Origin of the sequence: Collinsella sp. AM13-34 (assembly GCF_003473055.1) — a bacterium.
Classification (GTDB): Bacteria; Actinomycetota; Coriobacteriia; order Coriobacteriales; family Coriobacteriaceae; genus Collinsella.
In genome coordinates this window covers 1-57,671 of record NZ_QRLE01000011.1, presented here as the reverse complement: position 1 = coordinate 57,671, position 57,671 = coordinate 1, and the positions used below count along the sequence as shown (strand labels likewise).

40 protein-coding genes (1 of these 40 running past the window's edge) are annotated in these 57,671 nt (G+C 60.3%); 32 read left to right on the top strand and 8 right to left on the bottom strand.

Annotated elements, in window-relative coordinates; translation table 11 throughout:
• The 10 genes from DW151_RS06050 to DW151_RS06005 all read left to right on the top strand — a co-directional run.
• Window positions 1-575 carry the 3' portion of a hypothetical protein gene (locus DW151_RS06050; protein WP_147351769.1) on the top strand. The gene continues 475 nt to the left of window position 1, outside the view, so 575 of the gene's 1,050 nt are visible here — the last part of the coding sequence; its start codon lies beyond the left edge, outside the window; it ends in the stop codon at window positions 573-575.
• Window positions 576-1,415: a hypothetical protein gene (locus DW151_RS06045; RefSeq protein WP_118237303.1), complete on the top strand. Its 840-nt coding sequence runs from the start codon at window positions 576-578 to the stop codon at window positions 1,413-1,415. It begins immediately after the preceding gene.
• Window positions 1,416-1,429: 14 nt separating this feature from the next.
• A complete protein-coding gene (locus tag DW151_RS06040) occupies window positions 1,430-2,374 on the top strand; it encodes a hypothetical protein (RefSeq protein ID WP_118237305.1) in 945 nt (314 codons plus the stop codon).
• Between the two features lie 40 nt (window positions 2,375-2,414).
• The gene (locus DW151_RS06035; protein WP_118334908.1) at window positions 2,415-13,082 is read left to right on the top strand and encodes a hypothetical protein; all 10,668 of its coding nucleotides are present in this window, start codon (window positions 2,415-2,417) and stop codon (window positions 13,080-13,082) included.
• 454 nt (window positions 13,083-13,536) lie between these two features.
• Entirely contained in the window at window positions 13,537-13,932 is a 396-nt protein-coding gene (locus tag DW151_RS06030) for a helix-turn-helix domain-containing protein (RefSeq protein ID WP_117564058.1), read from the top strand.
• 180 nt (window positions 13,933-14,112) lie between these two features.
• The gene (locus DW151_RS06025) at window positions 14,113-16,995 is read left to right on the top strand and encodes a proton-conducting transporter membrane subunit (RefSeq protein ID WP_118334907.1); all 2,883 of its coding nucleotides are present in this window, start codon (window positions 14,113-14,115) and stop codon (window positions 16,993-16,995) included.
• A gap of 12 nt (window positions 16,996-17,007) precedes the next feature.
• Entirely contained in the window at window positions 17,008-17,589 is a 582-nt protein-coding gene (locus DW151_RS06020) for an NADH-quinone oxidoreductase subunit B family protein (protein ID WP_117655435.1), read from the top strand.
• Complete coding sequence (locus DW151_RS06015) at window positions 17,589-18,290, top strand: NADH-quinone oxidoreductase subunit C (protein ID WP_118334905.1); 702 nt, start codon at window positions 17,589-17,591, stop codon at window positions 18,288-18,290. Before DW151_RS06020 ends, DW151_RS06015 begins: the two co-directional genes overlap by 1 nt.
• A gap of 5 nt (window positions 18,291-18,295) precedes the next feature.
• The gene (locus DW151_RS06010) at window positions 18,296-19,384 is read left to right on the top strand and encodes a nickel-dependent hydrogenase large subunit (RefSeq protein ID WP_117803504.1); all 1,089 of its coding nucleotides are present in this window, start codon (window positions 18,296-18,298) and stop codon (window positions 19,382-19,384) included.
• Between the two features lie 7 nt (window positions 19,385-19,391).
• Window positions 19,392-19,733, top strand: coding sequence for a 4Fe-4S dicluster domain-containing protein (locus DW151_RS06005; protein WP_117648239.1), 342 nt, complete (start codon window positions 19,392-19,394; stop codon window positions 19,731-19,733).
• Between the two features lie 787 nt (window positions 19,734-20,520).
• On the opposite strand, the gene DW151_RS06000 is transcribed toward DW151_RS06005, so the two are convergent.
• Together DW151_RS06000 and DW151_RS05995 are read right to left on the bottom strand one after the other, a co-directional pair.
• The gene (locus DW151_RS06000) at window positions 20,521-21,150 is read right to left on the bottom strand and encodes a response regulator transcription factor (protein ID WP_118334904.1); all 630 of its coding nucleotides are present in this window, start codon (window positions 21,148-21,150) and stop codon (window positions 20,521-20,523) included.
• Window positions 21,147-22,283: a sensor histidine kinase gene (locus DW151_RS05995; RefSeq protein ID WP_118334902.1), complete on the bottom strand. Its 1,137-nt coding sequence runs from the start codon at window positions 22,281-22,283 to the stop codon at window positions 21,147-21,149. Before DW151_RS05995 ends, DW151_RS06000 begins: the two co-directional genes overlap by 4 nt.
• Window positions 22,284-22,493: 210 nt before the next feature.
• Here DW151_RS05995 and DW151_RS05990 point away from each other — a divergent pair, with 210 nt between their 5' ends.
• From DW151_RS05990 to DW151_RS05965, 6 genes are all read left to right on the top strand, one after another.
• The gene (locus tag DW151_RS05990; RefSeq protein ID WP_055251488.1) at window positions 22,494-23,432 is read left to right on the top strand and encodes an ABC transporter ATP-binding protein; all 939 of its coding nucleotides are present in this window, start codon (window positions 22,494-22,496) and stop codon (window positions 23,430-23,432) included.
• Window positions 23,433-23,441: 9 nt separating this feature from the next.
• Entirely contained in the window at window positions 23,442-24,629 is a 1,188-nt protein-coding gene (locus DW151_RS05985) for an ABC transporter permease (protein WP_118334901.1), read from the top strand.
• Window positions 24,616-25,821 carry an ABC transporter permease gene (locus DW151_RS05980; RefSeq protein WP_118334899.1) on the top strand — a complete coding sequence of 402 codons (1,206 nt, stop codon included), beginning with the start codon at window positions 24,616-24,618 and terminating at the stop codon, window positions 25,819-25,821. Before DW151_RS05985 ends, DW151_RS05980 begins: the two co-directional genes overlap by 14 nt.
• A 254-nt stretch (window positions 25,822-26,075) precedes the next feature.
• The gene (locus DW151_RS05975) at window positions 26,076-26,789 is read left to right on the top strand and encodes an ABC transporter ATP-binding protein (RefSeq protein ID WP_117842996.1); all 714 of its coding nucleotides are present in this window, start codon (window positions 26,076-26,078) and stop codon (window positions 26,787-26,789) included.
• Between the two features lie 8 nt (window positions 26,790-26,797).
• Window positions 26,798-29,464: an ABC transporter permease gene (locus tag DW151_RS05970; protein ID WP_118334898.1), complete on the top strand. Its 2,667-nt coding sequence runs from the start codon at window positions 26,798-26,800 to the stop codon at window positions 29,462-29,464.
• A 152-nt stretch (window positions 29,465-29,616) separates the two neighbouring features.
• The gene (locus DW151_RS05965) at window positions 29,617-30,822 is read left to right on the top strand and encodes a DUF362 domain-containing protein (RefSeq protein WP_118334896.1); all 1,206 of its coding nucleotides are present in this window, start codon (window positions 29,617-29,619) and stop codon (window positions 30,820-30,822) included.
• Window positions 30,823-30,953: 131 nt separating this feature from the next.
• Here the strand turns inward: DW151_RS05965 and DW151_RS05960 are convergent, their stop codons facing one another.
• Window positions 30,954-31,919, bottom strand: coding sequence for an alpha/beta hydrolase (locus DW151_RS05960; protein ID WP_118334895.1), 966 nt, complete (start codon window positions 31,917-31,919; stop codon window positions 30,954-30,956).
• A gap of 186 nt (window positions 31,920-32,105) precedes the next feature.
• Between DW151_RS05960 and DW151_RS05955 the strand changes: the two genes are divergently transcribed.
• The 8 genes from DW151_RS05955 to DW151_RS05920 all read left to right on the top strand — a co-directional run bounded on the left by DW151_RS05955 (window position 32,106) and on the right by DW151_RS05920 (window position 41,333).
• Complete coding sequence (locus DW151_RS05955; RefSeq protein WP_199579905.1) at window positions 32,106-32,789, top strand: hemolysin III family protein; 684 nt, start codon at window positions 32,106-32,108, stop codon at window positions 32,787-32,789.
• A 108-nt stretch (window positions 32,790-32,897) separates the two neighbouring features.
• A complete protein-coding gene (locus DW151_RS05950; protein WP_117778705.1) occupies window positions 32,898-34,271 on the top strand; it encodes a hemolysin family protein in 1,374 nt (457 codons plus the stop codon).
• A gap of 24 nt (window positions 34,272-34,295) precedes the next feature.
• Window positions 34,296-35,129: a hypothetical protein gene (locus DW151_RS10760; RefSeq protein WP_233504106.1), complete on the top strand. Its 834-nt coding sequence runs from the start codon at window positions 34,296-34,298 to the stop codon at window positions 35,127-35,129.
• 136 nt (window positions 35,130-35,265) lie between these two features.
• On the top strand, window positions 35,266-35,655 hold the full coding sequence (locus DW151_RS05940) for a YtxH domain-containing protein (protein WP_118334930.1): 390 nt from the start codon (window positions 35,266-35,268) through the stop codon (window positions 35,653-35,655).
• Window positions 35,655-36,410 (top strand): hypothetical protein, encoded by a 756-nt coding sequence (locus DW151_RS05935; RefSeq protein WP_055252569.1) that lies wholly within the window; start codon window positions 35,655-35,657, stop codon window positions 36,408-36,410. Before DW151_RS05940 ends, DW151_RS05935 begins: the two co-directional genes overlap by 1 nt.
• Window positions 36,411-36,482: 72 nt before the next feature.
• Window positions 36,483-37,889 carry a polysaccharide deacetylase family protein gene (locus DW151_RS05930; RefSeq protein ID WP_233543360.1) on the top strand — a complete coding sequence of 469 codons (1,407 nt, stop codon included), beginning with the start codon at window positions 36,483-36,485 and terminating at the stop codon, window positions 37,887-37,889.
• A gap of 328 nt (window positions 37,890-38,217) precedes the next feature.
• Entirely contained in the window at window positions 38,218-40,062 is a 1,845-nt protein-coding gene (locus tag DW151_RS05925; protein ID WP_118289437.1) for a magnesium transporter, read from the top strand.
• 74 nt (window positions 40,063-40,136) lie between these two features.
• Window positions 40,137-41,333, top strand: a complete 1,197-nt coding sequence (locus DW151_RS05920) for an Nramp family divalent metal transporter (RefSeq protein ID WP_055252163.1) — start codon at window positions 40,137-40,139, stop codon at window positions 41,331-41,333.
• Between the two features lie 546 nt (window positions 41,334-41,879).
• On the opposite strand, the gene DW151_RS05915 is transcribed toward DW151_RS05920, so the two are convergent.
• Entirely contained in the window at window positions 41,880-44,096 is a 2,217-nt protein-coding gene (locus DW151_RS05915) for an acyltransferase family protein (protein WP_118334893.1), read from the bottom strand.
• A 187-nt stretch (window positions 44,097-44,283) separates the two neighbouring features.
• On the opposite strand from DW151_RS05915, the gene DW151_RS05910 reads away from it, so the two are divergent.
• The 8 genes from DW151_RS05910 to DW151_RS05875 all read left to right on the top strand — a co-directional run bounded on the left by DW151_RS05910 (window position 44,284) and on the right by DW151_RS05875 (window position 53,054).
• Window positions 44,284-45,279, top strand: coding sequence for a ribokinase (locus DW151_RS05910; protein ID WP_118334892.1), 996 nt, complete (start codon window positions 44,284-44,286; stop codon window positions 45,277-45,279).
• A gap of 4 nt (window positions 45,280-45,283) precedes the next feature.
• Window positions 45,284-46,258: a nucleoside hydrolase gene (locus DW151_RS05905; protein ID WP_118334890.1), complete on the top strand. Its 975-nt coding sequence runs from the start codon at window positions 45,284-45,286 to the stop codon at window positions 46,256-46,258.
• A 103-nt stretch (window positions 46,259-46,361) separates the two neighbouring features.
• Complete coding sequence (locus DW151_RS05900; RefSeq protein WP_117770240.1) at window positions 46,362-46,850, top strand: S-ribosylhomocysteine lyase; 489 nt, start codon at window positions 46,362-46,364, stop codon at window positions 46,848-46,850.
• A gap of 144 nt (window positions 46,851-46,994) precedes the next feature.
• Window positions 46,995-47,639, top strand: coding sequence for a DUF4867 family protein (locus DW151_RS05895; RefSeq protein ID WP_117839929.1), 645 nt, complete (start codon window positions 46,995-46,997; stop codon window positions 47,637-47,639).
• 256 nt (window positions 47,640-47,895) lie between these two features.
• On the top strand, window positions 47,896-48,915 hold the full coding sequence (locus tag DW151_RS05890; protein WP_304650753.1) for a family 1 glycosylhydrolase: 1,020 nt from the start codon (window positions 47,896-47,898) through the stop codon (window positions 48,913-48,915).
• 223 nt (window positions 48,916-49,138) lie between these two features.
• Window positions 49,139-50,938: a histidine kinase N-terminal 7TM domain-containing protein gene (locus DW151_RS05885; RefSeq protein ID WP_158571663.1), complete on the top strand. Its 1,800-nt coding sequence runs from the start codon at window positions 49,139-49,141 to the stop codon at window positions 50,936-50,938.
• Window positions 50,939-50,940: 2 nt separating this feature from the next.
• Window positions 50,941-52,434, top strand: a complete 1,494-nt coding sequence (locus tag DW151_RS05880; RefSeq protein ID WP_118334887.1) for a sensor histidine kinase — start codon at window positions 50,941-50,943, stop codon at window positions 52,432-52,434.
• Window positions 52,431-53,054, top strand: coding sequence for a response regulator transcription factor (locus tag DW151_RS05875; RefSeq protein WP_055252147.1), 624 nt, complete (start codon window positions 52,431-52,433; stop codon window positions 53,052-53,054). Before DW151_RS05880 ends, DW151_RS05875 begins: the two co-directional genes overlap by 4 nt.
• Window positions 53,055-53,245: 191 nt before the next feature.
• Here the strand turns inward: DW151_RS05875 and DW151_RS05870 are convergent, their stop codons facing one another.
• The 4 genes from DW151_RS05870 to DW151_RS05855 all read right to left on the bottom strand — a co-directional run bounded on the left by DW151_RS05870 (window position 53,246) and on the right by DW151_RS05855 (window position 57,543).
• Window positions 53,246-54,088: a hypothetical protein gene (locus tag DW151_RS05870; protein ID WP_118334886.1), complete on the bottom strand. Its 843-nt coding sequence runs from the start codon at window positions 54,086-54,088 to the stop codon at window positions 53,246-53,248.
• A gap of 80 nt (window positions 54,089-54,168) precedes the next feature.
• Window positions 54,169-55,410 carry an SPFH domain-containing protein gene (locus DW151_RS05865; protein ID WP_118334884.1) on the bottom strand — a complete coding sequence of 414 codons (1,242 nt, stop codon included), beginning with the start codon at window positions 55,408-55,410 and terminating at the stop codon, window positions 54,169-54,171.
• 48 nt (window positions 55,411-55,458) lie between these two features.
• Window positions 55,459-56,781 carry a hypothetical protein gene (locus tag DW151_RS05860; RefSeq protein WP_118334883.1) on the bottom strand — a complete coding sequence of 441 codons (1,323 nt, stop codon included), beginning with the start codon at window positions 56,779-56,781 and terminating at the stop codon, window positions 55,459-55,461.
• A gap of 24 nt (window positions 56,782-56,805) precedes the next feature.
• The gene (locus DW151_RS05855; protein WP_117758603.1) at window positions 56,806-57,543 is read right to left on the bottom strand and encodes a DUF4428 domain-containing protein; all 738 of its coding nucleotides are present in this window, start codon (window positions 57,541-57,543) and stop codon (window positions 56,806-56,808) included.
• Window positions 57,544-57,671: the final 128 nt, after the last annotated feature.

Genomic DNA, 57,671 nt, shown 5'->3' with positions numbered 1-57,671 from the left:
GCACTGCTGCGGATGCATCGAAAAACGAAGAGATCATCAACTCGCTTAAAGATTTGGTGCGCGGTCATATCCTGGTTTTTCAGGGCAAAGACGCCTCTGGCTTTTACTCGAATCCGCTGGTCCCTACGACCACCACGGTGACCCAGGACGGGGCCAGCGTCACCGTCATTACGCAGAGCTTTACCATCCCAAAGTCGAGCTTTTACGCTGCGGACTCAAATAGCACGACCGAAACCGTCACCAAAACCCTCTACTGGATTTGGCCGGAGCAGTTCAAGAGCTATGTTCACACGGGCAACGCCGGCTACGGTGGCAACCTTTTCGCTAACACAGGCGACGAGGGGGGATACACAACCCTCGTCGGCGACATCAACAATAACCACGCGCGCTATTTCCGCGCCGATAGCACGAGCGTGCCAGGTCAGGCGCCTAGCGCGGTTCCGCCTGTCGGAGCCGGCATGTCCTCTGCGGATGTGGAGACCTGCGCCAATTATTACAACAACGCCGACGAGATTATCGGCAAGAACGTCAAGTACATTCGCGTGCGCTTCACCGCCAAGGAGGCGGATAAATAAATGGACGAGCAGCTTAATGCCCGCGAGCAGGGCGATATCAAACACAACGAAGGAGCGGCAAACCCCGGCGGCAACGGGTTCGGCTCGCACGGCGAAGCGCGTCCGGCTGGCCGCATCGAGCGCATCAAGGCTTGGGTGAGCGACCACCGTCGCGAATCCCTGGCCATCGTGGGTCTGGTGGCCGTGCTTCTCGTGTTGCTGGGATTGACGCTCGGATGGTTCGTCGATGCCAATCGCGGCTCCACCGTCGGCAAGATCAAGGAGCCGGCAGAGCTCAAGGTGCTGGGCCCCAACGCTACGGCAGCCGAGCAGATCGACCTGAGCTACAACCCCGAATACGGCGATACCAAGACTGGCAGCACGGTGACGCTCAAGCGCCCGTTTTGCGTGCAGACGGGCGGCGACGGGTTTGAGCTGCAGCTTGCGAATACGACCAACATTAAAGGTCTCACTATCGAGCTGTATAAAGCCGAGAATCCGGGCCTAGGTGATACTCCCGACGTGAGCGGCACTGCGGGCGGCAAGCCCTATAGCTGGAAAATGTCTGGAACGGATCTGCTGAAGAGCTTCACGCCCATTAACGACCCGGGCGACGGCCTGGCAGCCGTGCCGGGCGAGGGCACAAGCGACCCTACATTCAAGGACTATCAAAACGTCCAGCGCAACGCGCGCCCGCTCTACCGATACAAGAAATTCGGCAAAAGCGAACTCAACGCCAAGACGCTCGACGGCTCGACTGGCAATGACACACTCAACTTTATCATCAAGCTTTCGTGGGACGAGAGCACCAAAGAGACCGACGTGATCTACCTGATAGCGCGCAACACGAGCGGTAAGTAGGAGAGGGGGCGCACATGGAGAAGCAAGAGAATCAGCAGGATGCCGAGTGCGAGCAGCTGGCAAAAAGCAAAAGCCTAGTCAAGAATAAGCTGGTTGTGGCAGCAATCGCACTTGTTTGTGCCGTGGCGCTCGTGGCGGGTGGCTACTTTACCTATTCCGCCTACATCGCCAACGGATTTCTTAAGTCCGTCGCCGCGACAGGCACCGCTCAGAGCCTGTTTGCGAGCGACCTGCTCACGGGCTACATGAGCGCGCCCGGCGATGCCGAGCTTGCCCGCGCCCAGCGCTCCGTTACGGTATATCCCAACAACAAGCAGTGCAGCTTCACCTTTAGCATCTATAACTATTTGCTGAGCAACAGCAACTTCTGCAACGATAAAAACGTGACGTATACCTTAACGGTCGAGGGGTGTGGGCTCGATGGCACCACGTGGAGTTATGCGCCCCAACCCGCCGGCAACGTCAAGCTTCCGGAGAATCAGCCCACCAAGCACGACTACACCGTGACGTTCCCTGAGGACAAGTTGGGACATGCCTACTTTGTGATTAAGGCCATGGTTGTTTCGAAGGAGAGCCCCGGCACCGAGCTCACCTGTCTGGCGGCGAAAGTCGTGCCGTCAAAGAAGGCCGAGGTCAAGACCGCGGCGGTCGAGGGCGCGCTGGTCGATGAGGCTGGCAAGTTTGCTGATTACGCTGCGTACAACTACCGCGTGACGGTTACGGGCGCACCGGCAAACGTCGAACTTAGGTGGGGGGAGAACGTGGAGATCGACCCGTTCTTTGAGATCAACCATGGCGCGACGGTGGATGCTGCAGCTCGCAAGGCTACGTTCACCATGGAGCCGGGTTCGATGGTCGTCAACTTTTACCGAGCGGACGGCAAAACGCCCGGTGGCTGGGGTGACCTGGGCATTAACGTGAGTGGAACTACCCTGACGGGCACGACGGAGACTCAATAACTCTGGAAGCAGAGTTTTTAGGATAAGAGGTACGGAATCGATGAGAACGGCAAAGCGCATACTCGCAGAGTTCATGACGGTGGTCATGGTGCTCCAAGCATGCTCGCCCACGGTGGTTGCTGTGGCGGCAGGCTGGCAGAACATCTCGAACGAGATTGCTGCCGCATCTGCGAAGGCGTTGGATACTGCCGAGGGCGGCGAGACCAACGGCGATGTCACGATCGGGTCTGGGTCGAGTGATACCGGCGCCGACAGCGACAGTGCTGGGGATGACGCGGCGAAGGATGACGCTGCAGCAGGCGATACCACCGATAGCGCTACGGGTTCCGATTCCACGGGCGACCAGACGGAAGACGACGATGCCGCTGACGATGCCGCCACTGACGACGCCGAGCAAGATGCCGATGATGCGACTTCGGAGGACGCTGATGCCCAGGCGGGTGCGACGATCACGGATTTGAATAAGCTCGTCGAGCTGCTCGAGAAGAACGGCGCGGAAAGCATCGTGCGCAAAGACGACGAGAGCGGAATCCGAAGCCTCGATGTCAAGTCGTCGGAGGCGTTCGCCGTCCTGTCTAACGCCGACGCTTCGCTTTACTATGATGCGCAGATCAAGGTTATCATCACGGGCGATGCGAAGCTCACCGAGTCGGCTAATAACGGCATGTCTTTCCAGGGTCTTGGCAGTGATGAATGTCCGTTTGAAGGCAGGATCTATAGGGACGTTGATAGTCCCGTCGAGCTTACGACTGATCGGACGGTTTTTAATAACCTCAAGCTGTCTGACCAAAACAAAACGGTCAGGATAAAGTGGGTAGGCGCGACTAGCTATAGCGCACCGATGGTCGCTTCGAAGGTCAGCGGTGCGGAAAACGGCGAAGAGAGCAAGACACTCATCGCGTCGGTTGACATCGTGGAACCCGTGAACGTTGATGTGAAGGATGCGACTTCCGCCTTGACGGCACCCCTCCTGGGTGCGACGACGGGCGACCTTGCTGCGAACGTTACCTATAGCCTCACCGATTCTCGAAAGAATCTCAACGCGAATGCGACGGGCAACATTGGCTTGATTGCCAACACGGTCGAGAGCGGGAGCTTGACGGTTGAGTCCGTCACGTTCCCCAACGATCTGACCTCAGGCGGAGCCGTCAAAACGAGCTCTGGCAACGCTGGCCTGCTCGTAGGCGAAGTCAAGGACGGTGCGACCCTGAGCATTGGCACTCTGGCAAACGTTCCCACCGCCACCGTCCAGTCTACGAACGGCTCCGCCGGTGGCGTTGTAGGACTCGTTGGCTCGAGCACGGGTGCCATGGTCAACGTCGCGAAAGCTCTCGACCTACACGCGCTCACCGTCAAGGGCACAACTGCCAGCGGCGGTTTTATTGGTAAAGCGACCGTGCTCACACTGGGCGCGGATAATAAGCAGATTGGGTGTCCTCTAAATATTGGCGACGAGAACAGCGCTTGCTCTGGTGGCGTTATCGGCGACGTGAGCTTTGCGCAAGGATTTGCCGTTACGTCCAATATGTTCGACCTGGGCGACCTTGTGACTCTTGGTGCGTCGCAGCGCGCCGGCGCTCTTTTTGGCATGGCCGATATCTCTAATGGAGACATCGTGGTGCAAGGCGGGACGTATAAGAGCAAACTCGCCTTACCAGAAGATGTTAGTGTCAACGGCAGCTACGGCGGCCTTGTCGGCAAGGTGTTCGCGACGAAAACGGACGACGACGGCGCTTTGCGCGCCTTTGTTGTTGAAAAGGATGCAGATAATAAGAATACGTGCTCAATTGAGTTTGACCTTGCGAGCAAGTTGTCCGACGCAGGCGGCGTTGTCGGCTATGTTGGCGATAGCGCAAATCCTAACTCGCAGCCCGTTGCCGTTGTCTTCAACGGCGTGACGGTTGCGTGCAAGGGAGATGCTTCGGCGCGAACGGGTACCGGAAAGTTCGGTGGCGCCGTGGGCGTTGTCGATACGCGCAATGTCCTTGACGTGCGAGATTTCAAACTTACAAGCGACAATCCTATCGGTAAGGCGCAAAGCAACCGTGCCGCGGGAATTGCGGGATCCGCGTGGAATGCTGTAATCAAATTCAGCGGCATCACGGATCTGTCGGGCGCAAGTTTTGCCGAGAACGCCACGACGGGTCAGCTCGTATACGAGAACCACAACGCGCTGATCTTCGCTGCCGGCAATGGCTCTAATGGTGATCTGGGAGACAAGGGCGCTGCGGTCTGGACCTTCAAGCGTAGCAACTCAGCCTCAAAGACGGACGACATCGCGACCTACGGTGAAGTTGTTCGTCTGGGCGGCGACTTCATTAAGCTTGATGTGGACACTCATAAGTTGACCTTGCCGGATTCGCTGACGGCAGCTAACGGTGCCTACGCCCTAACCACAGCTGAGGATTTCGCCAAGCTTGCGATTACCTGGCAAACCAACGGCTACTACTCGATGGTTGACGGCGTTACCGAAAACAACCTTAACGGCTTGCAGTCCTCGACCATTACGGTGAACGGCACTATTGATCTCAAGGGTACGGGCCTGACGGGTTTCACGCAGGATCGTGCAGACGGCTCGCAAGTTTTCTCGGGAACGTTGAACGGTGGCGGCACAATCAATCTTGCCGTCGGCGAGGCGTACGGCAAGCGTGGTGAAGACGTGCTCGACGGCAATAACACGAGCAACGGCAACGGCAAAATCTACCGCCACGGCCGCTTGGGCTTGTTCGCGGCCGTCAACGGTGCAACCATCTCCAACGTCACAATCGCTGGCTCCATGAAGTTCGATAACGGTTCGGCTATCGATGCCGGGTCGCTTGCGTGTGCCATCGTCGGCAACCTGTCATTGTCTGGCGTAACGTGCAAAACGAATATCGCGTGCGATGATACGTTTGCCAATGACGTGAACATTGGCGGTATTGCGGGCAGCGTGCTGGCGGCTTCTACGGTTGCGTTTAAGGATAACAGCAAGGCTCAAGCGACCATCGCTGCAACTAAAACGCTTAACGGCAATAGTCGCATTGGCGGCGCCATTGGTTATGCGGGCGATTATGGCTCGTCATTCAATGTTGCGGGCCTCGAAGTCGCCGGATCAATCGAAACTGGCGATTGCGCCGGCGGCAAGATTGCCCAAGTCGGTGGTCTTATCGGCTGCATCGCACAGAGTACCTACAATGCAGGGACAATAGCCAACTCAGCTGATAAGTACGTGAACATTTCGGGCCTTTCGTTCAATTCATTCGAAATGAAAGTCGGCAGGAACGGCGATAAGCTCAATGGCACGGGTGGTTTCTTGGGTTATAGCTGGGGCAACGCGGTCGTAACTATCGGAGATGAGAGCATTAACAAGAATGAAAACTCTTATGCTCTGAAAACGACCAACGCTTCTATAACCGCGACTGCGGATGATTCCAAGGAACTCGGTGGTCTTGTATACGCCGCGAGCGGCCACTGGATTATCAACAACTATGCCATCGATCTCTCGGGCACAACCATTAATGCGGGCGCCGCTCAGACGCTCGGCGTTCTAGTTTGCCGCGGCTGCAAGGTGGATGATAAGACGACATATGGCGTCGAGAGCTACCTAGGCCTGTACTTGGAGGACAGGGCTTATTGGGATACCGCCTATAGGGTGCCCACCGGCGAGGGGGCCATCGTTGCGTCGGGCGTAACGTCCTTCGATGAATGGGTTGGCAGCGGTGTAAAACCAAACAACGGCAGCAAGCTCATGGACGCCGACTGGAACACGGTCGTTTCGCTACACACACAGAAAAACAAGCTGGACATGGACGGCGATGCCACAAAAGACAACAGCTACCATAATCGCTCGTCTTTCGGTCGAAGCCAGAATACGAACGGCAATACCCGCTACTTCTACAACCTCGACATAGCCTCTAAGAATTGTGAAGGCGGCTTTAGTGGCAGTCAAATCGATACAGCGGAAAAGCTGCTCTTATGGTCTGCTTACCGTTATGCTCCCGAAGGTATTCGTTCGACAATCGTTCCCAATGGCACGACAGGGCTCGATGATTCCATAACCATAACGGGTACAATCGATTTGGCCGGCTACAGCTATTATCCCACTCAGCCGAGCGGAGAGGTGACGGTTGAGAATGCGACCATTACCTTCTGTTACTCCAAGATCAAGGCCGAGCAGAATGGCAACAAGCTAAATTCCGATGCTACCCAGCACGAGAACATGCACTGCGGTCTTTTTCGAACGGTGGCAAACGGCGATCTCACAGTAAAAAACGTCACTTTGCGTGGTACTGTTGGGCCCGTTATTAATGACGGAAAGAGCTCTGAAGACACTGATGGAGCAAGCGGAAGCTCTTCGGGCGCGCTCGTGTGCCGCTGCGTGTATGGGTCCAGCGACGGCAATGGCGCCAAGATTAGAAAGATCTCAATTGATGGTCTTACGCTCAACAATCTGATTGTCGACGGCGCCAACAGCGCCACGGATGCTAACGCCTATATGCCTCTGCTCATCAACGAGATGCAGAAGTACGTGAGCCTGAACGCGAAGAATATCAAGACTACTGGGTACACGAGTGACACCAAGGCGGCTACGTCGCTGTTCGGAAAGCTTGGTGTAGGCAGTGAGGCCGATCAGGTGACGGCAAAGTTTGAGCAAATCAGCTTGCCCAGCCAAAAGAACAAAACGATCTTCACCCATGCGAGCCTGCTGGAGAGTTTTGGCTACGGAAGCACGAGCACGGGCTCTGCGGACTACACCTTTACTAAGGCCGATGCCGATGCCGATGCAGGCAAGGTGACATACGGATCTGAGATTGATGGGAGTACGGAGTACCCGGGCAAGCAGCTTTGGTATTACGACGAAGCGACGTATGGTGCCGTGAGCGGCTATGTGACGGTTGATGGTAAGAAGGACGGTGACGTCAGGCCTTGGTTTGGTGGCTATCTTCCTTATGTTTATAAGGGAAAGGCCACCGAGAGCGGCGTCCAATATCATGAAATTAAAGTCAACCAGCGCATTCCAAAGCTGGTAGAGGGATGCGGCACATATGGCGATCCGTATGCCGTTAAGGACGCGACTGAGATGAACGCCATCGCCAACTACATCAACAACCAAACTGCGCTCGACGGTTGGGAGGTCACCATTGCCGTCAACCAGAGTACGCTCTGTACTCGCCGCAGCGACAATAAAACCGACAATGAGGTTACGTACGTCTATAAGCAGGCGAAAGACACTGGGAAGAAGTGGGAAAAGAAGACCGGCGACACCACTGATCCTTCGGCCACACTTTCCGACGAGATGATGCACCGCTATATCCAAAGCGCGTACTACAGTATTGAACCTACCGGGGGTAATACGATCACCCTTGACGGCGCATCGTTTGGCGGTTTTGGCAACAAAGCCAACCCGTTCCGTGGCGTCATCGTTGGCAACCCTAAAGGTGATAAAAAGGCAACCATCAAGATAGAGAATAACGAGGGTTCGCTTCGCGGCCTTATTCCCTATAGTTACGGCAGCGTGGTGCGCGATCTGAATATTCGCTATGTGAACGCGTCGGCGACTATTACTTATTCTGCCAAGGATGCCGACGGTGTTCCGACGTCGTTCTTCGGTGGCGTTATCGGCTGCATCCTTGGCGGCGATAACATTATCGACGGTGTGGCCGTGAATGGGACAACGCCCGATAACTCCACAACCGGCTTTACGGTTGCTGGTGGCGGAACTAAGCCACATCTTGTTCCCATCGGCGGTTACGTTGGTGCCATTGCGGGCGGCGGTGTGATCTTCCGCAATATGTCAGGGACGTCTTGGCGCGCTGGAACCAGCGACAAGTCTCAGGGTCTTGGAACGGGCAACTTCCGGCAGTACGACAATCCCTACGTTGGTCGTGTGATTGATGGCTATGCCTTTAGCGAGGGCTGCAAAGTCGAAAACGGTAACGCTAACTACAAGATCAACGAGCTCACAAACAAGGGAGCTGCCTGCGTCACTACCACGGGCACCGACAACAAGTATATCGGCACTGATGCCGAGGCACCCGTGACCACGGTGGAAAACGCCCAGGGCCTTTTGGTGCTCTCGGCCATCATTAGCTCGGGTGCGGGTGCTGGAGCGGCACATACTGACTACGCTAATTATGGCGTGTTCCGCGGCTCCAAGGCGTACTGGGGCAGCGATAAGCAGGACCCGGCGATAAACGGCTACCTGTTTGGCAACAAGGAATATGGTAAGGTGCGAAATGCCAGCTACGACTGCGTGGGCAAGCCTGCGAGCGCTTCCGGCGATTTCGAAACCGCCAAAAACGATGACCAGAAGGCCCCGGGCAAACAGGGGTGGCACGGCCCGCTCAACCATGATGACGATGTAAATTCGCCCTACCTGGTGGCGTCCTACGCTGCCGACTACCAAACGGGCTACGTGTGCGCGTCGAAATCGATCGGCATGAGCCTGGAGTTCAAGGAAAATGCCACCTATGATATGACTGGCTACGGCACGGGATACGTGGGTCTCAGCGGCCGTTACTATTCCAATGCTTGCAGCTCGAACGAGGCGTCCACCGATCGCGACCGCATCACGCCGCACGTGGCAACGATCGACGGCAACGGGGCCACCATCACGGTGGGCACCAAAGATGCCACTTACGGCGTCGTCGAATATGCCGATGACGACTATAAGGTCTCGGGCGTGGGCGGCCTATTCAGCACCGTGATGTTCACCTCAACCAATGTGGGGCAGAGCGTCACCGCGAATGACGGCGCTCAGGTCAAAGACCTCACCTTTAGTAACTGCAACGTATCGCTCACGTACAAAGACGCCAACGGTAGCATTGCCTCGGGACCGGCATCGAACGACCTCATCGGCACCGGCCTTTTGGCGGGCGCAACGGCCAACTACGACGGCAACACGCGTGGCGTCTACCGCAACGTACAGATGAAGAACTGCACCGTGTTGGGCGCAAAGAGCGTAGGAGGGCTTCTTGGCAGCTCGGGCCGTACCAGCCGAAGGACGGATAACGACGTGACCTATATGGTCAATTTCGGCTCCGGCACGCAGGCGCCCGCGAATCTCTGTGACTGCTCATACACTGGCCTTAGCGTCACGGGCGAGAAGTACGTTGGCGGCTATGTGGGTGCGATCGCCTCGCCGTGCGGCGTGTGGACAACCGCGGCCACAGGGGTATACGAGAAGACTATTGGCAAAAACTCGACCATAACCGCCACGGGTACAACACCCTACGTGGGCGGCGTGTTCGGTTATACCTCCAGTAACGTATCGGTGAACACCAAAATTGGCATCACGGAAGCCGTCGCATCGAGCACGGCAGTCATCTCTGGGGTAAATGTACTCGCCACCGGGTCGAACACCGATAAGTACATGGGCGCCGGCGGTGTGGTCGGAAGCGCCTATAGAGGCGTTATTTCTATAAGCAACGTGCGCATTGATGCCGGAGGCGATGCCAAGAGCGCCATCATCGGCGATGCCACCGGAACGAACAATAGCATCCGTAATGCGGGCGGCTTGATTGGCGAGGTCACGAGCAGTGGCAGCCCCAACACGTACTGGTTTGAGGACTGTAGCGTCGAGAATATCAACATTGCCGGCACCGACCAATGCTCGGGCGGACTTATCGGCTACTACTTCAGCAATGTGAACATAGCCTGCAACAATATCGCGATTGAGAGCGCCACGATCAAGGGCAGGTGGAGCGGCGGTCTACTTGGCGCGATTAACAGCGGTGCCGACGTCATCAACGTCACCAACACAAAGGTATCTAACACAACGTTTGGCGGAACCTCCAACGGCGGCATTGCGGGCGACGGACGCGGCCAGTTCCATCTGGTAAACGTGCTCATGGACAGCAATACCTACAAATTGGGCTCTAAGCAGGGCGTGCTCTTAGGCGAGGTTGACACAAACGGCTATAGCCTCTCCGCAGCGGGCGTGAACGTAAAGCTCGGCAACGGCAAGACCACGCGTGATCTGCCGCCGATGGTTTACACGACCAATGCGGCCGCCGTAAACATGAAGTCGTATATCGCGTTTGGTGACTATAACGACACACTGGAAGCACCTGACAAGGGGATCACGCTCTACGGCGCGGACAATACCGCCACCACGGCAGCGAGCCCGTATGTGACCACGAGCCCCGTAAGCACGCTGGCGGCGCGTGCCTCCGACAACGACACCACCGATCGCTACCTGTTTGGCGACGGCGCCACCATCGACACCGCGGCGACCGTCCAGAGCGAGGCAGGCACCGGTGTTGCCGATCGCTACACCTACACGAATATCGGCGGCATTAATGACAACGGCGCCTATCAAAATAAGTCGAGCTACGATGCCTCATCCGTGGCCAGTAAGTTCAATTCGAATAATGATACAAGCAGCAACCAAGCCACAGCGGATTTTCCCGTTTTGGTGATCTCGGGTACCGATAATACGACGGCCAAGAGCTATCTAAACATCATCACGAACGGCGGCTTCTCTGACGCTTGCAGATTGAATAACGAGAATGGCACCAATCCGCACGTGACGGCCAAAGCAGATGTTTTCCAACTCAAGGATGGTGTGTTCGTTAAGGACGATGACGCGTCGAACAATCCCACGCTTCGCGTAGTGAACAACGGCAAGAACAATATGTCGTTTAGCCCAAGCTCCGATTGGGACAACGGCAAGGGCCGCTTTACGCTCCTGACCGTTACCTTTACCGAGGCGGGTCAGAGCTACAACGTTCAGGTGCCGATCGTCGTTAAGCGCAAGCTCGAGATTGATTTCGCTGCAACGTATGATTACGGCATCAAATTTAAAGAAAAAGACTACGCTAACCTTGGAAAAGATGCACACGTGCTTACGAGCTTTGGCGAGCCGATGACGGGTCTGCTTACCTGGACATACAATTCTGCCAATGGGAAGGAAGTCGACTTTGGCTGGGACAGCTATATGGCTGCTGGCGGCTCGATGAAGGGGCTCGGTAAGAGCATCCTCTTCAATGGTGCCGACGGAAGGTTGCCCCAGGGCACCCAGCTTACGCTCATCGATGCGAACGTTGACGGCCGGGCCGGTGGCAGAGAGTATCACTATACGGTGGGCGAAGGCGGAGCAACGAGCGTTTCCCTGAGCGGAAACGACGGCTTTAAGGATTCTGCGGGCAATCCATATCAGGAGCGATGGCTGAGCGAGATTTTGGATGTGTCGGCCACACAGGATGGCGCCGGCACATGGACCGTGTGTGATAACGAGGCAGAGGCGACCGCTAAAGCGAAACTCGATGGCAAGTGGACGCTGTTTAAGGTTGCGGGTGCTGACGTTCCCAGCAACAGCCGCTATACGCTAAAGGTACCTAAGGAGAAGGATACCGGCAGAGAGAAGCGTGCATCGGAGAGCGTCTACCTAGTTGTCAACGTGCCCAAGTCGGGCGACGGCGTGACGCAAGCTAGTATCAACGGTTTTGCGGCTTCGTCTATTGACTCGAATTCTTCGGGTGGCCGCATATCTTGGAATCTGCATCACGTCTTGCGCACCGGTGGCGACGATAATCAAAACGGTACGGCATCGACATACAGCATCTTGTCCAATTACGGGCAGGAAGTTAACGACGGGAAGCCGGAGGCGCGCACTCCGGTTTCGAAGTCGACGGACGGCGCCGCCTACGTTCTTTCTCTTGACGTTACCGACACGATTACGTTTAACCCAAGTCAGAGCTATGCTGACTCGGACTCTTTGTTCTATCAGCTCGATACGTCACTGTGCAAGTATGGCGCCAACAATACCCTGACGGGGGTGAGTAGTTTCCCGAGCGGAACCTCGGCGATCGCTAAATTCTATGTTGCCATCGGCAATCAGAACTACAGGTGGAGTGGCAGCGATTGGGAGCCGTATGACGCTTCGACGCCTGCGTTTACACAGATTGTGACGGATACGGGTGATGACTCACTGAGGCTCACGCTCGACCATGACCTTGCCGGAATCCGCAAGCGTGCAGCGGGCGGATCCTTTACCGTGCGTACGGTAGTGGAAGAGATTCGCCTTACGCCGGACGGCTGCAACAAGGTTATCTCCCTGTCCAAGCAGTCTGGCGAGGACGCCTGTACCAAGATGTCCTATACCGCCAAGCTTTCGACGCGTAAGGAAGGCCTTAATACCTCGAGCCTGACGCAGACGAAGCGCGGTAACGTCGGATACTATCGCATGGACACGGGTGATACGACCATTACGCTTTCTGCGCCAGATAAGTCGCAGCTTGGCATTAACGTGGACGACCTGCGTCCGATCGCGAATGGCACGATTGGTCTGGGTGCCACGTATGAACTGGGTGGACTCAGCAACGCCGCCGAGGCAATTGCGAACGCAGACTCTGTTGTGTACACGCTCTCGCTTCAGCGCCGCGGAACCGACGGCACGTATGAGAGCGTAACGGATGATATCTCAAACTACGTAACAGTGACGGAGAGTAAGCTTGCCGCGGTCGCTCCCTCCGGTAGCACGATCACCTTCACTGACTCGAAGGAGAACGGCAAGTTCAAAACGAAGAACGGTAATACGACGTTTAGCCTGCCCTTTACCGTTAAGGTCAACACGCAGGTTGAACAGCGTGAGCAGTTCTACGCGAACTATCGCTTGGTGATGACAGCGAGCCTGGTTAAGGGTGACGTGGCGAGCGCAACGCCTCAATCGCCCGACTATGTGACCTATACGCTCACGAGGGTGAACCTCAACGGCATCGACCACTAGTTCCGAAGCCAACTGGCTTCGCAAAGGGGGCGGCAACCACCCGGTTGCCGCCCCTTTTCTTGTTCTCCTGGCCTGCTGCTGCCCCAGCTTCCCACCTAGCTTTCCAGCTTTCCACCTTAGGTGGTAAGTTAAGTGGAAAGCTGGAAAGCTAGGTGGAAAGCTGGAAAGTAAGTGGAAAGTTGACATGTAGGTGCGGGCTGAAGAGGGGTTAATAATTACACAAACCATACCAGCCAAACAAAAAGATACCAATCTGGTTGGTAAAACACCGTCAATGAGCCGCGAGCTAACTAGCTGCGTAAATAAAACCTAAAGAACTGTTGCAAATTAATGGCAAATGCCCAGATGCCGCCGTGCGATTTTCAATTAACTGTTACGCGCAAACAGCAAAATGCTACTATCTAACATGCACGTAAGAAAGCAGATTAACGGTTAAGGCTAAGAAGTGGCAGGTATGTCGGAAGCAACAAGGACTCGCACGCATGCGCCCGAGGTTAGGCAGCGCGCCGTCGAGGTCCTCCAAGAGGGGGTCGGTCATCGCGCCCTCGCCGCGGAGCTCGGCATTCCCCAGGCCACGGCTCGTCAGTGGGCCCGCGCATATGCCGTGGGCGGTGCCGACGCCGTTCTCAACGCCGGTTCGCATCATCACACCTATTCGTACGAAGTTAAGCTCGCCGTGGTCAAGGACCGCTTGGAAAACGGCTTAACGGTTCGCGAGGCCATGATCAAGCACAAGATTCCTAGCGAGTCTTCGGTCAAGGCTTGGTGCCGTCAGTACCGCGAGAGCGGTGAGTCCGCACTGGTCGATAAGCCGCGCGGTCGCAAGCCGCGCGTTAAAAAGGCGGAATAGCAAACGGGATGGTGCACCCACAGGGGCGCATTTTTCTTGCCGCCCCTCTGCTCCAATGCGGGCGTGCCCTTACCCCGTACGCCTAAAACTCCCCAGTTGACCGAAAACCCGCCGCCGCTACTCCTCAATTGAGCTATAACGTTAAACAATTGCAGCGTTTTAGCATGGGGGAGTGATGGTATGACGCTACTGTATTTCCTTACCCTGTTTCCGCTGGTACCGGCGCTGGGCATGCTGCTCGCGCGCGGTGACCGCGCCCGCGATGCGGCGGGGCTCATAGGCTCCGGCATTATTATGGCGGTGACAGTTGTAGTCGCCGTCATGTTTTTTGGCACGGGTCCGCAGAGCTTTGAGGTTGCCCCCGGCACCTCGCATGTGCTCTCGATCATCAGTTCCGTTATCGACGTCATCCTGTGCGCTGTCATCCTGTACAACGCGTACAAATATAGGAACGCGCTCACCACGGTGCTCGGCATAGTCCAGCTGGTGGGCTCGCTCGCCTTTGCAGCCATGACGCTGCCCGCGGCCGAAGCCGTCACGGCAACGCCACTCTACCTGGACTACATGAGCGTGATCATGGTCCTCGCCGTCGGCATTGTCGGCAGCCTTATCTGCGTGTATGCCCTGGGCTACATGAAGGACTTCCAGGCCCATGACGAGCACGAGGCCGCGCTGCGCGGGCAGACCGCGCCCGACCGTCGCCCGCAGTTCCTGGCGCTCATGTTCCTGTTCCTCTCGGCCATGTTCGTCATCGTGACGAGCGACAACCTTGAGTGGCTGTTCTGCGGCTGGGAAATCACCACCGTGTGTTCGTTCCTTATGATTGGCTACACGCGTACGCCCGAGGCCATCAAGAACGCCTTTACCCAAATCATCCTCAACATGCTGGGCGGCATCGCGTTTTTGGCCGGACTTATGTATCTGCACGTTAACGGCATGCCGCTGACCATCTCGGGCATGATCGAGCTTTCCGGCACCGGAACCGCGCAGTCCGCGCTGCTGGTGATGCCGGTCATCCTGTTGTCGCTCGCCGCGCTCACCAAGGCCGCACAGATGCCGTTCCACACTTGGCTGTTGGGTGCCATGGTTGCACCCACTCCCACGAGCGCCCTGCTGCACTCGTCAACCATGGTCAAAGCCGGCGTGTTCCTGATGGTCAAGCTGAGCCCACTCTATGCCATCTACCCCGTGACCGGCTTTATGGTCACGAGTGTGGGTGCCATCACGTTTTTGCTCGCTGCACTCATGGCCATCTCGCAGAGCAACGCCAAACGCGTGCTCGCGTACTCCACCATTTCCAACTTGGGCCTCATCAGTGCCTGCTTGGGTGTCGGCGCGCCCGAGGCCGTATGGGCGGCCATCTTCCTGATCTTGTTCCACACGGTGGCCAAGTCGCTGCTGTTCCTGTGCGTGGGCACGGCCGAGCATCATATCGGCAGCCGCAATATCGAGGACATGGACGGCATGTTCAGCCGCATGCCGCACCTGACGCGTCTGATGATGCTGGGCATTATGGGCATGTTTGTGGCGCCGTTTGGCATGCTCGTGTCCAAGTGGGGCGCCCTGGTGGCGTTTGCGCAGACCGGCAACGTGCTCATGATCATGGTGCTTGCCTTTGGCTCGGCCGCGACGTTTTACTTCTGGGGCAAGTGGCTTGCCAAGCTTTCGGGCGTCGACCCCACGGCTCAAAACGTTGAGGTCAATGTCCACAAGACCGAATGGATGGCCCTCAACACCATCGCCGCGCTGCTGATTCTGTGCTGCGTGGCGTTCCCGGTTATCTCGAGCGGCCTGGTGTCGCCTTACTTGGCCATGGTGTTTGGCCGCGTGCCGTACGTTATTGGCAAGGACGCCATGTATCTGATGGTGGTTATCGTGGCTTTTATCGCCGTGGTGCTGCTGACGTCATTCCGCGTGAGCAACAAACCGCACGTCAACGTGTACCTTTCGGGCGTGGGAACCGACAAATATCGCCATTTCCGCGGCTCGATGGGACACGAGGTGAAGGCCGAAAAGCGCAATTGGTACTCGGAGGACGCCCTTGGCGAGAAGCGTATTGGCCCCGCGGGTAGCGTCGTATGCTGCAGCATTATCTTGTTTGCGCTGCTGTGTTGCGCATGGATTGGGCCCGAGCGGCTTGCCATGAGCGCGCCCTCGGTGCTGCGCGGCAAGTATTTCGAAGGTTCGGGCGTCGTGGGCATCTTTATTGGCACCGTGGCGTTTGCCTTGCTGGCGCCGCTTGCGGGCGGCTTGATCGACGGCATCGACCGCAAACTTTCGGCTCGCATGCAGGGCCGCGTGGGCCCGCGCCTGCTGCAGCCCTTCTACGACGTTGCCAAGCTGCTGCACAAGGCCCCTGCCAGCGTAAACACCATGGACGATACCTATATGGCGTGCGCGCTCATCTTTACCGTCGTGGGCGGCGGCATCTTTGTGTCGGGCTCCAACACGCTGCTGTGCGCTTTTATGGTTACGCTCGCCGCGATCTTTGTGGTGCTGGCGTCCGCCTCGACGCAAAGCCCGTTTGCCCAGGTCGGTGCCGACCGCGAGTTGCTGCAGGTCATGAGCTACGAGCCCGCCGTTTTGCTGATGAGCGTGGGCCTGTACCTTGCCACCGATAGCTTTGATTCCATCGCCGTGACCGGACAGTCGGCGCCCATCATCGTGTACAGCGCGCCCATTTTCTTGGCGCTGCTTGCGGTGCTCACCATCAAGCTACGCAAGTCGCCGTTCGACCTTTCGTACTCGCATCACGCGCATCAGGAGATTGTCCAGGGCGTCGCCACCGAGATGAGCGGCGGCACGCTGGCCAAGATGACCCTTATGCACTGGTGTGAGACCGTGCTGTTTTTGATGTGGGTGGGCATGTTCTTTGTTTGGGACAACCCGGTGAGCTGGGTCGTAGCCCTGGTCGTGATGGCCGCGACGTATTTTGTCGAGGTGCTGATCGACAACACCTTCGCACGCAGCACCTGGCGCAGCTGCTTTAAGCTCGGCTGGGGCGTGGCGCTGGTGTTTGGCCTGCTCAACCTTATGCCCATCCTCGTCGACGTGTTTATTTAGGAGGCGGCATCCATGGATCATAAAATGTCGCGCTCGCCGTGGGTTATTCATTACGACGGCTCGAGCTGCAACGGATGCGATATCGAGGTGCTGGCCTCGCTCACGCCGCTGTTCGATGCGGAGCGCTTTGGCGTGGTCAACACCGGCAACCCCAAGCATGCGGATATCTTTTTGGTGACGGGGTCGGTCAATGCCCAGAACCTGCCCGTCGTGCGTCAGATTTACAACCAGATGCTCGAGCCCAAGTGCGTGGTGGCCTGCGGTATCTGCGCATGCTCGGGCGGCGTATTCCGCGATGCCTATAACGTGATCGGTGGCGTGGACCGCGCGATTCCCGTGGACGTGTACGCGCCCGGATGCGCCATTCGCCCCGAGACCGTGATCGATGCCATCGTGGAGGCGTGCGGCATCCTGGACCAGAAGGAGGCCGTGATGCGTGCCGGCGGCGACCCGCTTACCGTAGGCGGCGCTGCTACCTGGGATGGTGGCGTTGAGCTGGGCGAGGACGGGTTTGTGGCTGCTGCGGGTGCCGGGGCCGGTGTCGACGCAGGCACGGCTGACGGTGCGCCCGCCGCTGCAAAGGAGGCCGAGTAATGCAAAAGGCTATCTATACCACCGTTGGGATCGACGAGCTCCTGTCGCATGTCCAGGCGCTCAAGGGCGTCGGCGCGCGCTTTGTGCAGATGCACGCCGAGCGCAACGTCGACGACGGCACGTATCGTCTGGTCTATACGTTTATCAACGTTCATGCTGCTCAGGAGCATATTGCGCAGGACGGCAGCTATGCGATTGAGAACCTGGTAGTCGAGGGAATCGACCGGTACCAGGAGATTCCGTCCATCAGCTCGTATTATCCGGCGGTATTCCCGTTTGAAAATGAGGTCCACGACCTATTCGGTCTTGCCATCACCGATATACAGATCGACTTTAAGGGCTTTTTCTACCAGGTCTCGACCGCTGAACCCATGAGCGTTATCACGCCCGAGGTGAAGGCCGCGCGCGAGAAGGCCATGAAGGTCCGCGCGGCCGCCGAGGCCAAGGCGCGCAAGGCCGCGGCCGAAAAGGCCGCCGCTGCTGCGGCTGCTGCAGGGGAGGGTGCTGCGAGCGCTGCTGCCGCCCAGCCCGCAGCGGCTGCCGGCTCCGATGCTCAGCATGACGAGGCTGCCGCCAAGGCCGCGCTCAAGGCTGCCGAGATGGAGGCAAAGCTCGCCGCCATGGATCCCGAGAAAGCGGCCAAGGTCCGCGCGGCGCTTGCCGCCAAGGCCGTCCGCGACAAGCAGAAAAAGGAGGCGTAAGGTCCATGGCTCATCGCTCCGTAATTCCGTTTGGCCCGCAGCACCCGGTGCTGCCCGAGCCGCTTCATCTGGACCTGGTAATCGAGGACGACCGCGTCATCGAGGCAATTCCGCAGATCGGCTTTGTGCACCGCGGACTCGAGAAGCTCACCGAAAAGCGCGACATGCATCAGTTTGGCTACATCGCCGAGCGCATCTGCGGCATTTGCGCCGTGGGCCACAGCTGCGGCTATGCCAGCGCCTGCGAACGCATGCTTGACATCGAGGTGCCCGGCCGCGTGCAGTATATCCGCACCATTCTGCACGAGCTCTCGCGTATTCACTCGCATTTGCTGTGGCTGGGCCTGCTCGCCGATGCCTTTGGCTTTGAGGCGCTGTTCTATCGTTCGTGGACGCTGCGCGAGCAGATTCTCAAGATCTTTGAGAGCACGTGCGGCGGTCGCGTGATCCTGTCGATTAACGAGATCGGCGGCCTTAAGCACGATATCGAGGATTCCGAGCTGGCGGGCATTGTCCAGACGCTCGATGCCATGCGTCCTGACTACGATGCCCTGGTGCATACGTTTTTGGACGACGACAGCTGCGGCGAGCGCCTGCATGGCGTGGGCGTGATCAGCAAGAAGGACGCACTGGAGCTTTCGATGGTCGGCCCGTTCGGTCGCGCCTCGGGCGTGAACTACGACGTGCGCATGTTTGGCGACGGTGCCTATGCGGATTTGGCCGCGTTTGAGCCCATCGTGGCAACCGACGGCGACTGCTATGCCCGCTGCCAGGTGCGTTGCGCCGAGGTCACGCAGGCCATGGATATCATCAAGGAGCTTGTCGGTAAGATTCCACACGACGGCATCGGCGGGCGCACCAAGCTTACGCCGGCCGACGGCGCGCGCGGCGAAGTTGTGATTGAGCAGCCGCGCGGCGAGGCGTACTACTATGTACGCGGCAACGGCACCAAGAACCTGGACCGTTTTCGCGTGCGAACGCCGACGTCGCAAAACCTGGCGGGTCTGACACATGCGCTGCAGGGCGTGCTCCTTGCCAACGTGCCCATGATTATCCTGACCATCGACCCCTGCATTAGCTGCACGGAAAGGTAGGCGCGGCATGAGTTTGCTGACATTTGCCAAGACGGCCTTGGGTTCTATGGTCAAGCAGCCGGTCACGGTGTGCTATCCGCAGGAGAAACTGACGGCGCCCGAGCGCCTGCGCGGGCATATTGTCAATGACATGGACGTGTGCATCTGCTGCGGCATGTGCGCTCGGCGTTGTCCGGCGGGCGCACTCGCGGTCGATCGCAAAGGCGGCACCTGGTCGATTGACCCGTACGCCTGCGTGGTGTGCGGCGAGTGCATCGAAAGCTGCCCCAAACACTGCCTGACTATGGATACCGCCCGTACCCCAGTCGCAGCGGATAAGACTCCCACGGTAGAAACCAAGCCGGAATAGCGCGAAGACGGGGCCGGTGGGGCATAAATGCCCCACCGGCCCCGAGCTTAAACGCGCGAGCGAGCCGCCGCGAACAAAACTATGCCGGATTACGGGGCTGGATGGCGAACCTCCGACCATATAGAAAATCGCAAAAACAAAACCGCAGGTAGATAGCCTGCCGTTTTTCAAAAAATGAAGGTATGGATGAGGGCCCCGACTTTAGCTCCGTAATCCGGCATAGTTTTGAAATGGCACCATATCCGTAACAGCTCTTGATCTCCCATGGACGGAGGAAAGCGGATCATTTTTGCCTTGCGAAGGCTGCTGCGTGATCCGGCCGCCACGAAATCGGCCCATTTACTACGTTTAGGCGGCAGCCCTCGACCACGGCAAGCAATGCGAAATGAAAACCGCAGGTAGAACGCCTGCGGTTTTTCATGAAACGCGGCTATGGTCAGGGGTATCGGGTCAAACGTAGTAGATGGGCCGATTTCGTGGTGGGCGCTGTCAGCCGATCTCCGTGGGCGGAAGAAAACGGATCATTTTGGTCTCGCGAGGTTTGCGGAGGCACTCGTGCAGGGCCGTCGCGAATAAAACTATGTCGGTTTACTACGATGAATTCGGCATTCCCGACCATGACTGCATTTTTCTAAATATTGCAAGCGTTCTACCTGCGGTTTTGGAAGCGCGCAATTTGCCGTGGTCGAAGGTGGTCGATTCATCGTAGTAAACCGGCATAGTTTTGAAATGGCATTAAATCGGTAGCAGCCATTTTGCTATGCCGGGGCGATCGGTCTTCGGGTAATTACCCTCGCAGGTAGGCGATGGCGATCTGCGTGCGGTTGCGTAGGCCCATTTTGGCTAGGATTGAGCTGATGTGGTTGCGTACGGTGCCTTCGCCCATATAAGCTGTGGCGGCAATCTCCTTGTTGTCGAGACCGCGGGCGATGAGCTCGGCGACTTCGAATTCGCGGTCGGTCAGGCCGGCAAAGGCCGCGGGCCGGCGGAGCGTGCCCGACTCGACGCCCGTTCCGTCAAAATCGATGTCCTCGATTGCCTTGCCCTCGAGTACGCGCTTACCGTCCATAACCTGCGCCAACGCCGGTGGAATGGCGGCGACATCGGTTTTAATCAGGTAGCCGCGGGCGCCCAGCTTGAGCGCCGACACAATGTACTCGTCATCCGAGAACGTCGTCAGAAATACCACGCGCGCCGCAGGGTCGCGCTCAAGGATCTCGCGCGCGGCCGAAAGGCCATCGCGTCCCGGCATCTGGATGTCGAGCAGCGCGATGTCGGGCGAGTGCTCGGCGTAGAGCGCGACCGCGTCGTCGCCGTTGGCGCCGGTGCCCACTACCTCGATCTGCGTCTGGGCGCCCAGGATAATCTTGAGCGAATCGACCACCAAACGGTCGTCGTCGACAACAATGAGCCTCATCGGCCCTCATCTCCTTGCTGTTTGGGAACGGTGGCAAACACGCGCCAGCCGCCGACGCCGGCGCGCGGGCCGGCGGTGAAGGTGCCGCCAAGCGCCTCGACGCGCTCGCGCATGGAGCCGAGCCCCATGCCCTCGGCGACGCCGCGACCGCCCGTCTGGGTCCCGCCCACGCCGTCGTCGGTAACGATGAGCTGGTAAAACGACGGATGTTCCATGCATCGTACAGTGACGGTCTGGGCGCAAGCGTGGCGCATGGTGTTGGATAGCGCCTCGCGCAGGACCGCCGCAAAGCAGTTGGCGACATTTGCGGGCGCATGCTCGGCCAAAACTTCAAGCTCAATCTGCGGGCCGCCATCCGAGCGTGCGCCTTCGACAATGCGTTCGAGCTGCACGGAAAGGTCGACGGCGTTGTCGTTGAGCGCATGGACGCTGGCGCGTACGAGCTGGAGCGCCTCGTCAACCGTGCGTTTGACGTCGGCGAAATCGACGGCGACGCCGGGCTCGTCGGCGTGGACCACGCGCAGGGCTTCGGCCTGCAGCGAGGCGCGCGTGAGCTGATGCCCGACGTTATCGTGGATCTCGCGCGCGATACGGGCGCGTTCGGCGAGCGTCGCGAGCTCGATTTCGTAGTCCTGGCGGTCGGCGAGGTCGCGGTTGCGTGCCTCGAGTGCCAGGGCGCGTTCTTGCAGCTTGTCGCGGGTGCGACGCATGCGTTTCTGTTCGCGCTCCAGCTGCGCGGTGCGCAGCGACAGCAACGTGGCAGCGATCGAAAGGATGGCGGTTAGCAACAGCGTTCGGGTGGTGAGCACGCCGCCACGAAGGTCCGCGACGAGCGCAAAGACAAAGGCGACGCCAATGCCCAACGCGACCCAAACGCGTTCACGGCGCACGCGCCGCGCGATGTCATAGAGGGCGAGGGGCGCAAACGGCACAAACGGCGGCACGAAGACAGCCGCGATGATGTAAGCGTAACTCGCGGCCTCGCTGGCGCGCTCTCCCTGCGCGAGCTCGGCCAGTGAGGTGGCGATAACGCCAAGGCAAAACGCCGCGACCAGGCGAGCATCCACAGCAAGGCCCAGAGCGGCTGCGATACAGCACGCCAGCACGATCGATTTGTCGAAAAGCCTGTTCATACGGGTATTGTACGCGAAGCCGCGCGTGGTGGAGGGACCGCCTGCGCAACTGTGACATTCCTCCCGCGCGGCAAAGCGGCGTCGATCGCTCGCGCGAGCGGGGGTTTCGCCTCTGCCCCCTCGCACTCGTGACAAAGCTCACTGGTGCGCGCCGTCCGCTCCTGCGATGATGCAATCGTACCGGGCCACGACCAACAGAAGGGCCGCCTCATGACAGATATCGTCCACGTCGAAAACCTCGTCAAGCGCTACGACGATCTTATCGCGCTCGACCACTTTAACCTGAGTATTGCCCCTGGCGAGATCTTTGGCCTGCTGGGCCCCAACGGCTCGGGCAAGACCACGTCCATCAACTGCATCCTGCAGCTGCTCGCCTACGACAAAGGCACCATCGAGCTGTTCGGCGAGCGCATGACGCCCGCCCGCTACGACCTCAAGCGCCGCATCGGTGTGGTGCCGCAGCAGGTGGCGGTGTTCGACGAGCTCACCGTGCGCGAGAACATCGACTATTTCTGCAGTCTCTACGTCAACGACCGCAAGCGCCGCCGCGCGCTGGTGGACGAGGCGATCGACTTTGTCGGCCTGGGCGACTTTACCAAGTTCCGCCCCGGCAAGCTCTCGGGCGGCCTGGCGCGTCGTCTCAACATTGCCTGCGGCATCGCGCACAAGCCCGAGCTCATCTTTTTTGACGAACCCACGGTGGCGGTCGACCCGCAAAGCCGCAACGCCATCCTGGAGGGCATCTGCCGCCTGCGCGACGAGGGCGCCACGGTGGTGTATACCAGCCATTACATGGAGGAAGTCGAGCAGATCTGCAGCCGCATCATGATCATGGACGGCGGCCGCGTGCTGGCGCAGGGCACCAACGACGAGCTCAAGCGCATGATTCAGATGGGTGAGAAGATTGTAATCGAGGTCGGCGAGGTTCCGAGTGCGGCGCTCGGTGCCGTCGCAAGCCTGCCGCACGTTCTGGACCTTTCGGCAACGGCGGGACAGCTCACGTTTTCGTGCGAAGCGAGCCCGCACAACCTGACGGACATTCTCGATGCGCTGCGCTCGCATGACGTGCCGCTCGGCCGCATCTATTCCGAACCGCCGACCCTCAACGACGTGTTCCTCGAGATCACCGGCCGCGAGCTGCGCGACTAGGGGGCGGCCATGTTCAACACCATCATCACCACGGTCAAGACGCTGCTGCGCCGGCCGAGCACGTGGGTCTGGGGCGCTCTCTTTCCTATCGCGCTTTCCACGATGTTCATGTTTATGTTTGCGAACCTCAGCTCCGACGGCACGGTCGACCCGGTGCCGGTTGCCGTCGTGGCGGACGAGGCCTGGGATGCCTCGACCTTTAAGGATGTGGCGGCTTCGCTTGCCAAGGCAGGCGACGACCAGCTGCTCGATGTGAGCGAGTACGAAGACTTGGCTGCCGCGAACCGTGCGCTCAAGGCCGGCGAAGTCGCGGGCGTCTACACGGTCGATGCCGCGGGCGCGCCCAAGCTTACGTTGCTTTCGAGCTACGATAGCTCGCGCGCCAGTACGGCGCTCACCGACCGCAGCATCCTGGAGACGGTGGCGAGCTCGTATACGCAAAATGCCGAGCTCATGCGCCAGATTGCCCAAGACAACCCGGCGGCGCTCGCCGACCCGGAGGCGGTTGCGCGCGCCCTGTCGCTCGAGGGCGGAACCCGCCGCGTGAGCCTGACGCGCACCACGCCCGACGGCACGACCATTTACTACTACGCGCTCTTTGGTCTGGTCGCGATGATGTCTGCCGAGTTTGCCGCTTTGAGCGTCGTCGATTTGCAGCCCAATCTGTCGGGCCTTGGTGCGCGCCGCTGCGTGGGCGGCCTTTCCAAGACAGCGTCGCTGGCCGGCATCTTTGTCGGCTCGTGGCTGGTCTCATTTGCCTCGATGGCGGTCGCGATTGGCTACGTGCGCCTAGTCGTTGGCGTCGACTTTGGCGGGCGCGAGGGGCTGTGTCTGGTGGGCGGTGCTGCATCCGCGCTTGCCGCCACGGGCCTGGGGCTCTTTGTGGGCACGCTTCCCGTTAAGGGCGGCAAGGCGTCCAAGTCCGGTATCCTCACGGGCTTCGCTACCACGTGCGCCCTGTTCGCCGGACTCTACGGCGAGCCGGCGATGGCGCTTGCCGACGATGTCGCCCGCGCCTGCCCGGCCGAGCGCTGGCTCAACCCCGTCAAGCTCATCTGCGACATGTTCAACCGCCTGTATTTCTTTGAGGATCTGGGGCCCTTCGCCGTCCGCGCCGGCGCGCTCGTCCTGATGACCCTGGTGTTTGTCGTCGCCGCTACGCTGATCTTTGGAAGGAGCCGCTATGAGCACCTTTAAGACCGCGCTTCGCATGGCGCTCGCGCACCCGTTATACCTGCTCATCTATACGGTGTTCATCTCGCTCATGGGCGTATTCATCGCGGCCTCGGTGAGCTGGAACTCGTCGCAGCTTACCGAGTACAAGCCCTACGACACCAATGTGATCGTGGTCGACCGCGACAATAGCGACCTTTCGCGGGCGCTTACCAAGCACCTAGGCTCACGCTTTGACCTGGTCACGGGCGTTGGTGACGACATGTACGACCTTGCGGATGCGCTCGCCAAGAGTAACAGCGCCAAGGGCAGCGCCGATTGCGTGTTCTTTATCCCGGAGGGGTTTGAGGACGATCTTGTTGCAGCCGCGCGTGCGGGGGAAGACCTGCCCAAGCTCGATGTGACGTACGGCTCCGGCACCATGGCGGCAGCGCTTTCGTCTGCCGAGGCCTCGCGGTGGGTCTCGCTCGCGGGTACTGCGGCGGCACTTGAGCCAGCTGCTTCCGACGGCGATGTCGCCAAGGCCGCCGAGCATGCTGCCGCAAAGCGTGCGGAGGTCCAGATCGAGCAGGTCAAGGTTGACTCGACTGCCGCCGCTACACTCGAGTCGTACTTCAACTTTGGCGCGTATGCGATCATCTCGTCGGTCATCGTGTCGGTGGGGCTGGTGTTCTCGGGCATGAACGAGCCCGAGCGCGTGCGCCGCATGGAGGCCGGTCCGCTCTCCGAGCGCCAGCGTTCGCTTGCCGTGTTCGCGGCCGCCGCCGTGCTCACTGTCTGTATCTGGTTTGTGTCGAGCATGATGGGCGTCGTGGGCTTTGCCGGCGCGGTCGCCGAGGTCGGCGTGGGCCGTGTGTGCCTGGCGCTGGCGGCAACGTTTGCCCTGGCGTGCACGCCGCTGGCCGTTGGCTTTGCCCTTTCGAGCCTGGGCGCGCGCGAAGAGCTGCTCAACGGTGTGGGCAACCTGCTTGGCTTGCTCATGACGTTTTTGGGCGGCGCCTGGATGCCGCTTTCGATGATGGGCTCGGCCGTGCAGACGGTGGCGCACTTTGTGCCGACGTTTTGGGTGAACGACGCGATCGGCAAGGCGCTTGCCTCTGATTTGACGTCTACCGTGCTGGGCGACATCGCCTGCGACCTGGGCGTCACGGTGCTCTTTGCCGCCGCCATCGCCGCCGTAGGCCTGGCTCTCGCACACGCCAAATCCCGCGCCTAGCCACCTAGCCATTGGGGACAGTCTTTGCCGATTCGCCGGCAGGGCTGGCAGGGACTGTCCCAATATGTCGGCACTTGGGGACGCTCCTTTCCTGCCGGCACTCATTGGGGACAGACTTAAATGAGCGATTTCACTCATTTAAGTCTGTCCCCAATGAGTAGGTTGGAAAAAAGCCGCGCACGTCGCTTAAAAATAGTTCGCCCGGGTTTACTATTAGCCTAGAAAGTAGCAGGTGGCTAACAACGGGGGATAAGATGGCGGCAAAGCGAGCCTACGTCCAGGTCAGCGGGCTTAAGAAACACTACGGCGACGGCGATGCACGCCTGACGGTGCTCGATGGCATCGATACGTCCATCAATCGCGGCGAGATCTGCGTCATGCTGGGGCCCTCGGGCTCGGGCAAGTCGACCTTTCTCAACCTGATCGGCGGCCTGGAGGATGCCGACGGCGGCTCCATCATGGTGGACGGCTGCGATCTCACGGCGCTCAAGCCCGCCGATCTGGGCGAGTACCGACGCCGCGAGCTGGGCTTTGTCTTCCAGTTCTACAACCTGGTGCCCGACCTTACCATCAAGGAAAACATCGAGGTCACGGCGCACCTGTCCAAAAAACCGCTCGACGTCGACGGTCTGCTGCGTTCGCTGGGCCTCTACGAGCACCGCAACAAGTTTCCGCGCCAGGTCTCGGGCGGCCAGCAGCAGCGCTGCGCCATCGGCCGTGCGCTCGTCAAAAATCCGGGCCTGCTGCTGTGCGACGAGCCCACGGGCGCGCTCGACTACAAGACATCCAAGGAAATCCTGCAGCTCATGGAGGACGTCAACCGCACCTACGGCTGCACCATCATCATCGTCACCCACAACGCCGCCATCGCGCGCATGGCCAATCGCGTGCTGCGCCTGCGCGACGGGCGCATCGTCGAGGACGAGCTCAGCGAGTCGCCCGTCGCGGCCGCCGAGCTCGATTGGTAGGCGGCGCCATGACACCTCTCGCAAAACGACTCCCGCGCGAGCTGCGCCGCAATATCGGCAAGTACCTGGGCATCTTTTTGCTTATGTGCGGGAGCATCGCTCTCACCTCGGGCTTTTTGCTCGCGGCGCATTCCATCGGTTGCCTTATCGACGACATGCGCGATGCGTACACGATTGAGGACGGCCGCGTGACCACCTCCTTCGAGGCTACCGACGACCAGCTCAAGGCAGCCGAGGATGCAGCCGACGACGTCGGCGGCGTCACGCTCTACAAGAACTTCTCCATCGACGCCATCATCAAAAAGACCGCCGGCGACGATGGCACCAAGCGCACGCTGCGCACCTACGCGCACCGCGCTAAGGTGGACATTGCGTCCTACTGTGAGGGCAAGGAACCCAAGGCAGAAGACGAGGTTGCCATCGACCGCGTTTTTGCCACCAACAACGACCTCGCCGTGGGCGATAAGGTCGAGCTTGAGGGCCGCACCTACACCATCTGCGGCATCATGACCCAGCCCGATAGCCAGGCGCTGTTCCTCGACAATTCGGACTTTACGGTGAACACCATCACGTACGGCGTGGCCGAGGTCACCGACGCCGGCTTTGCCGCGCTCGAGGATGCCGGTGGTGCACCTGCCTACACCTACTCCTTTGCCTTTACCGATCGCGACCTCCCCACCGCGGATCGCATCGATGCGGAGCAGGATATGGTCGAGGCGCTGACCGATGCCGATGCGCGCGTGGACGATCTGATCGACGCCGATTCCAACCAGGGTATTGGCTACGCGCGCGACGACGTAGACGGCGACTCCATGATGTGGATGACGCTGCTCGACATTATCATCGTGATCATGGCGTTTGTCTTTGTGGTCCTTACCGACGCCACCATCGAGGAGGAGAGCGCCATCATCGGCACGCTGCTCGCCAGCGGCTATCGTCGACGCGAGATCGTGCTGCACTACCTGGCGCTTCCCGCCATCGTGGGCGTGCTCGCGGCGCTTTTGGGCACCGCGCTCGGCGTCGCGTTCTTTACCGAGCCCATGCGCGGCCTCTATTACGGTTCGTACAGCCTGCCTCCCTTCCAGGTGTACTGGAGCTGGGAGATTTTTGTGAAGTGCGCCGTGGTTCCCGCTGCCGCGCTCATCCTCATCACGCTGGTGGGCCTGCTTCGCAAGATGGGCAAGACGCCGTTGCAGTTCCTTCGTCACGAGGCGAGCGGCAAATCGGGCACCAAGCGCGGCTTGCAGCTGCCGGAGCGCATGGGCTTTGTCTCGCGCTTCCGCCTTCGTATCTTCCTGCGCAACCTAGGCAACTTCGCCACGCTCTTCGTGGGCATTGCGTTTGCCTCGCTGCTGCTGCTCTTTGGCCTGGCGATTCTGCCCACGATGACGCATTACGCCGACAACCTGGAGACAAGCCTGGTCGCCGAGCACCAGTACACGCTCAAGGCTCCGCTGGAGCTCGAGGGCACTGCCGAGGAGCGCGAGCAGTGGTCGGCACTCGAGCGCTTGCAGTCGGTTGACGGCGCGCTGCTCTCCGCCGCCCAAGATGCCAGCGACGAGCTCGATGACGCGGCCGATGCGGCGCAGGCGGCAGCCGATGCCGCGACCAGCGTTCCGTCTGCCGAGACCCTGGCCGCGGCGCAGGACGCGCTCGCCAAGGTCCAGGACAAGAAAGATGTGCTTTATGCGCGCCTCGATGACCTTGCCGATGCCCTCGGCTGCAACCGCGACGAGGGCATCGACCTGATCGACAAGGCCTCTAAGATCGACACTGACAACGACGATATCCACCCGGTCAATTCGACCGACAACGGCGCGGGCGCAATCGCGCAGGCCGAGAAATATGCCGTCTACCAGCTGCAATACGACCGCGGCGATGGTAATGGCGAGGAGACGATTTCCGTCTACGGCATCTCGCCCGATTCGCGCTACTGGAAGGGCCTCAACATCGGCGACGGACACGTCGTCTTTGGCGGCGGCCTGCTCGACAAGTTTGGCTGGAGCGAGGGCCAGAAGGTCGAGCTTCGCGACAAGTACGAGGCTCGGGATTATTCCCTTGAGTACGCGGGCAAGGGCTGCTCCTGGGGCTCAAAGTCGGACATGAATATCTATATGAGCATCGATGACTTTAACGAGCTGTTCGACAACGATGCCGCCTACTTCAACGGCTATGTGAGCAACGAGAAGCTCGACCTCGACGCGCGCTACTTTGCCGGCGACACCACGCCCGACGACATGCGCGCCGTGGGCGACCAGTTTATCGGCATGATGAGCAAAATGATCGGCATGATGGTCGGGCTCGCGGTGTTTATCTTCCTGCTGTTTATGTACCTGCTGACCAAGGCGGTGATCGACCACAGCGCCCGTTCGATCAGCTACATGAAAGTCTTTGGCTATCGCGATAGCGAGATCTCGCATCTGTACATCCGCTCGATCACGCTGTGCGTGGCGGTGTCACTCGTGCTGAGCCTGCCCGTGATCATTGGCTCGCTGACCGCGATTTTCCGCTCGATGCTGCTCGCCTACAACGGCAATATCGAGATCTACGTGCCCGCTTGGTCCATGGCTGCATGCGTCGGCATCGGCTTTGCGACCTACCTGGTCGTGGCGCTGCTACACACGCGCTCCATCAAGCGCGTCAGCCTGGCCGAAGCCCTCAAGGTGCAGGAGTAGTCATCGGGGACAGTCTTTGCCGATTCGCCGGCCGGGCGGCAAGCACTCATTTAAGTCTGTCCCCAATGAGTGGCTGTGCTTGACTTCGACCCTACTTTAACGGGTACCATCCTCTATGTCTGTAACGCCATATAGACCGAGGGGATAGATCTATGACCGCAACTGCACCCGCAGCGCCCGCTAAGGTGTACTTTACCAACCTGCGCACGCATGCTCGCGAGAGCCAGCTCGACAAACTCAAACGCCTCATTCGCCGCGCCGGCATTGAGCAGATCGACTTCGAGAACAAGTTCGTCGCTATCAAGATTCACTTTGGCGAGCTGGGCAATCTGAGCTTTTTGCGCCCCAACTACGCCCGCGCCGTTGCAGACGTCGTGAAGGAGCTGGGCGGCAAACCCTTTCTCACCGACTGCAACACGCTCTATGTCGGCAGCCGCAAAAACGCGCTCGAGCACATTGACACCGCTTATCAGAACGGCTTTACCCCGTATGCTACGGGTTGCCAGATCATCATCGCCGACGGCCTCAAGGGCACCGACGAGGCGCTCGTTCCGGTCGAGGGCGGCGAGTACGTGCGCGAGGCAAAGATCGGCCAGGCACTCATGGACGCCGACATCGTGATTAGCCTCACCCACTTTAAGGGCCATGAGCAGGCCGGCTTTGGCGGTGCCATGAAGAACCTGGGTATGGGCGGCGGTAGCCGTGCCGGCAAGATGGAGCAGCACGCCGCTGGCAAGCCGAGCGTCGATACCACCAACTGCGTTGGCTGCCGTGCCTGCGAGAAGATATGCGCGCACAGCGCCATCACGTTTGACGGTACGCGTGAGCGCGAGCTTGCCAACGGCAGCACTCGCACGGTTCACGTGGCTGCCATCGACCACGATCGCTGCGTGGGCTGCGGACGCTGCATTGCGGCGTGCAACCAGGACTGCATCAAGCCCGACTATGATGCCGCGGCCGACGTACTCAACTACAAGATCGCTGAGTACACCAAGGCCATCGTCGACGGCCGCCCGAGCTTCCACATCTCGCTCGCCATGGACATCAGCCCCAACTGCGACTGCCATCCCGAGAATGACACGCCCATCGTCAACGACATCGGCATGTTCGCGAGCTTCGACCCGGTCGCCATCGACCAGGCCTGCGCCGACGCCGTCCTGGCGTCCGAGCCGCTGCCTAACACCGAGCTTACCGACAGCGCGGCCAAGATGGAGCATAATCACGAGCATCTGGAGGGCGAGCAGGCCAAGGATCCCTTCTGCATCACGCATCCCGACACCGACTGGCGCGCGTGCATCGCGCATGCCGAGAAGATCGGCCTGGGCACGAGCAAGTACGAGCTCATCGAGGTCAAGTAGCACCTAACCATTGGACATATCAAGCGCTTTTGTAGTGCAACGTTAGTAAAAGCCGCCCGCGAGCACAGTGCCCACGGGCGGCTTTTCGGAAGTGCTAGGGGTCAGATAGACCAGTAAACCGTACTATTTGCCTAAAAATACTCGTCGAGGAAGTCGTCGACCGTGTTCCAGTAGAGCTCGGGGTCGACTTGCGCGCTCTTGGCATGGGTGGCGCCGTGGATAGTGAGCTTTTGCTTGACCTTGCTGGCGCACGCGTCGTAGTTTTGGTCGAGCATGCTGTACGGCACAAAGGTGTCCTGGTCGCCGTGGATAAACAGCATGGGAACCGTCGCGTGTTCGAGTTGCTCCACACTGCTCGCCTTATGAAAGTCGTAGCCCGCGCGCACGTTGCACACCAAGTTTGCTACATCGAGCAAGGGAAAGCTGGGCAGGCCGAACACGTCCTTGAGCTGCAGAGAAAACTCGTCCCAAACGCTCGTATAACCGCAGTCCTCGATAATGCATTTCACGTTTGCGGGCAGAGATTCCCCCGCGACGTTCATGGCGGTTGCCGCACCCATCGACTCGCCAAAGACCAAGATGCGCGCCTCGGGGTCAGTCTGAACGATTCGCTCGATCCATGCGACGATGTCGAGGCGCTCGGGCCAGCCCATGCCGATATAGTCGCCGCCGGAGCGCTCGTGGGCGCGCGCGGCAGGTGCGAGCACGTTCATGCCGCGGTCGTGGAATCGCTTGACGTATCGGGCCATACCGATGGGCTCGTTGGTATATCCATGCAGGCAAACGGCGTAGTCGTGCGTGCTCTCCGACGCAGCAAAATACCAAGCGGCAAGTTCGGTTCCGTCATCTGCGGTGAGGCTGCTGCTCTCGCGGTTCTCTTTAAACCATGCCCGCGCCTCGGTGTCCTCGGCATCCGGCTGCTCACCTTCTTTGTCGTCCTTGCCGTCCTGCATCATCTTCATGGTGTATGGCGCGCGGGGATTCAGCGCGAAGTCAAACAGAAAGTTGCCGGCAAACCCCAGCAGCGCGACAACGACTACCAACGTAACAATGCCTGCTATCTTGAGCTTTCGATGGGGGTGTGCGTTTTGAGTCATGCGGTATTCTCCTATAAGATGTTAATACATCAACATTTAATGCAAGCGCATTATGGACGTTCACCGTTGATGCGTCAACAGGCAAAGAATGGGTAAACAAAGGGTCACGTATGGTGCAAATTTCGCACGCACCCAGACGCTTTGATATAGTGTTGAGAACTCTTTACGTTGGAGGATGTAACCGGCATGTCCGATTCGAGCGACAGTTCTAAGCCGCGACCCAAGACCGCGGCCGTTCCACACTACACGGTGGGTGAGGAGATCATGAACTCCGTCACCCATGGTGTCGGCTGCCTGCTGGGTATCGCGGGCCTGGTGCTCCTGATCGTATTCGCTGCCCTGCGCGGCGGAGGCTCGGCCCACATGGCCGCGGCAATTGTCTATGGCGTCAGCATTATCCTCGAATACCTAGCCTCCACGCTCTACCATGCGATTCAACCCGCGCGCGCCAAGCGCGTGTTCCGCATCATCGACCACAGCTGCATCTACCTGCTCATAGCCGGCAGCTATACGCCGTTTTGCCTCATCACGCTCGCAAACGACGGCGGCGCCGTGCTGTTCTTTGCCGTATGGGCCATCGCCATCATCGGCATCGCCCTCGAGTGCTTTATGCGCGAGCGTCAACCGCACTGGGTAAGCGGCCTGGTCTACCTGCTGATGGGCTGGCTCGTTGTCTTTAAGCTGCCCGAACTTGTGGCGCTGCTCAACCCCGTGGCACTTGCCCTGCTCGCCGTCGGCGGCGTGTGCTACACCGCGGGCGTGCCGTTCTATATCGCCAAAAACGTGCGCTATCTGCACAGTGTTTTCCACTTGTGGGTGCTCGCCGGCAGCATCTTCCAGTTCATGGCGGTGATCCTCTTCGTAATCTAGCGACCGCGCCCATGCCCTCGCTCCCACGGGCGACCGGCGCAATTGCCCTATCCGTCACCTACGCTTACTACCCAACGTCCCGAATCTTGGAGGTTCGAGAAACTCCCGATGGACATAACCATCTCCCTTATCACCACCCTCGTTTTGACCCTCATCAACGGCTACTTCTCTATGTCCGAGATGGCGCTCACCACGGCCAAGCGCGCCGTGCTGGAGCATGAAGCCGAGGAAGGCGACAAGCGCGCCGAGCGTGCCATTAAGCTGGCTGCCGACTCCGACCAGCTGCTCGCCACCATCCAGGTCGCCATCACGCTCGTGGGCTTCGCCTCGTCCGCCGTTGCCTCGACGAGCCTGTCCGACCCGCTCGCCACGTGGCTCATGAGCTTTGGCATCGCGCCGCTCTCCGCCATCGCGCGCGGCCTGGCGCCGGTCATCATCACCGTCGCGGTCGCCTTCGTGTCCATCGTGATCGGTGAGCTCGTGCCCAAGCGCATCGGCCTCGCTAACGCTGAGGGCGTATCCAAACAGGTCGTGGGACCGCTTTCCGTGTTCCAGAAGATCGCCCGTCCGCTCGTGTGGCTGACTGGCGCTTGCTCCGATGGCCTGGCCCGCATCTTGCGTATCAAGAGTGCCGACGACCGTCAGAACGTCTCGGAAGAAGAGATCAAGTACATGGTCTCGGAGCAGGACGACCTGCTCGACGAGGAAAAGCGCATGATCCACGAGATCTTTGACCTGGGCGACACCGTTGCCCGCGAGGTCATGGTGCCGCGCGTGGACACCACCATGTGCGAGGACGACGAGACGGTCGCCAGCGTGCTATCCACCATGCGCCAGACCGGCTTCAGCCGCATCCCCGTCTATCACGAGGACCCCGACAACGTCGCGGGCATCGCGCACATCAAGGACCTGATCCAGCCCGCGCTCGACGGCAAGGGCGACCAGCCCATCGCCGGCTTTTTGCGCGACGCCACCTTTGTGCCCGACACCAAGGACATCCTGCCGCTGCTGTCCGAGATGCAGACCTCGCACGACCAGATCGTGGTCGTCGTGGATGAGTACGGCGGCACGGCCGGCATCATCACCATCGAGGACATCGTCGAGGAGATCGTGGGCGAGATCGAGGACGAGTTCGACCCCGACAACAAGTACCTCACGCGCCTTTCGCGCCGCGAGTGGCTCGTTGATGGGCGTTTTTCGTGCGATGACGCGATTGAGCTTGGTTGGCCGCTTGAGGAAAGCGATGATTATGAGACCATCGCCGGCTGGATTTTGGAGCTTTGCGACTCGGTGCCCGACATCGGAGAGGTGTTTGAGGTCGCGGGGTACAAGTTTAAAGTGCAGTCGATGCGTGGCCAGCGCATCTCGCTCATTCGCGTGATCGCTCCGGCCGAAACCGATAAGAAGGATTCCGAGTCTTCGGTAGACGAGCCGACGACGTCGGGTGCGGGTTCCGCGAATCCGCACGACGGCGACGAGTAGGACAAGGAAGAGTAGGGGAGAGTTATGGCAGGCCTGTTCAACATCCTTAAGGTCACCGTCAGCGAGGACAAGATCTGCGCGCATGTGCTGGTGAACCCCGGCATGCCGCTGATGACCTCGGAGGACATAGAGGCCACGGCGCGCGTGTACTACCTGGTGCCGGCGATTGCCAAGCATCTGTGCCTGGGCGATTCCGGCCGCGAGTTCCAGGACTGCATGGGTCAGACCGAGCTCTGCCATCTGCTGGAGCACGTGACGGTCGAGCTCATGAACGAGACCGGTCTTGCCGGTAGCATTTCGTGCGGCCGCACGCGCGTAAGCGAGCATGACGAGCGTGTCTTTGAGGTCGAGCTTTCGTGTCCCGACGACGCACTGGCCATCGGTGCGCTGTCGTCGGCCACCTTTATGATGGACTGGGCGTACCTGCACGCCGACCAGCCTGCCCCCGACGTGGAAGGCACGGTCGCGGGCCTGCGCAACCTGGTGCTGGGCATGCGCGCCGAGGCCGAGGGCAAGGATCCTCACGAGGCCGTCGCCGCTGCGAACGGCGAAGATGCTGCCGAGGACGAGGGCGCTGACGAGGGCGATGTGCCGGTCGACGCCGAGCCCGTTGCCGATGCGACCGCCGAGCCCGTTCCCACCGAGCCCCAGGGCGTCCCCAACTTTGACGACGAGCCCCAGGTGGCGATTGATACCGAGGGCGCGGTTGCCGAGAACCACGAGGCCTCCGCTGCCGTCTTTGGCGGTGCGGCGACGGTTCCGGCAGGACCTGCGCATGAGGGCGGCCTGCCGCTCGTGGACGGCGCCGGCGAGGACCCGGGCGCCACGGTGGCCATGCCGGCTATGCCTCAGGAGTAGGCCTACGCGTTTATCACCATCACGTACCTGCGCCTTTGCCGTACGCAGATGAACGGAGCGGCAAGTGATGCGCTGCGGGTATAATGGACAGCATTCAAACGGTGGGCGCCGAGGTGCCCGCAGGAGAGGAATGAACATGGGTAAGACTTTCAACTTCATCTCGGGTGCGCTCTTCGGTGCTGCCGCCGGCGCCATCATCGGCGTTGCCCTGGCTCCGCGCTCGGGTGCCGAGACCCGCGCCATGGCTGCCGATATCGCCAACGACGCCTGGGATAACATGCGCGATACCTACGAGCACAGTGCCGAGGAGGCCCGCGCTGCAGTCAACGATTTTGGCCCGATGGTCGACGCCAAGACCGATGACCTGCGTGCCAAGGTCGACCTTGCCCGCGAGCGCATGGACCAGCTGCGCGAGCAGCTCAACGACGCCATTTCGGGTGGCAACGTGACGCCCGCCGCCGATGTCGTGGTCGAGAACGCCGTCGAGGCCGATACCGAGGCCGCGGAGCCTTCGACCGAGGCATAATGCGCGCCGGGGATTTTGTCGGCGCCAAGATCTATCGCAAGCCTACCGAGGACAAGCGCACCAAAAAGGACGGCACGCCGCGCAGCCCTAAAAAGCTCGGAAAGATTCACTTTCCGGTCTTTACCCCGGGCGGTACGCGCGTGGTCGGCTTTATGGTCCGCCAGTCCGATATCGCGGGCATGATCGAGCGTCCCGATCGATTCGTAGCGCTCGACGCCATTGGTGTCTACGAGGGCGCCATTGCGGTCGATGACGTTAAGGACACGTACGATGCCGCCGCCGCCAAGCGCCTCGACATCAACCTGGACGATTGCATCATCTGGGTCGGTATGGACGTGCGCACGGAATCGGGCGACGTCGTGGGCTACTGCTCGGACGTTGAGTTCAAGCCACGCTCGGGCATCGTACAGGCATTCTATGTGACCGCCGGTGCCGCTTCGAGCGTGCTGGTGGGCGACACGCAGGTGCCGCCGACGATGCTGCGCGGCTACGAGAACGGCGCGATGGTCGTCTCGGACGAGGTCAAGTCGCTCGGGTATTCGGGCGGTGCGGCTGCCAAGGCCGCCGAGGCCAGCGTCGTGGTGGGCGATAAGGTCAAAAAGGGCGCCAAGGTGCTCGACGACAAGGGGTCGGTTGCCGTGGACAAGGGCAGCCGCGCACTGGGCAAGCAGCTCGGCAAGACGCGCGGCATGTTCAAGGCCTTTAAGGACGAATACCAAAAGGCGAGCGGAGGCTCGTCAAAAGCTACAAAATAGCGACGTACCAAATGATGGGAGGCAAGCCGGAGACCTGTTGCTCCGGCTTGCTGTGTTTATGGGGGAGGGCACATGCGCCAAAATGGATCCAACTTAAACGGGCGTTCGGGTGCGCGTCCGACGGCGCGCCGCGACCTGGGGCAGCTGCCCAGCGGTCAGCGCCGTCGCCGCCGTAAGCCCGGCGCGATGTACCTCAACCATAGCCGCGGGTTTAGCGACCGCAGTGCGCGCATCGGCAACGGGCGCTCGCCGCGCCGACCGTCCCGTCTGCCCTATGCGCTCATCGCCGTGGGTTGTGCGCTTGTGCTGTTTATCGCTGCCGTCGTGGGCTACGTCAACCGCAGCGTGGACGTGGAACTCAACGGGAAAAAGACCGCGGTGCGCGTGGGCTCTACGCTGCAGAATCTTATCGACGACCAGGAGTTGACTGACACCTACGACGCAGGCGACCTGCTGGCCGTCGATGACAGCGTGCTCAAGCGCCATGGCGGCGAAAAGCTGTCGGTTAAGGTGGACGGCAAGCGCATAAAACAGGGCAAATGGGATAGCCGCGAACTTGAGGGTGGCGAGAAGGTGACGGTCAAGGATGGCCGTAACACCTACGAGAAGCATGAGGTTCAGGCTACGGTTATCGAGCCCAAGCTCAAGGTCGAGGGCACGGGCGCTATCGAGTATGTGCAGACGTGGGGTGTCCAGGGCCGCTCGGAGGTGTGGGTCGGCGAGCAATCGGGTAAGACGCAGGACCGCGGCGAGGTTGTGCCCGCTACCGATTGCGTCGTTGCGTGCGCCAGCGTGGCGCCCAAGGGTAACGAAAAGTACGTTGCGCTGACGTTTGACGAGGGCCCGAGTGGCGCGACCAAGCAGATCTTGCAGGTGCTCAAGGAGAAAGGCGTCACCGCGACGTTCTTCCTGTCGGGCGATGCGGTCGAGGCCTCGTCCGCCACGGCCAAGGCGATTGTCGATGCCGGGTGCGAGATCGGATCCAACAGCTACAGCGACGATTCGCTCAAGGGTCAGGACCGTGAGGCGGTACGCGAGCAGATCGCGAAAGGCACCGATGCGATTAAGTCAGCGACCGGCGTGAAGACGATGCTGCTGCGTGCCCCCTACGCTGCCTTTGACGAGCAAAACTGGATTGATGCGATGGACCTGGTCTCCGCCGTGGTCTCGTGGAATATTGACTCGGGCGACTGGCTGCTCAACGGTGCCGACGAGCAGGTCTCGACGGTGCTCGATTCGGTGACGCCGGGCAATATCGTGCTGCTCACCGATAGAGACGAATGCGCCGAGCAGACGCTTGAGGCACTGCCGCAGATCATCGACGGCCTTGCCGCCGACGGCTACAAGATCGTGACGCTCAGCGACCTGGTCAAGACGGACACGTCGCTGAGCAAAAAGCTCACCTCGCTGACGAAGGCCACCATGCCCAAGGACGCCGTGTTCCCCCAACTTGCCGAGGACAACGACACCACAGAGTAGTTATTGGGTAGTCATTTAAGAACGTCCCCAATGGCTATGTCACGGATGCGTCAGCGTTTGGTATGCCTGCAATGTGCAGCGCATAAATTCGATGCCGCAGGGCGATGCTGATGCTATAGTTACTGCGGTTAATGAGGGTCAAGAGAAAGGTTACAGGTGAAATCCAAACCTCGACCATACAGTCGATGACCCCATGCAGGTGCTTTTTGCGCATGCACGGGGTGTAAGCGTCGAGCGGCGTGCCGCCCGCGCATGCGTATACATATCCAGAAGCCCCCGGACGCCGCACGCGCGGCCGCGTCCGGAGGAATAATGATGGGGAGCACCATTGAATTATCTGAGTGAGATGCTCAAATTGCCAGTCTTGGACGTCGACGGCGAAAAGCTCGGCGTGGTCAACGATTTTGGCATTGCAACCGGCGAAGTTTTTCCGCACGTGACGTCGCTCGCGTTCCGTGGTCCCGGCAAGACGCCGTTCATGATCAGCTGGCGCAAATGGGTCGACCGCATCGACGAGACGGGTGTACACCTTAAGACGTCGGCCACCGAAATCCGTTTTTCGTACCTGCAGCCGACCGAACTCTTGCTTGCCCGCGACGTGCTCAACAAGCAGATTGTCGACACGCAGGGCATGAAGGTCGTGCGCGTAAACGACATCAAGTTTTCCATGTCGGGCGAAAACCAGCTGCGCCTGCTGGGCGCCGAGGTCGGTGCCCGCGGTCTGCTACGCGCCATCAGCCCCGCGCTCGAGCATATCGTTGAAGGCTTTATGAAGCACCTGGGCAAGCCGCTCAGTGAGGATATCATCGCTTGGTCCTACATGGACCTGCTCGACCGCTCGACCAAGAACATTCAACTCTCGGTGTCGCACAAGACGCTCGGCGAGCTGCACCCTGCCGACATCGCCGACATTATCGAGCAGCTCGACCCGCGCCTACGTGCGCAGGTGTTTGCGCAGCTCGATACCGCCCAGGCAGCCGAGGCCATCTCGGAGTTCGATGACGACGAGCTTATGACCGAGATGCTCGAGGGCCTGTCCGACACGGACGCATCGTCGATGCTGGCCATGATGGACCCGGACGATGCAGCCGACCTGATCGACGAGCTCGATTACGAGAAGGCCGAGAAGCTCCTGCGCCTGATGGGCGTCAAGGAGGAGAAGGCGATTCGTAACCTGCTGGGGTATGAGGACAACACCGCCGGCCGCATCATGACCTCGGAGTTTGTCTCCCTGCCCGCCACGGCAACGGTCGGTGACGCCATCGAGGCGATTCGCGAGCTCGACGAGGACTTCGAGAGCGTCTACTACGTCTATACCGAGGATCCGAGCGGCATGCTGACCGGCGTGCTTTCGCTGCGCACGCTGATCGTAGCCGACCGCGACGCCACGCTGGGTCAGCTGGCCTATCGCGACCTGGTCTATGTGTCGCCCGACGAGGACCAGGAAGACGTGACGGACGAGATGACCAAGTACGACCTGGTTGCCATCCCTGTCTGCGACGAGAACCGTCATATCCTTGGTATCGTGACCTTCGACGACGCCATGGACGTTATCGCCGAGGAGCATCAGGAGGACCTGCAGATCGCTGGTGTCGGCTCGGGTGACAGCGCGTCCGACGACTCGACGAACGTGCTCAGCTGGTTCGTGCATCGCCAGTACTGGGTTGTTGTATGGGGCATCGCGTCGTGCATCATGGCGACCGTGCTGGGAACGGCGCTCGGCTCCGCGCATCTGGTGGTGTTTCCCATGTGCGCCATGCCGCTCGTGCTGCTGGCGGCCTCGCGCATGGTGTCGTTCGTCAAGAACTACTTCCTGGAGTATGACGGTCACGACGACGAGCCCAAGCCGTATCTGGGATTCTTCTTCCAGAGCACGGGCATGGGCCTGATTCTGTCACTCGTGACCTACCTGTGCGCCCAGCTGGTGCGCACCGCTGCATTCCCCGATGCGCCCATGTTTGAGGAGCAACTCTTTACCGGGTGCTTTAATATCGCTGCCATCATTTGCCTGGTTGGCAACATGAGCGCCGTGATTTACCTGATGGTGCTGTTCTGGCGTGACGAGCATGACCTCAACACGTCGGGCACCGCCATGAACGTCATTGCCGTCATGATCTCGTGTGTGGCGTATTGCATCGCCGCGGTGCTGCTCGCCATGTCAGTCATGGGTTAGGTGGTCGCGTGCAAAATACCAAGCAAAAGTCGGGCACCAAGCAAAAGCTGACCATCGCGGCCATCTTTGGCGCTATGGGTCCCGGTCTGCTGGCGGCGCTTTCGGGCAATGACGCCGGCGGCATTGCAACGTATTCCAGCGCGGGCGCCAGCTATGGCTACAAGATGCTGTGGATGCTTCCTGTCATGACTGTGCTGCTCATCGTGACGCAGGAGACCGCGGCGCGCTGCGGCTGCGTCACGGGCAAGGGCCTGGCATCGCTCATTCGCGAGCGCTTTGGCGTGCGCAAGAGTGTACTTGCTATGGCGGCGCTGTTGATCGCCAACACGGCTGTGACCATTTCGGAGTTTGCGGGCATCGCCAGCGGTCTTGCTCTCTTTGGCGTGCCGGCGAGCATCTCGGTGCCGTTGGTGGCGCTGCTGGTATGGATGCTTACCATGTCGGGGAGTTTCCAGCGCATCGAGAAGATTCTGCTGCTGGTGAGCTGCGTGTTCGTGACCTATATTGTCGCCGCGTTTATGGCTGGCCCCAACTGGGGTGAGGTCGCGGTCGACCTGGTCGTGCCCAACATTCAAAATGACCCCAGCTACGTGTCGCTCGTGGTTGCAACGATCGGTACCACCATCGCGCCGTGGATGATTTTCTTGGCGCAGAACAACGTGGTCGATAAGAATGCGGGCGAGGACGACATCGTGCTGCAGCGTATTGATACCGTGAGCGGCTCGATCGCTGCCGATATCATTGCCGGCTTTATTATCATCACGACCGGCACGGTGTTGTTCCCGGCGGGTATTCAGATTAGCGATGCTGCCGATGCTGCCCGCGCGCTGGAGCCTATTGCGGGTCAGTGGTCTACGGTACTGTTTGCCTCGGGCCTGGTCGCGGCGAGCTTCTTGGCTGCCTGCGTGCTGCCGGGCGTTACGTCGAGCGCTATCTGCGAGGCATTTGGCTGGGAGCGCGGTGCCGACCGCAGCTGGGACGAGGCCCCGGTCTATCGCGGCATCATTACGGCCATCATCGGTATCTCTGCCGTGCTGGTGCTTATGCCCGGCGTCGATCTGTTCCAGATTATGATGACCTCGCAGGTCATCAATGGCGTGCTGCTGCCCGTGGTTCTGGTGTTCCAGGTGGTTATTGCCGCTGACCGTCACATTATGGGTGCCAACCGCAACGGCCGCGTGTGGAACGTGCTCACTTGGGCGACTATCGGTGTGATTACGGTGCTGACGGTCGTCATGTTTGTGCTGCAAGCGATGGGCTACAGCGCTTAGCGCCTCTTTTGGACTCCAAACAGGCCGCTGCCATGGGTTGCGGCCTGTATTTTGCCTGTTATAGGGGGTTAGTAATATGTGAGTGGACAAAAAATGCCAAATATGAGTACTGTTGTCTGGCCGATAGCATTTACGACCAAGAAAATAATGAACATAGCTAAGAATCTGTTCATTAAAAGCGGGTCTCCAAGTCCTAAGCCGGCCATTCTGGTCAACTGGAAGGGTCGCACGCTACCGTATGAGCGCCATTTTGGGTGGTTTTGCCTGCTACTAAAATGGTAACAGTACTCATATTTGCCCCTTTTTGTCCACGACCTCTTGGAGCCGGCTCGAAAAGAGTGATTTTGGGTTGTTTGCTGCGGGTGTGGGGCTTGAAAACAACGCTCGGGGTGGCGAGGCGCCCAGAATTCGGTCGCAAGGAGGGCGTTCCTCGGCTGTGCCAGGAGTGTCCCCAGGTGCCGGCACATAAGGAACGTCCCTAACTGCCGGAGTGGGTGTCTGCTGTGGCAGGCACCCCCTCCGGATGTGGGAAGTTTGCGCTGCAGGTTACTTGTCGGTGCCCAGCTTGTGCGGCTTGAGAGCGAGCGCATTGACGAGCGCGTCGGTGGCAGACTTGACGGCTGCCGGCTGCGGATCGTTGACGTGATCCTCGGGATGCACGGGCAGGTCCTTCTTGACTGCATCGTGGATCAAGTTGAGGTACTCAGTCACGCCAGTGGTCGACAGGTGCGTGCCATCGCCATCGAACAGGTCGTTGCGATTGGCGCTGTATCCGTACCAGTCGATAACGCGCACGTTCTTGTAGCGCGTAGCAGCGTTGGCGATGGCCTGGTTGGTAGAGCCAACCCACGGCTGCGGGCTGCGCGTGTTCACAAACACCACAATACGCTTATCTCCTGCATCGGTCATGATGGCGTCGATCTGGTCGTCGGTTACCAAGCCGTTGGTGCCCAGTGCAAAGACCACGATCTTGCCGGCAAGGTTCTGTTGGAGATAGCCCTCAAATGTCGCGCGGCCCGCATCAAACTGGCGGCCCTTTTCGGCATCGATATGGCTGTGCGGGAACACGCCGTCAAAGGAATCAACGGCGCGCAGCGACACGGAGTCACCGATCATCAGCAGGTCGTAGGATCCATCGGGGAAGCCGTCGTTGTCCTTGTCGGTGTCGTCGGCCGCCTGCTGGTCGGTGGGCGCGGTGTTTTTGGCTTCCTTGTTGAGGACTTCGGCGCCCTCACCGCTCAGCGCGGAGGTCTCCGGCACAAAGATCAGGCCGCCCAGCGCAACGACCAACACGACAGCGCAGGCTGCGCAGACAGGGACGTGCGCGCGCACCCAGTTGGTGGGCGTGGTGGTGCCGTCGCGGAACTCGGATACGGTGCGCCCAAAGGCGCCCTTTCTAAACGGCGTCTCGATAAAGCGATATGAGCATTCGGCCACGGCGACCACCAACAACACCTGCAAAATGTACTGCCACCACGGCGTATCGTTGATGTTGGCGACCGGGTTCATGAGCAACAGTAGCGGATAGTGCCACAAGTAGATGCTGTACGAGCGTTTGCCAACCAACACGAGCGGCTCGGCGGACAGTGCGCGGGCAACCATTCCCTGGGGCTGCACACAGGCCGCGATGACCATGAGCGTGAGGATGGAGCATAACAGCGTGCCGCCGCGATACTGGAACGCGGTGTAGCCGTTGGTGAGCGCGACCATGGCGGCAAGGCCAACCAGACCCACGACGCCCAGCACATCGATGGATGCGGGCGAGGACCAAAAGCGCACGAGGGCGCTCGGCTGTGCCGGGACGGTCTCGGCTGCGTTGTCGGCCTTCTCGCCAAGCTTGCCCTCGGCGTTCCTGCCGTGCTTGGCGGCGCCAGCCAGGCGATTGAGCCCCAAACGACGAGCGAGACGCACAGGCGCCAGGTCGCGATCGGGGATAAAGGCCATCCAGGCGCCCAGCAGCAGCGAGAACACACGGGTGTCGGTGCCGTAGTACACGCGGCTGGGGTCGGCGGCGGGGTTATAGAGCACCATCATGGCAAGGGCGGATACCGCTGCGAGTCCCAGGACCACACGGCGCGTGTTGGGCTTGCTCACATGCATGGATACCATGGCAAACAGCAGTGGCGGCCAAATCAGGTAGAACTGTTCCTCGATGGCAAGCGACCAAAAGTGCGTGAGCGGCGAGGGGTCGCCCAGAGCGTTGAAGTACGAGACGTTTTGGGCAATCTGCCACCAGTTGTTGAAGAACAACAGCGACGGCAGAATGTCGGGACGCATCTTGGTGAGCATCACGTGGTTGAAGACGGTGCACAGCGCACAGGTTACAACCACAACGGTCACCACGGCGGGGACCAGGCGACGGATGCGGCGGATCCAGAAGCTCTTGAGGTCGATGCGGCCGGTCTTAGCGACTTCGTTGAGTAGCAGGCGTGTGATCAGATAGCCCGAAAGCACAAAGAAGATCGTGACGCCAAGCAGGCCGCCCTGAGCCCACGTGAGGTTGAGGTGATAGAGCACCACTGCGACGACGGCAAGCGTGCGCAGGCCGTCAAGGGCAGGGATGTAGCGGGACTTGGGGCGAGCAGGCGTCTGCTCCGCGGCGGGAGTGTTGGCGCGGCCCGCGTTGTTGGCAGAAGCGCGATGGGGGCTCGCGGTGCGTCGCGGCTCGTTGGCACGGCGTTCGCCCTTCACGCGTTCGTGCGGCGCCGGCTCGTTGCCCGTGCGGCGTCGACCGCGCGAGCCCGATTGCGAGAATTGTTCCATAAAACATCATCCAATGACGAGAATAATCAGCACGTATTCATTGTAGCTGCCTGCCCCTGTGAATGCTTGCTGCTGGCGTAAGCTCAAGCGCGCGTCCACATCAAAGTGGACTAAAGTTATAGGGGGTGCGAGAGTGCACAATCGTTGGTCGACGGTGGGCGCAAAGCCTGAAGACGAGGAGGTTTCCATGGCGGATCACAGCATCGTTGCGGTGTTCGGCAGCATGAACATGGACCTTTCGGTGGCGTGCGAGCGCATGCCGCGTGCGGGCGAGACAGTCGGTGGCAGCGGTTTTATCACGAACGCTGGTGGCAAGGGCGCTAACCAGGCCGTCGCTGCTGCGCGCATGGGTGCGCGCACGTGCATGATTGGCGCTGTTGGGCGCGATACCTTTGGCGATGCGCTTGTGGCAGGGCTCCAGGATGCCGGCGTGGGCGTTGAGTTTGTGGCGCGTCGCGATGACGTGGAGACCGGTACCGCGACTATCATTCGCTGCGAGAGCGACAACCGCATCGTGCTGTCGCCGGGCGCCAACCATGCGCTTGCGGGCGAGGACGTTGCCCGCGCACTGAGGCGCTTGGTGGCCGACGAGCTCGACGGCGATGCCAGCGAGTTTGCCCCGGCTGCCGGAAGCGTCTTTATCGCCCAGGGCGAATGTGACCTTGCAGCGACGGCCGAGGCGCTTGCTTGCGCTCACGAGCTGGGGTTCTATACGGTCTTTAACCCTGCGCCCGCCTGCGATTTGCCGGCAGGAGCGTGGCCTGCGGTCGACTTGGTCTGCCCCAACGAGACCGAGTGCCAGATGCTGACGGGCATTCTGCCCACAGATGATGCGAGTTGCGTCGCCGCGCTCAATGCGCTGCTCGACAAGGGCGCCGGCGCCGCGGTCATCACGCTGGGCGGCGCCGGCTCGGTTACGCTCGGCGATGGCGGTGAGCCGCTGCGCATGCCGGCGCTTTCGAGCGCGGTGGTCGATACGACGGCCGCGGGCGATACGTTTATTGGTGCGCTTGCTGCAGCTCGTCTGGAGGGTCTGCCGCTCTTTGAGTGCATGGCCGCGGGTGCTCGCGCCTCGGCGGTGACGGTATCGCGCCTGGGCGCTCAGCAATCAATTCCCACGCGTGCGGAAGTCGAGCACAAGTTTGGTTTAGACGGTTTGGATGTAGACGGAGAAGCGGAGTAGAACAATGGCAACCAAGAAGCTGATCCTTGATCTGGATATGGGTGTGGATGATGCGATGGCGCTCGCCTATGCCATCGCGAGCCCCGAGGTGGAGCTCGTCGGCATCACCACGTGCTTTGGCAACGTGCGCGTCGAGCAGTCGGCGCACAACTGCTTGGCGGTGCTCGACCTGTTGGGTCGTCCCGAGGTGCCGGTGTACCTGGGCGCCGATCGTCCCATGAAAGCGACCGAACCCTACACGCCGCCGGCGTCCACCACGCTTATCCACGGCAAGAACGGCATTGGCGGCGCAAGCGTGCCCGCCTCGCCGTACGAGCCGGTGGGCGCGACGTCGGCCGATGGCAATGCGGCGGTCGATTACCTGATTGATGCCGCGCGTACCTATGGTCCCGATCTGGCCTACGTTGCGACCGGCCCGCTCACCAATCTGGCGCTTGCCCTGGAGCGCGATGCGGCGGCGATGATGTCCATCGGCCGCGTGGTCGTGATGGGCGGTGCGCTTACCGTGCCCGGCAACGTGAGCGCGGGCGCCGAGGCCAACATGGTGGGCGACCCCGAGGCTGCCGACGCCGTGTTGCGCTCGGGCCGCAAGCTCACCATGGTGGGCTTGGATGTGACGCACCGCGTGGTGCTCACGCGCCGCGACGTTGCCGGCTGGACGGGCTCGGGCACTATGGCTGGCTGCGCGTTTGCGAGCATGGTCGAGCACTATATCGGTTCGTACGAAATGAACGCGCCCTACCTGGGCGGCTGCGCGCTGCACGATCCGCTGGCGGTTGCCGTGGCGATTGATCCCACGCTCGTGGGTGCGCTCGGCTGTAACCTGCGTGTCGACCTGCTGGGCGAGTATCGCGGCCGCACCATCTGCGACGAGCACCGTCTGTCCGATTCGGACAAGAGCGCGCTTGTGGCACTGACCGTGGATGCTCCGCGCTTCCTGTCCGAGTTCAAGACGCGTATGGCCCGTGTCCTTGGCTAAGTTGTCTTTTTGGGACGGGGCTTTTTTGACTGGTATGATTGGTGCGATCATTCGAACCAGCTAAAAGAGCCCCGTCCTAAATTGACTACCGAGAGGAACTGCCATGGAGCGTATCGCGAGTTTTTCCGTTGACCATCTGCTGCTCGAGCCCGGCGTGTATGTGAGCCGCATCGACCGCGATCCGGCGACCGGCGCCGCCGTCACCACCTTTGATCTGCGCCTGACCACGCCCAACAAGGAGCCGGTCATGAACACGGCCGAGTGCCACACCATCGAGCACCTGGGCGCGACGTTCCTTCGCAACCATGCCGAGTGGTCGAGCCGCATTGTCTACTTTGGTCCCATGGGCTGCCGCACGGGCTTTTACCTCGTCGTGTTTGGCGAGGTGACGAGCGAGGAGATCCTGCCGCTCGTGCGTGAGCTGTTCGAGTTTGTCGCCGGCTTTGAGGGCGATGTCCCCGGTGCCGCTCCCGAGGAGTGCGGTAACTATCTGGACCAGAACCTCCCCATGGCAAACTGGCTCGCGCGTCGCTATCTCGACCGCGACCTGGCCGATATCGATGAGAAGCACCTGCATTATCAGCAGGCGTAAGGGCTTTATCGCCCAAAGCGCGCGCATTGGGCGCCTTCGCTTATGCGGGGGCGCCTTTTTGTTGAGTGGTCGGGACGAGCGTTCAAAATCGCTCATGTTTGTTCTAGAATGTTCGTATAGTCACATTTACGAACAGGAGCGAACATGCACATCTATTCTGTCAACGATCCCGAGTTCAAATCCTATGGCAACGTTTGGGATGACGTTCCGTCCGAGCTCACGTTGCTCGTGCTCGAGGCGCTCTCTGCCACGCCCATCCCCGAAGGCAGCAAGTACGTAGCAAGCGCGCCGGAGCTCGAGAGCGTCAAGGGTGCCGATAAACTGGGCTTTCTCATGTTTGGCGGCCGCTCCTTCCAGCTCGGCTGGTGCAACGGGCACAACACACGCCTCAACTGCCTGGAGTATCACCGCGCCAGCGAGTTTAACCTGGGCGCCCGCGACTTTATCCTGCTCGTGGCGCATCGCTGGGAGATTGAGGGCGGCAAGCTCGACACCGCGTGCGTCAAGGCGTTCCGCGTGCCGGCGGGTACGGTCGTCGAAGTCTTCAACACCACGCTCCACTACACGCCCTGCATGGTCGACGACGGCGGCTTCCAGGTGATGGTGGCGCTGCCGGCGGGCACCAATGGCCCGCGCCCCGAGGCCGCAGCCGACATGCCTGCCGCCGGTGACAGCTACTGCTACTGGAAGGCCGACAAGTGGGTTCTCTGCCACGCAGATAGTCCCAAGGCTGCCGAGGGCGGCTACGTGGGCCTCGTCGGCAAGAACCTCGACATCGCCTGTGACTAGCATCTTCCGTCTCGATTTGTAACATCTAGCGGGCTAAATCGTCTCTACCTGTTACAGATCGAGACAAACGGGCCCAAACCACCACAAAGGTGCCTGTCCCCCTTTGTGGTGGTTGGGGGCGGCGGTATCAAAAAGTGTCAGACGGGGGCGGCTGCCGAGCGCCTGCGCGCGAAAAGAAGTGTCGACCTGCGCCGTTGCCGTTGAGTAGCGCGCTGCTTGCGGGGATACTGAAGCCACGACAAACTTCGACTGCCCGATTTACCTCATCAAGGAGTACGGCGGCTGGCGCAACCGCAAGCTCATCGACTTCTACAAGAACCTCGCGACCACGATCTTCACCCGCTACAAGGGCCTGGTAAAGTACTGGCTTACCTTCAACGAGATCAATATGATCTTGCACCTGCCGTTTATGGGTGCCGGTCTGGTCTTTGAGGAGGGCGAGAACAAGGAGGCCGTCGAGTACCTGGCCGCCCACAACGAGCTCGTCGCCAGCGCTTGGGCAACCAAGATCGCTCACGAGATCGACCCCGAGATCAAGATCGGCTGCATGCTCGCCGCAGGTAGCTACTACCCCTACAGCTGCCGTCCGGGCGATGTGCGCCAGGCGCAGCTCGACAACCAGGACAATTACTTCTTCGTCGACGTCCAGAGCCGCGGCTACTATCCGGCCTATGCCGTCAAGAAGCTCGAGCGCCTGGGCATCGATGTGGGCATAACGGACGAGGACCGCGAGATCCTGGCCGCCAACACCGTCGACTTCATCAGCTTTAGCTACTACAGCACCCGCTGCTCTGCCGGTGCCGATAACCCCGATGTCGAGCGTACCCAGGGCAACGCCTTCGCCGGCGCCAAGAACCCCTACCTGCAGGAGAGCCAGTGGGGCTGGGCCATCGATCCGCTGGGCTTTCGCATCACCCTTAACGACCTGTACGACCGTTATCAGAAGCCGCTGTTTGTGGTCGAGAACGGTCTGGGCGCCAAGGATGTTGTTGAGGAGGATGGTTCCATCAACGACGACTACCGTATCGACTACCTGCGCCAGCATATTGCCGCGATGCGCGACGCGGTGACCGAGGACGGCGTTGACCTGCTGGGCTACACCACCTGGGGCCCGATCGACCTGGTGTCTGCCGGCACGGGCGAGATGTCCAAGCGCTACGGCTTTATCTACGTCGATCGCGACGATGCAGGCAACGGCACCCTCAAACGCTCCAAGAAGAAGAGCTTCGACTGGTACAAGAAGGTTATTGCTTCTAATGGTGAGGACCTGTCCTAAGGAAGCTGAGGCACTCAACTTCATAGCCTCCTAACCAAGGCGCCCGGCGAGTATGTGCTCGCCGGGCGCCTTGCCGTCGGCGGATTTTGGGACATGTGGCCCGCTTTTTGGGCCCGCCTGTCGGTACACTAAAAGCACTATGGGTACCCGCGAGCGACATATCGGCCACGCGACCGCCCGATCCGCGCCCGTGGCGGATCTTAGGGGCGGCAGGCTCTTCGCCATGCCGCGATTCCTTGTTGGCATATCGCATGGCGTGTATCGCCACCGCGTCTTTGTTATCGCCGGCGCCATTACCGCGCTGTTCCTTATGCTTTTGGCAGTCTTGCCGGCACTGTTCGCCTCCGACCCCAAGCTTTCCAACACCGTGCCCGCCTATAGCGAGGTGTCCGAAGAGGTCGTGGATGCGCTCGTCCACTCGAGCTCTCTCCCGCTGCTTGTCGCCGCAATTGCATTTTCAATCTGGGGTGTGTTGGCGTACCTACGCTGCTTGGACTACGTCTTGCGCCGCCGCCTTGTTGCCATCGCCGCCATTTGTGCCCTGTGGATGATCGAGGTCATCCTCAAATATAAGTCGTTCACGCCGTTCTATGCCACCGTGCTGTGGTACCTGTACTACGTGCCCATGACGCTCATTCCGCTGATCTACCAGCTGTGCGGTCTGCGCCTCGCGGGTTTGGAACAGCATCGTATGGGGCGTCGGTACCGCACCGTTTTGCGGGTCATGGCTGTCCTGCTTATCGGCTTTGTGCTTACTAACGATGTTCATCAGCAGGTCTTCCATTTCGATCGATCGAGTGGAACCTGGAGCAACGATTACACATATGGTTGGGGCTACGGTACCGTTCTGGTATGGACAGCCTTTAACTTTGTGGCCTTTTTTATCCTGGTGGGCCGGTCCTCGTCCTTTCGCATCCAGCGTTTCTCGGGCACGGCGGCGCTCGTACTGCTGGGTGGCGCATTCTTTGCCGTCTCGTATGCGTTGCGCGTGCCCTGGGCATGGAGGCTCAACTTTTCGCTCGTCTATTGCGTCCTGTGCGTGGTGGCGATGGAAATCTGTCTCGATTGCGGTGTCATTCCGTCGTATCACGACATCGCCGGCATCTTCGACACCTTGCCGCTCGACCTCAAAGTTCTAACGCGCGACCTGCAGGAGGTCTATGCCACGCCGGCGTCAAAGCCAATGCCGGTAGGCGTGCGCGAGGAGTTGCGGACCCAGGAGCACGGCCACGCCCATGCCTTTGCTGTGGCGTCCGATCCCGATGTGGTGTACCGTGCCTTTCCACTGCTGGGCGGATCGGCCCTGCTTGCCCAAGACGTGTCGGATCTCAACGAGCTTAACCGTGAACTGGCACATCGTCGCATGGAACTGCAGCGTCAAAACGAGCTGCTCGCCGCCGACTACGACCTTAAGACGCACCTGGCAGATCAAGAGGCCGAGACCTTGCTGGTCCAAGACGTGGACCAAGCACTTGTCCGCGCGCTCGAAGGGATGTACGACCTGCTGAGTTCGCTGCCGCCGTTGACCGACGAGGCGTCTTCGCACGAGCGTTACCGCATGCTGCAGCGCGCCAAGATGCTCGTCGCCTATTGCAAGCGCAAAGGGTCGCTCACGTTGGCACAGCACGGTGAGAGCGGTTTTGATCGCGACCGCATTCAGCTCATTGCCAACGAGCTCGCAAGCGACCTGCGCACCATCGATATCGATTGCGCCTCGATTATCGCCATACGGCGCCCGATGCACGCCAGTACGGTAAGCGCCCTGTACGACTGCGTGTATGACTTTGCGTTTTTTGCCTACACCACCGACCATCCGGCGCTTATGTATCACTTGGGCGACCATGACCGGTGCAGTGTCGAGCTGCGCGCCACGCTTTTTTCCAACGATGATGAAGATCTTTCACAGACGCCCGCTGCGCAAGAGCTCGAAAGCGCTCTGCAAGGGCGCAACGTGGCATACCGCCTTGAGGGCGAGTCCGGCCAGCTGCGCATGATCGTCTTGATGCCGAGGGCGGGTGAGTGACGATGCAGATTTCGTTCATCCTTCCCCAAATCGTTGCGCTCGATGTTGTCTTTGCCCTGGCTGCGTGTCTGCAGATGATCCACGTCCCGCTCATCGCATCGCGCCGCTCGTCCTATAACCGTAAGGTGATTTGCGCCTACGAGACGAGCCTTGTGCTTCACCTGATGATTTCGGCGCTCATCTTATTCGCGTCGTCTGGCTCGTACCTGGTGGCGCCGCTTGACGTTTGCGCTAGGGCAATGGGCGGAGTGCTGTGGCTCAATGCCGCGATCTTTGTCTATGGCGTGGTCCTTATGGTGCGCTATCGTCGCCCTGTCATGCTGGCCGAGCTGCTGCTTGTTGGCGCCGTGACACCGCCGGTGGTTTTTGCCATGGGCTCGGTGTGGGCCGTTGTCCTTATCGCAGAGGGAGCGTTCTTCCTGTTCCGTTCCGTCGCGGCGCTCTTGATGGACGTCCGTAACCGCCAAGAGGATATCACCGCGTTCTCGACGATTGAAACCATCAACGTGATTCCCGTGGGCATCCTGTATCTGGACTCGAGGGGCCGTCCACTGCTCATGAACCGCTGCATGCGCAAAAACCTGGTGGAGCTTCATATGCCCACCGACCTAGGCGATATGAGCGGTACATGGAACGACCTGCGCAAGCTCAGCATGCAAATGCCCGAAGGCGGTAAGAACCGCGTGCGGATCAACCTGGACCGCTTTGGTGAGGCGCGTGCGGTGGTCGAGGTTTCTCCCGCCGAGATTCGCCTGTTTGTGTGCGATGACGTTATGGTCTCGGGCCGTTCGTTCGAGCGCATAATCGGTCTGGACGTGACAGAGTATGCGCATGCGCATGACCGCCTGGCGCAGGCCAACCACCTGCTTGAGCTTGCGGGCCAAGAGCTCCAGGCCCAGATCGAAGAAGTCAAAAAAGTTGCCGACAATGCGGCCTATCTGCGCATGCGCGCCCGCGTTCACGATGTGATCGGCCAGCGCCTATCAATCCTTCATCGCTATTTGGAGGAGGGGCGCTTGGACGACGAGTCGCTCGAGCAGATCGACCCGCTGCTGCGCTCAATCGCTGCCGATCTGCGCAGCGGGGGCGACACCGAACCGGCAGAGCAACTGGGCGATATCGTCCATGCTTTTGGCCTGGTGAGCGTGCAGATCGATGTTGAGGGTGCGCTGCCTGAGGACGCGCGTGTCGCCGCCGCCTTTTTGCAGATTATCCGCGAGGCCTCGACCAACGCCACCAAGCATGCGCAGGCGCATCGGGTCCATGTGCGCTTGTGGCAGGAGAGGACGGATGCTGACGCCGTCGCGCACATGACGATTTCTAACGACGGGTCCCCGGCCCCCGTATCGTATCGCGAGGGAACGGGTATCCCAGGTATGAGACATGTCGCGCAAGATCTGGGTGGCAGCCTAGAGGTCCACGCCACCCCGCCCTTTACGCTTACGGTATCCATTCCGCTTAACGCCAACGACACGTCCCAAAGGAGAAGCTCATGATCCGCGTGTTAATTGTCGAAGATCAGGCCATCCTGCGCGAGAGCCTGGCGCGCTCCGTTGGCGACCAGCCCGATATGACCGTCGTTGCCGCGATCGCCGATGCCTCCGAGGCCTTGGGTGTCGCGCTCAAGGAGCGCCCGGACATGATACTGATGGACGTGTGCACCGAACACGATTCAAACGGCATCGTGGCGGCGGCACGCATCAAGGAGCAGCTGCCCGAGTGTCGCATCATTATCATGACAGGCATGCCCGAGATCACCTTTGTCGATCAGGCCCGCGAGGCGGGCGTCGATAGCTTTGTGTACAAGAACGTCGGTATCGACGAGCTGTTCGCCGTGATGCGCTCCACGCTGGCGGGTTACTGCACGTTTCCCAAGCCGCCCGAGAGCATCTTCTCGGGTACAGCAGCCCTCGACGATGTCGAGCTATCGATTTTGCGCCTTGCCTGCGAGGGCAAAAGTCGTCGCGAGATCGCGGCCGAGCTGTTTATGAGTGAGGGCACCATCAAGCGCCGCATCTCGGAGATCCTGAGCAAGACCGGCTACGACAACATCATGCGCCTGGCCGTGCATGCGGTGACCGAGGGTAGCATCGTTCCCAACATGGAGCGCCCGTAATCGACGCGCTCACCCGTGTTCCGGCACCGCAAGGATAGGCCGCCCACCGTTTCGCATCTAAAAACGGCGGGCGGCCTGCTTGTATGGGCAGTGCTGTCGGCATAAAGCGACGGGGCCGCAGGATCATCTCCTGCGGCCCCGTCTGGTGTGCGCGGATGTGTCCGCCAATCCGCGGCTGATGTTACGTGCCGCTACGCGACGGTTGCGCTGTAGGAGGCGACGTCCTCGTAGGAATCGGTCAGGTAGGCGTCGATGCCGATGGTCGTGTTGACCAGGTCGTCAAGGCTGTCAAGCTCGCCGCTCGAGAACGTGAATTCCTCGGTGGCGTTGGTGCCGGGCATCAGGTGAGCCGAGAACCAGGGTTCCTTCATGGTGCCGTTGACGTTGGTCTTGCCGCTGGGGGCGTAGAAGGTCAGGTCCTTGTCGCTCTTGTTGGTGATGTTGACGACAAAACCGATGTCGTCCCACTCGTCCTTGAACTTCTCGGTGATGGTGATGGTGCACAGGTCGTCATCGGCAACGGTGACGGCGGGGGAGATTTCAATCTTCTGGACGTCGTCGTCTTCGACGGCCTCGTCGATCTCTTCTTCCTTCTCGGCCGCCTCGCGATCCTTCTTCACCGTGCCGGACAGGTCCTTGTCGGACTTGGTAAAGACAAGATTGCCGTCATCCTCTTCGAGGATGAGCTTGCCGTCCTTGAGCTTCATGTCATGCGACTCGTCTTCGGCGGTGATGGTTACGGTGGTGGCGTCCTTTGCCTCCCATTTAAGGTCGACGACTTCAAGGAACAGGTCGAGGGCACCTGTACCGTCCTCATCGAGAATCAGGACGCAGTGCACACCCCAATCCTCGAGCATCTTCATGTACTCATCGGTCAGTTCTTCGCCCTCCAGGGTTCCACCCGAGAGTTCCCAGCTGCCGACGAAGTTGGCCTTGGGGTCTTTGCCGCCGCCGCTGCAGCCCGTGAGGGCAAAGGCGAGCGCAAGGACGCATGTCAGAAATGCGAGTACGGACTTTTTGAACGTTGTCTTCATGGTGTCCTCCTTTATCGAACGAAACCCATAGAAGCAAATGCGGGGGTGGCGGATCCCCCGCCAATTACCAGATAGAGGGGCTAGGGCCTGGGCGTTCCGCAGTTGCTGCAGAACTTGCCGCCGTTTTCGCTGCCGCAGTTGGGGCAGAACCACTTGGCCGGTGCCGGGGCGGGTGCGGGACTGCCGCACTCGGAGCAGAACTTGCCGGTGTTGGTGGCGCCGCAGCTGCAGGTCCATGTGCCGGCCGCGGGGGCAGCGGCAGGAGCCGGTGCGGGAGCGGGTGCCGGAGCCGGCTGCGGGGCGGCCTGCTGCTGTGCCTGGCCGGCGGCGAACAGCTGGCTGGCGTTCATGCCGCCCATGCCACCTGCCATGCCCATGCCCATAAAGCCTGCCATCGCGCCGTTGGGATTGGCGGCTGCCGCGCGCATTGCGTCGCTCTGGGCGCTGGCAATGTTGGCTGCCGCCATAGTGGGATCGCGCATGACGGCGGCTTTCTGCAGGTCCTTGATCATCTGCTCGTCTTCTTGCGAGGCTGCGATGGAGTTGACGCCAAAGCTCACGATCTCGACACCACGCAGGTCGCGCCAGTCGGCAGAGAGGACCTCGTTGAGCGCGCGGGCGAGCTCGGTGGTGTGGCCGGGGATGGCGCTGTAGCGGATGCCCATTTCCGAGATCTTGGCAAAGGCGGGCTGCAGGGCGGTGAGCAGCTCGGACTTAAGCTGGCTGTCGATCTTGTCGCGCGTGTAGCTATCGGTCACGTTGCCGCACACGTTGGTGTAGAACAGCAGCGGGTTGGTGATGCGGTACGAGTACTCGCCGTTGCAGCGCACGGAGATGTCAACGTCCAGGCCAATGTTGTTATCGACCACGCGGAAGGGCACGGGCGAGGCGGTGCCGTACTTGTTGCCGATGATCTCCTTGGTGTTGATGAAGTAGACGCGCTGGTCCTTGCCCGCGTCGCCGCCAAAGGTAAAGCGGCTGCCGATATTGGCGAAGGTCTCCTTGATGGAATCGCCCAGGTTGCCGCTAAAGACGCTCGGCTCGCTGCCGGTATCGAAGACGAACTCACCGGGCTCCAGTGCGACTTCGATGATCTTGCCGTTTTGCACCACGAGCATGCCCTGGCCGTCGTTGACGGCGATGACCGAGCCGTTGGAGATGACGTTGTCCTCGCCGCGCGTGTTGGAGCTGCGGCCACCGGTGCGTTTGCTGCCCTTGCAGGCCAAGACGTCAACAGGCATCGATTCGCAATAGATAAATTCCTTCCACTGGTCGGCCATGACGCCGCCGGCAGCACCCAATCCAGCTTTCAAGAGTCCCATGGTGATCTTCCTTTCTCGTCAAAGGCCGGGTGGTATTGGTCGGATTGCTTAGTCGTCCTTGTCGTCTTTCATGACAACGGTGGTCTCGGTGTGGTTGAAGGTGTCGTGCTTCTCGGTCAGGTCGAGCTCGCCGCAGTACTCGTCGGCGTGGGTGGCCTCGTTGGCCGTCTTGAGCTGGCCTACCAGTAGCACGTCTCCGATAATCACGATGATCAGCGGCGCGACGATGTTGATGAGGATGCCCTCGATATCAAAGGCGAGGTAATCCGGATCGAAGGCGTTCTCACCCATAAAGAGAATCTGGGAGAGGATAAATCCGATCACAAAGAACAGCACCGAGGCAATAGCGAGCTTGGGCTTGGAGCAGGGGAGCTCGCCGACCAGGCGGCCGGTCTGGCCGTTCATGGCAAACAGGTAGCTCTTGCCGTTCCACGAGGTGGAGAGCATCCAGACGGGGAACAGGGCGTAGTCGCTGTCTTCCCAGGTGTAGTCGAGCTGCTTGCTTTCGACCGTGGCATCGTCGTATTCGTCGACGACAGTCTCGCGCAGGGCCGAGATCGTGCTTTCTTCCATACGGCGCTCGGCGCGCGCCTTGCAGGTCTCGCAGTCCTCGTCGTAACGGTTGGCGATGTAGCCGGGCATATATGCGACCGAGAACGGACGCAGCGCGTCGTAGTCAAACGGCTCGATGGCGTCCGTGTGGCCGTCGGGCATCTTGGACGATCCGTCGACGGGCACGCGCTTAAACGAGATATTGCCCTTGCGATAGGCATCGTAGTGGTCGGTGGTCGTGACGGTGCGGTCGGATTCCTCGGTCACGGTCTCGTTGGTCGCGTCAAAGTACACTTCGCCGTCCACGCGGGCGCCGTAGAGCCAAAACGGCACGTAGACACCTTGGACCTCGTCGATGTGGTTGCCGGTGACAAAGCTCTTGGGCAGCAAGATCTTGCCCTTGTAGTGTTCCTTGAGTGCGGCCGTGACGTCGTCGCGCCCGAGATTAAACGGAATCACCAGGTCGGGCGAGAAGTCGCCAGAGAGCTGGCCGGGCGCCACGGCGGAGTTGCCGCAGTACGGGCAGGTGGTGACGGCGACGGTGCCGTCGGACACGAGCTCGGCGCCGCACGACGAGCAGATGTAGCCGGCGTTTTGGGCGAGCTCCTGCACGGCATCGTCGGCAGCAGATTTGGGAGCTGCGGCTGCGGCATCGGCTTTGGCATCTGCCTTGTCCTGGCGCTCGCGATAGAGGGCCTCGACTTCTTCGACTTCAAAGCGTGAGTCACAGTAGTCGCAGACAAGCTTTTGCTCGGCGCTGGCAAAATGCAGGGGACCACCGCAGGCAGGGCACTGATAGTTGACGCTCTCGAAGGCCATGATCGGTCCTTTCCGTGCCGGAGGCTATGCGCCGATGGCGCCGCCGCAGTATTCGCAGCGCCCACTGGCATCGGGAATGGTGGTGGCTCCGCAGAAGGGGCAGGTCACCGCGGTCTTGGGGGCCTTGGCGGCCACGACGCTGTCGCGCGTCTCCTGGCGCAGCTGCACCAGCGCGTCGCGGACCTCGGTTGCCTGGCGCTTGGCCTCGCGGTATTCGATGGAGCCGCGCTGATCGATGGTGGAGTCGTTCACGCGCAGGTTGATCTCGGTAAAGTACGGCGTGTTGACGTGGATGGTCAGATTAAAGTCGTAATCCAGGTCGTAGCGCGGCGGGTTGTAGCTCTCGCGCTCGCCGTCCTCGGTCTCGCGATAGATTTCGGTGCGATGCTCGTCGATATCCATATCGCAGCCGAGTACCTGCGAGAACTCGATGATGTCGGGATTGGCGTCGCGCCAGCGGCTCTGCGAGGTAATGATCAGCAGACCCGCGTCCTCGTCGAGCATGATGTTGGTGCGCCCGGCAGAAAGCGTGCGCGTGGGGTTGAACGACGCCAGACGCTCGGCATTGGCCTCGCGGTAGGCGAGCTGCTCGCGGATATCGTCCGCGGTGCTGGAGCGATAGCCGTGAAAGTAGGGGGAGAGCTTGCCGGCGCACTCTTTGCACAGGTAGCCTTCATTGATTTTTGTCTTACCTAGAAGTCCCAGCTCGGTACCGCAAATCGCGCACTCTTTCTTCTCGAACATCTTGTCAAAGAAGCCCATGGCTGCCTCCCATCAACTGGTAGCGTGTGTCACCTTTGATGATGGGGGAGTGCGCAGCCTTTCACGATACCCAGACGGCTCAAGGAGTCGGGACTGCGGACAAAAAGTTGGACCATCAGGTCCGGTTT

Bases quoted from the DNA above. Each gene is read 5' to 3' on its own strand.
- DW151_RS06045 (WP_118237303.1), top strand. From the start codon at position 576: ATGGACGAGCAGCTTAATGCCCGCGAGCAGGGCGATATCAAACACAAC.
- DW151_RS06040 (WP_118237305.1), top strand. From the start codon at position 1,430: ATGGAGAAGCAAGAGAATCAGCAGGATGCCGAGTGCGAGCAGCTGGCA.
- DW151_RS06035 (WP_118334908.1), top strand. From the start codon at position 2,415: ATGAGAACGGCAAAGCGCATACTCGCAGAGTTCATGACGGTGGTCATG.
- DW151_RS06030 (WP_117564058.1), top strand. From the start codon at position 13,537: ATGTCGGAAGCAACAAGGACTCGCACGCATGCGCCCGAGGTTAGGCAG.
- DW151_RS06025 (WP_118334907.1), top strand. From the start codon at position 14,113: ATGACGCTACTGTATTTCCTTACCCTGTTTCCGCTGGTACCGGCGCTG.
- DW151_RS06020 (WP_117655435.1), top strand. From the start codon at position 17,008: ATGGATCATAAAATGTCGCGCTCGCCGTGGGTTATTCATTACGACGGC.
- DW151_RS06015 (WP_118334905.1), top strand. From the start codon at position 17,589: ATGCAAAAGGCTATCTATACCACCGTTGGGATCGACGAGCTCCTGTCG.
- DW151_RS06010 (WP_117803504.1), top strand. From the start codon at position 18,296: ATGGCTCATCGCTCCGTAATTCCGTTTGGCCCGCAGCACCCGGTGCTG.
- DW151_RS06005 (WP_117648239.1), top strand. From the start codon at position 19,392: ATGAGTTTGCTGACATTTGCCAAGACGGCCTTGGGTTCTATGGTCAAG.
- DW151_RS06000 (WP_118334904.1), bottom strand. From the start codon at position 21,150: ATGAGGCTCATTGTTGTCGACGACGACCGTTTGGTGGTCGATTCGCTC.
- DW151_RS05995 (WP_118334902.1), bottom strand. From the start codon at position 22,283: ATGAACAGGCTTTTCGACAAATCGATCGTGCTGGCGTGCTGTATCGCA.
- DW151_RS05990 (WP_055251488.1), top strand. From the start codon at position 22,494: ATGACAGATATCGTCCACGTCGAAAACCTCGTCAAGCGCTACGACGAT.
- DW151_RS05985 (WP_118334901.1), top strand. From the start codon at position 23,442: ATGTTCAACACCATCATCACCACGGTCAAGACGCTGCTGCGCCGGCCG.
- DW151_RS05980 (WP_118334899.1), top strand. From the start codon at position 24,616: ATGAGCACCTTTAAGACCGCGCTTCGCATGGCGCTCGCGCACCCGTTA.
- DW151_RS05975 (WP_117842996.1), top strand. From the start codon at position 26,076: ATGGCGGCAAAGCGAGCCTACGTCCAGGTCAGCGGGCTTAAGAAACAC.
- DW151_RS05970 (WP_118334898.1), top strand. From the start codon at position 26,798: ATGACACCTCTCGCAAAACGACTCCCGCGCGAGCTGCGCCGCAATATC.
- DW151_RS05965 (WP_118334896.1), top strand. From the start codon at position 29,617: ATGACCGCAACTGCACCCGCAGCGCCCGCTAAGGTGTACTTTACCAAC.
- DW151_RS05960 (WP_118334895.1), bottom strand. From the start codon at position 31,919: ATGACTCAAAACGCACACCCCCATCGAAAGCTCAAGATAGCAGGCATT.
- DW151_RS05955 (WP_199579905.1), top strand. From the start codon at position 32,106: ATGTCCGATTCGAGCGACAGTTCTAAGCCGCGACCCAAGACCGCGGCC.
- DW151_RS05950 (WP_117778705.1), top strand. From the start codon at position 32,898: ATGGACATAACCATCTCCCTTATCACCACCCTCGTTTTGACCCTCATC.
- DW151_RS10760 (WP_233504106.1), top strand. From the start codon at position 34,296: ATGGCAGGCCTGTTCAACATCCTTAAGGTCACCGTCAGCGAGGACAAG.
- DW151_RS05940 (WP_118334930.1), top strand. From the start codon at position 35,266: ATGGGTAAGACTTTCAACTTCATCTCGGGTGCGCTCTTCGGTGCTGCC.
- DW151_RS05935 (WP_055252569.1), top strand. From the start codon at position 35,655: ATGCGCGCCGGGGATTTTGTCGGCGCCAAGATCTATCGCAAGCCTACC.
- DW151_RS05930 (WP_233543360.1), top strand. From the start codon at position 36,483: ATGCGCCAAAATGGATCCAACTTAAACGGGCGTTCGGGTGCGCGTCCG.
- DW151_RS05920 (WP_055252163.1), top strand. From the start codon at position 40,137: ATGGGTCCCGGTCTGCTGGCGGCGCTTTCGGGCAATGACGCCGGCGGC.
- DW151_RS05915 (WP_118334893.1), bottom strand. From the start codon at position 44,096: ATGGAACAATTCTCGCAATCGGGCTCGCGCGGTCGACGCCGCACGGGC.
- DW151_RS05910 (WP_118334892.1), top strand. From the start codon at position 44,284: ATGGCGGATCACAGCATCGTTGCGGTGTTCGGCAGCATGAACATGGAC.
- DW151_RS05905 (WP_118334890.1), top strand. From the start codon at position 45,284: ATGGCAACCAAGAAGCTGATCCTTGATCTGGATATGGGTGTGGATGAT.
- DW151_RS05900 (WP_117770240.1), top strand. From the start codon at position 46,362: ATGGAGCGTATCGCGAGTTTTTCCGTTGACCATCTGCTGCTCGAGCCC.
- DW151_RS05895 (WP_117839929.1), top strand. From the start codon at position 46,995: ATGCACATCTATTCTGTCAACGATCCCGAGTTCAAATCCTATGGCAAC.
- DW151_RS05885 (WP_158571663.1), top strand. From the start codon at position 49,139: ATGCCGCGATTCCTTGTTGGCATATCGCATGGCGTGTATCGCCACCGC.
- DW151_RS05880 (WP_118334887.1), top strand. From the start codon at position 50,941: ATGCAGATTTCGTTCATCCTTCCCCAAATCGTTGCGCTCGATGTTGTC.
- DW151_RS05875 (WP_055252147.1), top strand. From the start codon at position 52,431: ATGATCCGCGTGTTAATTGTCGAAGATCAGGCCATCCTGCGCGAGAGC.
- DW151_RS05870 (WP_118334886.1), bottom strand. From the start codon at position 54,088: ATGAAGACAACGTTCAAAAAGTCCGTACTCGCATTTCTGACATGCGTC.
- DW151_RS05865 (WP_118334884.1), bottom strand. From the start codon at position 55,410: ATGGGACTCTTGAAAGCTGGATTGGGTGCTGCCGGCGGCGTCATGGCC.
- DW151_RS05860 (WP_118334883.1), bottom strand. From the start codon at position 56,781: ATGGCCTTCGAGAGCGTCAACTATCAGTGCCCTGCCTGCGGTGGTCCC.
- DW151_RS05855 (WP_117758603.1), bottom strand. From the start codon at position 57,543: ATGGGCTTCTTTGACAAGATGTTCGAGAAGAAAGAGTGCGCGATTTGC.